Origin of the sequence: Streptomyces sp. NPDC102406 (genome assembly GCF_044765725.1) — a bacterium.
Taxonomy (GTDB): Bacteria; Actinomycetota; Actinomycetes; order Streptomycetales; family Streptomycetaceae; genus Streptomyces.
The window spans coordinates 635,866-693,536 of the sequence record NZ_JBIWKP010000004.1 but is presented as its reverse complement, the minus strand read 5'-3'; the positions used below and the strand labels follow the sequence as shown (position 1 = coordinate 693,536).

Annotated in this window: 33 protein-coding genes (2 of these 33 only partly in view); 17 read left to right on the top strand and 16 right to left on the bottom strand. The window is 69.5% G+C overall.

Going from position 1 to position 57,671, the window contains the following annotated elements:
- The 3 genes from ACIRF8_RS21190 to ACIRF8_RS21180 form a co-directional block, all read right to left on the bottom strand.
- Nucleotides 1-293 carry the start of a hypothetical protein gene (locus tag ACIRF8_RS21190; RefSeq protein ID WP_404216925.1) on the bottom strand. Its footprint begins 1,201 nt before the window's first position, so the window shows 293 of its 1,494 coding nt (coding positions 1-293); it begins with the start codon at nucleotides 291-293; its stop codon lies off the left edge, out of view.
- A 188-nt stretch (nucleotides 294-481) separates the two neighbouring features.
- Nucleotides 482-1,360, bottom strand: coding sequence for a nucleic acid/nucleotide deaminase domain-containing protein (locus ACIRF8_RS21185; RefSeq protein ID WP_404216924.1), 879 nt, complete (start codon nucleotides 1,358-1,360; stop codon nucleotides 482-484).
- Nucleotides 1,361-1,456: 96 nt separating this feature from the next.
- Nucleotides 1,457-3,442, bottom strand: a complete 1,986-nt coding sequence (locus ACIRF8_RS21180; protein WP_404216923.1) for an N-6 DNA methylase — start codon at nucleotides 3,440-3,442, stop codon at nucleotides 1,457-1,459.
- A gap of 139 nt (nucleotides 3,443-3,581) precedes the next feature.
- Here ACIRF8_RS21180 and ACIRF8_RS21175 point away from each other — a divergent pair, with 139 nt between their 5' ends.
- The 4 genes from ACIRF8_RS21175 (at nucleotide 3,582) to ACIRF8_RS21160 (ending at nucleotide 13,610) form a co-directional block, all read left to right on the top strand.
- Nucleotides 3,582-4,523, top strand: coding sequence for a serine/threonine-protein kinase (locus tag ACIRF8_RS21175; protein ID WP_404216922.1), 942 nt, complete (start codon nucleotides 3,582-3,584; stop codon nucleotides 4,521-4,523).
- 99 nt (nucleotides 4,524-4,622) lie between these two features.
- On the top strand, nucleotides 4,623-5,906 hold the full coding sequence (locus ACIRF8_RS21170; protein ID WP_404216921.1) for a protein kinase: 1,284 nt from the start codon (nucleotides 4,623-4,625) through the stop codon (nucleotides 5,904-5,906).
- Nucleotides 5,907-6,051: 145 nt separating this feature from the next.
- The gene (gene drmD / locus ACIRF8_RS21165; protein ID WP_404216920.1) at nucleotides 6,052-9,288 is read left to right on the top strand and encodes a DISARM system SNF2-like helicase DrmD; all 3,237 of its coding nucleotides are present in this window, start codon (nucleotides 6,052-6,054) and stop codon (nucleotides 9,286-9,288) included.
- Nucleotides 9,285-13,610 (top strand): Eco57I restriction-modification methylase domain-containing protein, encoded by a 4,326-nt coding sequence (locus ACIRF8_RS21160; RefSeq protein WP_404216919.1) that lies wholly within the window; start codon nucleotides 9,285-9,287, stop codon nucleotides 13,608-13,610. Before drmD ends, ACIRF8_RS21160 begins: the two co-directional genes overlap by 4 nt.
- Nucleotides 13,611-13,695: 85 nt before the next feature.
- Here the strand turns inward: ACIRF8_RS21160 and ACIRF8_RS21155 are convergent, their stop codons facing one another.
- Nucleotides 13,696-13,902 (bottom strand): DUF397 domain-containing protein, encoded by a 207-nt coding sequence (locus tag ACIRF8_RS21155; RefSeq protein ID WP_404216918.1) that lies wholly within the window; start codon nucleotides 13,900-13,902, stop codon nucleotides 13,696-13,698.
- Complete coding sequence (locus tag ACIRF8_RS21150) at nucleotides 13,899-14,774, bottom strand: helix-turn-helix domain-containing protein (protein ID WP_404216917.1); 876 nt, start codon at nucleotides 14,772-14,774, stop codon at nucleotides 13,899-13,901. Before ACIRF8_RS21150 ends, ACIRF8_RS21155 begins: the two co-directional genes overlap by 4 nt.
- Before the next feature lie 214 nt (nucleotides 14,775-14,988).
- On the opposite strand from ACIRF8_RS21150, the gene ACIRF8_RS21145 reads away from it, so the two are divergent.
- Nucleotides 14,989-15,453 (top strand): ATP-binding protein, encoded by a 465-nt coding sequence (locus tag ACIRF8_RS21145; protein WP_404216916.1) that lies wholly within the window; start codon nucleotides 14,989-14,991, stop codon nucleotides 15,451-15,453.
- A gap of 144 nt (nucleotides 15,454-15,597) precedes the next feature.
- Here the strand turns inward: ACIRF8_RS21145 and ACIRF8_RS21140 are convergent, their stop codons facing one another.
- The 3 genes from ACIRF8_RS21140 to ACIRF8_RS21130 all read right to left on the bottom strand — a co-directional run bounded on the left by ACIRF8_RS21140 (nucleotide 15,598) and on the right by ACIRF8_RS21130 (nucleotide 18,112).
- The gene (locus tag ACIRF8_RS21140; RefSeq protein ID WP_404216915.1) at nucleotides 15,598-15,834 is read right to left on the bottom strand and encodes a hypothetical protein; all 237 of its coding nucleotides are present in this window, start codon (nucleotides 15,832-15,834) and stop codon (nucleotides 15,598-15,600) included.
- Between the two features lie 55 nt (nucleotides 15,835-15,889).
- Nucleotides 15,890-16,945: an EcsC family protein gene (locus ACIRF8_RS21135; RefSeq protein WP_404216914.1), complete on the bottom strand. Its 1,056-nt coding sequence runs from the start codon at nucleotides 16,943-16,945 to the stop codon at nucleotides 15,890-15,892.
- A 501-nt stretch (nucleotides 16,946-17,446) separates the two neighbouring features.
- Entirely contained in the window at nucleotides 17,447-18,112 is a 666-nt protein-coding gene (locus tag ACIRF8_RS21130; protein ID WP_404216913.1) for a hypothetical protein, read from the bottom strand.
- A 101-nt stretch (nucleotides 18,113-18,213) separates the two neighbouring features.
- Between ACIRF8_RS21130 and ACIRF8_RS21125 the strand changes: the two genes are divergently transcribed.
- Nucleotides 18,214-18,633, top strand: a complete 420-nt coding sequence (locus ACIRF8_RS21125; protein ID WP_404216912.1) for a hypothetical protein — start codon at nucleotides 18,214-18,216, stop codon at nucleotides 18,631-18,633.
- On the opposite strand, the gene ACIRF8_RS21120 is transcribed toward ACIRF8_RS21125, so the two are convergent.
- The 3 genes from ACIRF8_RS21120 to ACIRF8_RS21110 all read right to left on the bottom strand — a co-directional run bounded on the left by ACIRF8_RS21120 (nucleotide 18,628) and on the right by ACIRF8_RS21110 (nucleotide 25,703).
- The gene (locus ACIRF8_RS21120) at nucleotides 18,628-21,930 is read right to left on the bottom strand and encodes a type ISP restriction/modification enzyme (RefSeq protein WP_404216911.1); all 3,303 of its coding nucleotides are present in this window, start codon (nucleotides 21,928-21,930) and stop codon (nucleotides 18,628-18,630) included. The two genes, ACIRF8_RS21125 and ACIRF8_RS21120, sit on opposite strands and share 6 nt — an antisense overlap.
- A 258-nt stretch (nucleotides 21,931-22,188) precedes the next feature.
- Complete coding sequence (locus ACIRF8_RS21115) at nucleotides 22,189-24,735, bottom strand: DUF262 domain-containing protein (RefSeq protein ID WP_404216910.1); 2,547 nt, start codon at nucleotides 24,733-24,735, stop codon at nucleotides 22,189-22,191.
- A 134-nt stretch (nucleotides 24,736-24,869) separates the two neighbouring features.
- Entirely contained in the window at nucleotides 24,870-25,703 is an 834-nt protein-coding gene (locus tag ACIRF8_RS21110) for a hypothetical protein (protein ID WP_404216909.1), read from the bottom strand.
- Between the two features lie 308 nt (nucleotides 25,704-26,011).
- On the opposite strand from ACIRF8_RS21110, the gene ACIRF8_RS21105 reads away from it, so the two are divergent.
- Nucleotides 26,012-31,960: an AAA domain-containing protein gene (locus tag ACIRF8_RS21105; RefSeq protein ID WP_404216908.1), complete on the top strand. Its 5,949-nt coding sequence runs from the start codon at nucleotides 26,012-26,014 to the stop codon at nucleotides 31,958-31,960.
- A 65-nt stretch (nucleotides 31,961-32,025) separates the two neighbouring features.
- Here the strand turns inward: ACIRF8_RS21105 and ACIRF8_RS21100 are convergent, their stop codons facing one another.
- Nucleotides 32,026-34,197: a UvrD-helicase domain-containing protein gene (locus ACIRF8_RS21100; protein WP_404216907.1), complete on the bottom strand. Its 2,172-nt coding sequence runs from the start codon at nucleotides 34,195-34,197 to the stop codon at nucleotides 32,026-32,028.
- 235 nt (nucleotides 34,198-34,432) lie between these two features.
- On the opposite strand from ACIRF8_RS21100, the gene drmA reads away from it, so the two are divergent.
- The 10 genes from drmA (at nucleotide 34,433) to ACIRF8_RS21050 (ending at nucleotide 50,289) form a co-directional block, all read left to right on the top strand.
- Nucleotides 34,433-38,221 (top strand): DISARM system helicase DrmA, encoded by a 3,789-nt coding sequence (gene drmA / locus ACIRF8_RS21095; protein ID WP_404216906.1) that lies wholly within the window; start codon nucleotides 34,433-34,435, stop codon nucleotides 38,219-38,221.
- Nucleotides 38,218-40,110, top strand: coding sequence for a DrmB family protein (gene drmB / locus ACIRF8_RS21090; RefSeq protein ID WP_404216905.1), 1,893 nt, complete (start codon nucleotides 38,218-38,220; stop codon nucleotides 40,108-40,110). The genes drmA and drmB overlap by 4 nt, the downstream gene beginning before the upstream one ends.
- Nucleotides 40,107-40,871 (top strand): DISARM system phospholipase D-like protein DrmC, encoded by a 765-nt coding sequence (gene drmC, locus ACIRF8_RS21085; RefSeq protein ID WP_404216904.1) that lies wholly within the window; start codon nucleotides 40,107-40,109, stop codon nucleotides 40,869-40,871. Before drmB ends, drmC begins: the two co-directional genes overlap by 4 nt.
- Before the next feature lie 279 nt (nucleotides 40,872-41,150).
- Complete coding sequence (locus ACIRF8_RS21080; RefSeq protein WP_404216903.1) at nucleotides 41,151-42,716, top strand: TIGR02677 family protein; 1,566 nt, start codon at nucleotides 41,151-41,153, stop codon at nucleotides 42,714-42,716.
- Nucleotides 42,713-43,918, top strand: a complete 1,206-nt coding sequence (locus ACIRF8_RS21075) for a TIGR02678 family protein (RefSeq protein ID WP_404216902.1) — start codon at nucleotides 42,713-42,715, stop codon at nucleotides 43,916-43,918. Before ACIRF8_RS21080 ends, ACIRF8_RS21075 begins: the two co-directional genes overlap by 4 nt.
- The gene (locus tag ACIRF8_RS21070; protein WP_404216901.1) at nucleotides 43,915-47,604 is read left to right on the top strand and encodes a TIGR02680 family protein; all 3,690 of its coding nucleotides are present in this window, start codon (nucleotides 43,915-43,917) and stop codon (nucleotides 47,602-47,604) included. The genes ACIRF8_RS21075 and ACIRF8_RS21070 overlap by 4 nt, the downstream gene beginning before the upstream one ends.
- Complete coding sequence (locus ACIRF8_RS21065; protein ID WP_404216900.1) at nucleotides 47,605-48,015, top strand: SbcC/MukB-like Walker B domain-containing protein; 411 nt, start codon at nucleotides 47,605-47,607, stop codon at nucleotides 48,013-48,015.
- Nucleotides 48,012-49,301, top strand: a complete 1,290-nt coding sequence (locus ACIRF8_RS21060) for a TIGR02679 family protein (protein WP_404216899.1) — start codon at nucleotides 48,012-48,014, stop codon at nucleotides 49,299-49,301. The genes ACIRF8_RS21065 and ACIRF8_RS21060 overlap by 4 nt, the downstream gene beginning before the upstream one ends.
- Nucleotides 49,302-49,692: 391 nt before the next feature.
- Entirely contained in the window at nucleotides 49,693-49,866 is a 174-nt protein-coding gene (locus ACIRF8_RS21055) for a restriction endonuclease fold toxin (protein WP_404216898.1), read from the top strand.
- Between the two features lie 27 nt (nucleotides 49,867-49,893).
- On the top strand, nucleotides 49,894-50,289 hold the full coding sequence (locus tag ACIRF8_RS21050; RefSeq protein ID WP_404216897.1) for an Imm7 family immunity protein: 396 nt from the start codon (nucleotides 49,894-49,896) through the stop codon (nucleotides 50,287-50,289).
- 360 nt (nucleotides 50,290-50,649) lie between these two features.
- Here the strand turns inward: ACIRF8_RS21050 and ACIRF8_RS21045 are convergent, their stop codons facing one another.
- The 4 genes from ACIRF8_RS21045 to eccD form a co-directional block, all read right to left on the bottom strand.
- Nucleotides 50,650-52,071 (bottom strand): DUF6177 family protein, encoded by a 1,422-nt coding sequence (locus ACIRF8_RS21045; RefSeq protein WP_404216896.1) that lies wholly within the window; start codon nucleotides 52,069-52,071, stop codon nucleotides 50,650-50,652.
- A complete protein-coding gene (eccCa, locus tag ACIRF8_RS21040; protein ID WP_404216895.1) occupies nucleotides 52,068-56,081 on the bottom strand; it encodes a type VII secretion protein EccCa in 4,014 nt (1,337 codons plus the stop codon). The genes ACIRF8_RS21045 and eccCa overlap by 4 nt, the downstream gene beginning before the upstream one ends.
- Complete coding sequence (locus ACIRF8_RS21035; RefSeq protein WP_404216894.1) at nucleotides 56,078-56,998, bottom strand: AAA family ATPase; 921 nt, start codon at nucleotides 56,996-56,998, stop codon at nucleotides 56,078-56,080. Before ACIRF8_RS21035 ends, eccCa begins: the two co-directional genes overlap by 4 nt.
- 397 nt (nucleotides 56,999-57,395) lie before the next feature.
- Nucleotides 57,396-57,671: the final stretch of a type VII secretion integral membrane protein EccD gene (gene eccD, locus ACIRF8_RS21030; protein ID WP_404216893.1), read on the bottom strand. It continues 1,089 nt past the right edge of the window; only the last 276 of its 1,365 coding nucleotides appear in the window; its start codon lies off the right edge, out of view — the gene reads right to left on this strand; it ends in the stop codon at nucleotides 57,396-57,398.

Sequence of the window (57,671 nt, the reverse complement as noted above, 5' to 3'; positions counted from 1 at the left end):
TCCAGGTTCATGACGGCCGCGGGGCACGCCCCCAGGTGCAGTGCGGCATCGCTGCGGCACTCCACGATCAGCCGAACCTGATCCAACTCCAGCATCCGCTGAACCAGTTCGGCCACCTCCTCCAAGGGGTCGGCGGCGTGCAGATCCGGCAGCACAAGCATCGTGCGGCGCGCGTCATGACTCAACGCCGCCACAAGCTCACCGGGCGTACGGGCTGCGACCGACAACTGTTGCGCCAGGATCAGGGACGCCGTCAGCGCTGTCTGGCCAGCCAGAGGTACGAAAGCGTGCACGCGGCGCTTCGTCGGCGTGCCTGGCCGCGTTCCATGTGCGATCAACCATGCCAGTAGTTGTGATTTGCCGGTGTGTGCACTTCCCGTAACCGTGCACAGGCGCGGGGCCTGCGGATCCGCCATCCACGACAGCAACGCAGCTCCCGCCGGCTCCCGTCCGGCGGGAGGCCGCTTCCACGCCGCATCGCTCATTCGCCACCCGCTTGTTCGGCCACGTACTTCATCAGGCTCATGAGCCCCTGTTCACGGCTTTGCGCGTCGGTGCCGTAGTCGAACCGGTGCGTGAACTCCGCTTCCGGGAAGAGGCGTTGCGTCCATACGGCGCAATAGTGACCGGGCATCTTGCAGGGCTGAAGGTCGCAGTACACGCGCAGCACCTGCGCCGGCTCCACCCCCTGCGCCGAAAGCTGCTGCCACACGACTTCCTCGGGATGAGGGCGCCCCACACCGGTGGCCTCCGACACGAGGTGCTTGTTGCCGTCGGTGTCCGCGTACTCGAACGTCGCCATGAAGCCGAAACTCGTAGTGTGGCCGATGTCCTCGACAACCCGCGGCCACCAGCTCTCGCGAAACTCGAACGCGACCGGGTCGATGCGACGAAGCTCGGCATCGAGCTCGCGGAACACGGCCGCCGCCGCGGGCATACTCGTCGACGCCGCAAGCTCCGCCCGGCGGCGGTCCAGCACCGCCAGGGAGCGTGAGAAGGACTCGACGCTGGAGCTGACGTACATGTCAGGCTCTTCGTCACCGAGGAACACGGCCTGCAAGGCGCCGTCGGGCCGTACACACACATGCGCCAGCCCGTCCGTCCCCAGGCGCAGCCAGTCGGCCGGGTCGCTGCCCAGCCCCGAGACGCCATGATGTCCTGCGTACATGCCAAGGGTGGGCCCGTCCGTCTCTGCCGCAACAGTGAAGTACGGGGCGACATGTAGGGGTACACCGGTGCCCGCCAGCGCGCGCAGGGCGTCCTCCGGCAGGCGACCGCTGTAGGCGCCGGGCACGCTGAAGCGACGCATCCCGTCCGGACCGAAGTGAGCGACGGACGGGTCCGGGACGGACTCAGACATCGGGGTACCTCTCGCGGGTGGGAAACGGTCGGCTTAGACCCTAGCCGGGCGCCGGGCGCCCCAGCGACCGCATGGCGGGTGCGGAAGTCGTGCCCCTCAGGTGACCAGCCCGCCCGCCGCCAGTCGATCGCTCACTCCGCTCACCAGGCCCTTGCCCTTGTCGGCGACCTGAGTCAGGAGCGTCTCCACGGCGCCGAGACGGCGGAAGGTCTCGACGTAGGTCATTTGCTTCTCGAGGGGAAGCTGAAGCACCTGAAGGCGCCGGATGTCGACCCGGGACGAGCTGGATGCGTGGGTGCCCGCCTGGCGTCCGTTCGCGGGCGCGCGCAGACAGCCGGCGAGGAAGTCGGCGTGGGACTTCTCGGGATCCACTCGGAGAGCGTAGAGCTGGGGTCCCAGGGCCATCGGTGGCCCTGTGTGGACCCAGGCCTTGAAGGCCCGCACTACACCCGCGACCACGACGTCCCCCTCCTCGACGACGGCCTGTGCCGCTTCGCGGGGGATCAGTCCGCTGGGGGCACCGTCCGCCAGCAGGTCGGGGATGGAGAGCAGGGGTACTGCGTCGGCGCCGGGCGCGGTTGCGGTGTCCGGCGGCTGCTGTCCGGCGCGCAATGTCAGGACACCCGCTTTGACGAGGTCACCGACCGTCGTCGTGGGGTGCGGTTCCTCGGCTTCGAAGGACAGCTTGGAGAGGTAGTGCAAGTGCCTTTCGAGATCTGCCAGAGAGGCCGACATCTCGGTGCCGACGGCGGCGAGTTCCGTGCCGGAGGGCTCCGCGCCAGGGGCAACGTAGCGCCCAGGCGTGACATCCACCTCGTCGTCCAGCAGGTCGATCAGTGGGACGCGTACGGCGCTCTCCGGCAGGTCGTCGTCCGGGCGGTCGAGGCATTCCAAGGTGGAGAGGACGAACGAGCTGAGAGCATCCCAATCGGGTCCTGGCTCGCGTGGGGCGGGCCGGGCGAACCGCGTGGCATCCACCAGCAGCGCGTCCTGGATCGGAGGAGCGGGGGCGGCGGAGGCCGGAGCCGCCCGCAGGACCCACAGCTGGAGGGACACGCTGTGTGGCTGCGCGCTGCCGGATGGGAGGGCCACCACCGCTCGCAGCACTCCGGTCCGCAGCAGAGAGCCGCGAATGCGCCGGCCGGCCTTGCGTGAGGCGACGGCGGGCGGGAGTACGACGACGGCCGTGCCACCCGGGTTGAGGTGGGACAGTACGTGCTGCACCCAGGCCAGCTCCGGCTCCGTCCTCGGCGGAAGTCCGTGTGTCCAGCGCTGGTCGGTGGCGAGTTCCTCGTAGCCCCAGTCGCGCTCGTTGAACGGCGGGTTGCACAGCGCGATGTCGGCACGTCGCCCGGCGAACGGGTTGTCGCGCAGCGCGTCGGCCGTGGCCGTCTCCGTACGGATGTCCCGCTGCTCGGTCACGAAGCCCAGGCGGGCAGCGGCGAGGGCGGCGAGTGCCGGGTCCCGTTCGCAGCCCAGCAGGGTCAGGTCCGCCCCCTCGTACTCCTCAGCCGCTGCCGCCTGGAGGTGTCCCGTGCCGCAAGCGGGGTCGAGGACCGTGAGGCTGCTGTCGTCCTCACCGAGCCGGAGGGTGAGGGCGATTCGGGCCATCAGCGAGGCCAGCGGGGGTGGTGTGGTGCTGAGCTGCCGCACATGGGTCTCGAGCCAGCGTTGCAGGAGGAACTCGAAGGTCGGGCGAGGGCCTTCGGCGCGCCCCAGTCGTGCCGCTTCGCGTGCCAGCCCGACTGCCTCGGGGGAGATGTCGAAAGCCGGTCTCTTGGCGCGGGGAGCGCGCATCAGGCGCGCCGCTTCGGCGACGGCCAGGCCGGACTCCTCCCGGCCGCCCAGTGCCTCGATGCGCGGCCAGAGCAGTTCGAGGCCGCAGACGTCCTTGAGTTTGCCGTTCGCCCGCAACCATCGCTCGACATCGGACAGGGAAAACTGCGGGCTGACGTCGGTGCCACCGATTCGGGTGGGGAACGAATCGTGGCGACGGCGCCAATTGCTCACCGCCGCGCGCCCCACGCCCGCGATCCTGGCGATCTCGGCGAGGCTGACGGGTACGGCTGTGGGTGTGCTCATCGAACGGCCTCCGAGGTGCTCGGCCGACCGAGTTCTAGGCGTCCCAGCGGCCTGCTGCCCAAGAGGCTACTACGCTCTTTGACTGAGTTCACAAGGCGAGCGTGCGTCAGCTGTGCGGAAAGTGTGAAGGGCAGGGGAAATGCAGAAGTTCGCGTCGGGCGTGGTGCTGCGCGATCGATACCAGCTTCGTTCGGTGCTCGGCCGAGGTGTGATGGGTCAGGTGTGGCAGGGATGTGACCTGGATCTGGACCGGCCCGTGGCCGTGAAGACGGTCGCCGCGGAGCTGCTGGCCGTCCCGCAGAGCCGCAAGGAGGCCCTGGCGCGTTTCCAGCGGGAGGCGCGGGCCGCGGCACGCCTCGACCACCCCAACATCACCACGGTCTTCGACGCGTCGATCACGGATGACACCTGCTGCCTGGTCATGGAACTGATCGAGGGTGCCACGCTGGAGCACCTCTTCGACCAGCAGGAGGACGAGCGGTTCGACGTGCCCACGGCGGCGGCCGTCGCCGCGCAGTTGTGTGCCGGGCTGTCGGCGGTCCACGCGGCGGGCCTCGTGCACCGCGATCTGAAGACGCAGAACGTCATGGTCCGGCGGGACGGCGTCGTCAAGATCCTCGACTTCGGACTGGTGAAGCTGCTGAGCGACACCGACCCGCGCCTCACGATGACGGGCGAGGGCATCGGCAACATCCTATGTGCGTCGCCCGAACTGCTCGCGGCCCGTGATCCGCTCGACGGACGCAGCGACCTCTACGCCGTGGGCTGCCTGCTGCACCACATGCTCACGGGCAGCGCTCCCTTCGCCACCGACCAGCCGGCGCTCCTGGCCTCGCACCACCTGGGCTCGGCCCCGCCCCTCGTCTCCGATACGGGCGTCCGCGTTCCCGGCGGCCTCCAGGACCTGATGACGGCCCTGCTCGCGAAGCGCCCGGAGGACCGGCCCGCCTCCGCCGCCGAGGTGTACGCGGCGCTCGCCCCCTACCTCCCGGCTCCGGCGCCCGAGACGGCCGTCCGCCGATCCCTGCCCGAGGACCCCCGCAGGCCCTTCGTCGTTCCGCAGGGGCCGAAACCCGTGTGAACAGTGAGAGGATGATCGCGTCGGCCGGAGGCGTTGTGCCACTCCCGGCCCGAGGGGCGGTGACGGGCGCTGCGGGCGCCGGAACTGGGGACGGGCGCGATGCGGCGAAGCCTTGGGCGGTACGAGTTAACGCGGGAGTTGGGCCGCGGCGGTATGGGGGTCGTCTGGGCGGCGTACGAGCGTGATCAAGGCAGGGAAGTGGCCGTCAAGCTCCTCCCGCCTCGCGGCCCCGGTGCCGAACGCGGCACGTTGGAGCGCCGGTTCCTGCGGGAGGCGCGTCTCACCAGCCGCCTGAAGCACCCCGGCATCCCCGCCGTCCACGATCACGGCAGCCATGAGGGCGACCTGTACCTCGTCATGGATCTCGTGCCGGGTCGCGCGCTGGACTCCGTCCTCGCGAGCGACGGCCCACTGTCCGTCGAGCATGCAGCGGACGTCGCGCGGCGCGTAGCCGATGTGCTGGCCTACGCCCATGGCGAGGGCGTCGTGCACCGTGACCTCAAACCGTCCAACTTGATGATCACCCCGGACGGTGAGGTGAAGGTTCTTGACTTTGGTGTCGCCGCCGCTCTCGAACCCCAGCCCGGCGAGACCCGCTTCACCGCCGCCAACGCGACCCCCGGAACCGTCGTCTACATGGCCCCCGAGCAGGCGGTCGGCAAGACGGTTCCCGCGAGCGACCTCTACTCACTCGGCTGCGTCCTGTACGAACTGCTCGCCGGAGAACCGCCGTTCACCGACGCGAGCCCCTTCATGCTGTACCACCGGCACGCGAGCGAGCCGGTACCCCCGCTCGCCGAGCGCCGCCCCGAAGTACCGGACGGCCTGCGCAAGCTCGTAGAGGCACTGCTGGAGAAGAGGCCGGAGGACCGGCCGGCATCCGCGGAGGAGGTGGCCGCCCTGCTCGCCGCCTGGTCCCCGGCGCGGACACAGGTGCAGTCACCGTCTGGCATGAGCGCCACTACGACTTTCGCGCACCCGCGCCTCGCCGAGATGGCCGCCCTGTGTCGGGCAGGACATCCGGCCCGAGCCCTGGAGGAGTACGAGGACTTCATGGCCACCCCGGGCCTCGGCCGCGCCGATCGCCTCGCCGCCCGGGTCGGCGCCGCCCTGTGCAGCGGCGCGCTCGGCCGCAGCCGCGAGGCGCTGGAGGAGCTGAGGTCGGTCCTGGCCGAACAGCGCAGCCTGCTCGGCCCGGATGACCCCGCGGTGCTGGACACGCGGTACGAGATCGCTGTCCTGTTGGTCCGCACAGGGCAACGGCACGCCGCTGCCGAACTGTTGCGGCGCCTGGCCGACGACGAGGAAGAGAACCAGCGGGCGGAGGGTTTCCGGCGCGGACGCAGTCGTTCCCTGCTGGAGCGGCTCAACCGTATGACCTGAACAACCGTCAAATACGTTCGTCAGTAGGCCTTGTGAGCTCTGTTCACAGTTCGAGCTGCGTGTTAATCTCCGTTGGCGTCGTACCGGTGGGGAGACAGGCGACTGTCTACGGGCGGCAGCGGAGTCACCGAGGGGAACAGCGCCCATGACGTCAGCAGTTCAGCGCCGGACCGAGCGGGCGGAGGCGGAACGCCTCCCCGAGGAGGGCAACCTCGTCGAGGTGCGCGGCCAGTCCTGGGTCGTCGCCCGCGTCGAGCCGTCCCCGGCCGCCGACGGCGACAACGCGCGCGGACGCGCCACTCTCATCCACCTCCAATCCGTCGCCGACGGCCGCTTCGGCGACACCCTCTCCGTCATCTGGGAGGTCGAGCCCGGCCGTCGCGTGCTGCCCGCCGGCTCGCTTCCCGACGCCACCTCAGGCCAGTACGACTCCCCGAATCGCCTCGCCGCCTTCCTCGACGCCGTCCGCTGGTCCGCCGTGGCATCGGCCGACGGCAAGACGCTTCAGGCGCCGTTCCGTTCGGGCGTCGCAGTCGAGCCGTACCAGCTGGAACCGGTCTCGCGCGCCGTCGGCGCCCCCCGCGTCAACCTCCTGCTCGCCGACGACGTGGGGCTCGGCAAGACCATCGAGGCCGGTCTCGTCGTCCAGGAACTGATGCTGCGCGGCCGCGCCCGGCGCACCATGGTCATCTGTCCGGCCGGCCTCACCCTCAAGTGGCGCGACGAGATGGCCGAGAAGTTCGGCCTGGAGTTCACCATCGTCGACTCCGAGCACTGCGCCCGCCTGCGCCGCACCCACGGCACGGCCGCCAACCCCTTCCGCGTACACCCGCTGACCATCGTCTCCCTGCCCTGGCTGCGCGGCCAGAAGGCCCAGCGTCTCCTCGACGAGGTCATCGGCTCCCCCGAGGAGAGCTCCGACGGCGAGCACAAGCGCTTCTTCGACCTGCTCGTCCTCGACGAAGCCCATCACGTCGCACCCGCCGCGCCCAAGCAGGTCTACGCGGTCGACTCTCAGCAGACCAAGCTGCTCCGGCGTCTTGTCCCGCACTTCGAGCACCGGCTCTTCCTCTCCGCCACCCCGCACAACGGCTATCCGGAGTCGTACACGGCCCTCCTCGAACTCATCGACGACCAGCGCTTCGCCCGCGGCGTCGACCCCGACAAGGAAGCGCTCGGCGACACCGTCGTACGGCGGCTGAAGTCCACCGTCACCAACGCCGACGGCACGCCCCGCTTCCGCACCCGCAAGACCCTCGAACTGCCCGTGGAATACACGCCGCAGGAGCGCGAGATCCACCGGCTGCTCGGCTCGTTCGCCGAACAGCGCCGTCAGAAGCTCACGCCGAAGGCCCGTGGCGGCCGTCGCGCCGCCGACCTGGTCACCCTGCTCCTGAAGAAACGACTCTTCTCCTCCCCGGCGGCCTTCCTCCACACCGTCCGGGTCTACCTCTCCCACTTGGAGGACACCGGACCGGCGCGCGGCGGACGCACGGCCGCCGCCGAGGTCCCCGAGTGGCTGGAGGAGTTCGCCGACCTGGTCGCCGACCTCGACGACACCGGCCTGGTCGACGCGGAGGACGACGCCCTCACCCGCTCCACCTCCCTGACCCCGGCCGAGGACGGCCAAGAACTCGACCTGCTCCAGGAGATGGAGCGCTGGGCCCTCACCCATGAGGCCGCCCCCGACTCCAAGGCCGAGGCCTTCATCCGCGCACTCAAGGCCGTATGCCGTCCCGACGGCAAGAAGTGGACGGACGAGCGGGTCGTCGTCTTCACCGAGTACCGCGACACCCAGGAATGGCTCCACGACCTCCTCCAGCAGGAGAAGCTGACCGATGGCGGCCGCGTCGAGCGCCTGCACGGCGGCCTGGCCGCCGAGGAGCGCGAGCGCATCCGTCTCGGCTTCCAGGCGGACCCCTCACTCCCCGAGGGCAAGGTCCGCATCCTGCTCGCCACCGACGCCGCCGGCGAGGGCATCGACCTCCAGAACCACTGCCACCGCCTGATCAACTACGACATACCCTTCAACCCCAACAAGCTCGAGCAGCGAATAGGCCGCATCGACCGCTGGGGCCAGAAGCAGGACCCGGAGATAACCCACTTCATCGGCTCCGGATGGCAGGAGGCGCAGGCGGGCTCCTACGAGGCCGACCTCGAGTTCCTCTCCCGCGTCGCCAAGAAGGTCGCGCGCATGGAGCACGACCTCGGCTCCGTCAACGCCGTCCTCGCCGATGCCGTGCAGCGCCGCATGACCGGTGACACGGCGCCCGTCGACATCGAGAACGCCAAGCCCAGACCGATCAAGGGCCGCCGCACCGGCGGCGAGGTCGCCCCCGAGCAGAACGTCACCGCGCAGACCAGAAGACTCGCCGATCAGTACGAGGACACGGTCGCCGCCCTCGGTCTGACGCCGGCGAACGTCAAGCGCGTCGTCGACACGGCCCTGGACCTCGACCACCAGCCCGCCCTTCTGCCCGCGCACGGTGACGGTTTCGAGCCGGGTGACCTGTTCGACGTACAGCCCCTCTCCGGTAGCTGGGAGCGAGCGACGCGCGGCCTCGCCCACAAGCTCCGCGAGGGCGAGCAGCGCCCGCTCACCTTCTCCCCGGCGGTCGCCGCCCACGGCCGTGACGACGTGGTCCTCGCCCATCTCAAGCACCCGCTCGTCGCACTCTCGACGCGCCTGCTCACCGCCGCCGTCTGGAACGCGGACTCGGTCGGCCTGCACCGCGTCACCGCCGTCGTCTCCGACGACCCGGCGCTCACCACCACTTTGGTCTCCGCCTACGCCCGCTACGTCCTCGTCGGCACCGACGGCACCCGCCTGCACGAGGAAGTCCTGTACGCGGGCGGCTGGTTCGGCGACACGGGTCGCTTCCGCCGCTGGGAGTCGGTCGGCGAACAGGGCAGGGTCCTGTCCCAGGCCCTCACCGACGGGACCGAAGCCGCCCCGCACCTGCGCGGAGAACTCACCGAGGCCTGGCCGCGCCTCCGCGACCCGCTCTACCGGTCCCTTGAGGCCCGCGCCGCAGAACTCGGCCGCCAGCTGGAGAGCCGCCTCGCCGACCGTCGGGCCGAGGAGGAGCGCCGCATCACCGCCACCCTCGACCGCTTCGAGGCCACCCTGCGGGCCAAGCTCAAGGAGGAGGGCGACGGCGAAGGCGAACAGCTCGCCCTCCTCTCCACCCACGAGCTGACCGGCCACGAACGCCGCCAGTTCGAGGACGACCGCCGCCGCTGGCAGGAACGCCTCGAAGGCCTCCCCGCCGAGCGCGAGCGTGAATTCGCCGCCATCGCCGCCCGCTACCGCGAACCCCGCTCGCACCTCTTCCCCGCCGCCGTCGTCTTCGTGATCCCCGCAAAGGAAGCCCGCCGATGAGCCCCCGCCGCCCCATGAGCCGTGGAGTAGCCGCCGCCAAGGCCCAGGCCGCCGACGGCCGCCGGCAGCACCAGGAGTGGCTGGACCTCACCGAGGTCTCCGGCCCCTTCCTGACCATGCCCGTCCTGCTGCGCGCCTGGCCCCAGCTCGACACCCTGGAGAAGGACGAGCGCGCCCGGCTGCGCGCCCGTCACGCCGACTGGCAGACCGACACCGTTGCCGGGCGCGACGAGTGGGTGGCGTACGTCCTGGGCCGCCTGCTGGGCTGGAACGACGCCCTGACGCTTCGAATAGGTGACTCCGAGCACCACGGCCTGGACCGCCTCACTCTGCGCGTCGCCGAGCACAACACAGAGGTCCGCCCCGACTTCGCGCTGGCCGATCCGGGCACCGACCTGGCCACCGAGCCCAGCGTCGAGGCTGCCACCAAGCGGGTGCGGCTGCTCGGCATGACGGTCCCGGCCGGCACCGTGCCCACAGCCCGCGCAGGTGGCGGGGGCGACTGGTCCGCGGCCCCCGCCGACCGTCTGGCCCGCCTCCTGCGCCACCACGGCGTACCGCTCGGCCTCGTCACCGACGGCCGCTGGTGGTGCCTGGTGTGGGCCCCGCTCGGCGGTGTCACGACGACGGCCGTCTTCGACTCCATCGGCTGGAACGAGGCCGCCGAACGCAATGTGGTCCGCGCGTTCGTCTCCCTGCTGCGCCGCCGTCGCTTCTTCGAGTACGACGAGGCCGAGACGCTGGTCGGCCTGCTCAAGGCGAGCCTCGCGGCGGGCGAGGACGTCACCGAGGCGCTGGGCGTCCAGGTCCGCCAGGCCGTCGAACTCCTCGTGGACGCCATCGGCCGGGCGGACGTACGGGCTATCGAGCACGGGGCGCCGGGCCTGCACGCGTCGGGCGTACCCGCGAGCGACGTCTACCGCGGCGCGGTGGCGGTCATGATGCGCATCGTCTTCCTCCTCTTCGCCGAGGAACGAGCCCTGCTTCCGGCGGACAACGAGGTCTACGCCCGCTCGTACTCGGCCCGCTTCCTGCGCGACGAACTGAAGGCGCGGGCGGACGAGGAAGGCGAGACGTCACTCGAACACACGACGTCGGCATGGCACCGCCTCATAGCCCTCTTCCACGCCGTGCACGGGGGAGTGGACCACCCGGGCTCGGACTTCCACCTCCCGGCGTACGACGGTTCGATCTTCGACCCGGACAAGTACCCGTGGCTGGAGCGCACGACTCCGCTCCTGCCGATCGACGACCGCACGGTCCTGCACATGCTCCAGGCGGTGCAGGAGGTCCGCGTCGGCAAGGGCAAGGACCGCGAGGTCCGCACGCTCAGCTTCCGCGCGCTGGACGTCGAGCAGATCGGCTACGTGTACGAGGGCCTGCTCTCCTTCGACGGACGCCGGGCGACTGAGCACATGGTGGGGCTGATCGGCCCCGAGGGCCTGGAACACGAGGTGCCGCTCCGGGAGCTGGAGTCGCTGGCGGCGAAGGCCGGCGGCTCGTTGAAGACGCTCGCGCAGTCCGTCCACGAGAAGTGGAAGGACCCGAAGCCCCCCGCGACGGTCGGCCAGTTGGAGAAGAGGCTGGCCGCGTCGGGCGCGGAGGGCACGGCCGAGGCCCGCCGCCGTCTGAACGCGGTGACCAAGGACCCGGCGCTGACAGAACGACTGCTGCCCTTCGTCGGCATTCTCCGTGACGACCTGCGAGGCCTGCCGACGGTCATCCCGAACGGCGCGCTGTACGTCACGGAGTCCTCGCTGAGGAAGAACACGGGCACGCACTACACGCCCCGCTTCCTGGCGGAGGAGGTCGTGCTGCACGCGCTGGAACCGCTGGTGTACGAGCCGGGGCCGCTTCAGACGGCGGACACGGGGGAGTGGCGGCTGAAGTCGGCGGACCAGATTCTCGACCTGAAGGTCGCGGACATCGCGATGGGCTCAGCGGCGTTCCTGGTGGCGGCCTGCCGTTACCTGGGTGATCGCCTGATAGAGGCGTGGGAGTCCGAGGGCCGCGCGGACGCGATGGCGTATCGGGCGGGCCGCGCCGTGGACGCGGTCACGGCCGCTGACGCGGAGCAGGACCCGGTGGTGGTCGAGGCCCGCCGCCAGATCATCGAACACTGCCTCTACGGCGTGGACATCAACCCGATGGCCGTGGAGATGGCCAAGCTGTCGCTGTGGCTGGTGTCCATGGACCCGGGCCGCCCGTTCACGTTCCTGGACGACCGGTTGGTGTGCGGCGACTCGCTGCTGGGTGTGCACAGCATGGAGCAGATCCAGGGCGTCCACATGAAGCCGACGCAGCAGGCCGACATCCTGGCTGAGCAGGCACGGCAGTTGGTGGACCAGTTGACGCAGGAGCGCCTGGCGATCACCGCGATCAAGGGCGTGGACTTGATGGCACTGAAGCGGAAGCGGGAGCGCCTGGACGAGGTCAACCGGCACTCGCGGCGACTGCGGCTGGTGGGCGACCTGATCGCGGGGGCGGCGATTGCTACTTGTGCTTCGGGGCGGGTGCCCTGGTACGAGGAGGAGGGCGGGGCGCGGGTTCGGGATCTGTTCCCTCGGGCTGCGTTGATCGTGCAGCAGATCATGGAGGACGGGGTCGAGGACGACTCCGAGGTGGTGCGGGAGGCTCGGGCTACGGCGGAGGAGTGGCTGGGGGCGGAGCTGCCGGAGGGGGCGTTGGAGCGGCGGCCGGTGCATTGGCCGTTGGTGTTTCCCGAGGTCTTTTCTTTGAGGGACGGGTTTGATGCGGTTGTGGGTAACCCCCCATTCTTGGGAGGGAAAAAACTTACGGGCCCACTGGGTGAGGCGTACCGAGAATATTTGGTCGAATATGTCGCCCACGGCAGGCGAGGCAGTGCTGACCTCATTGCCTACTTCGCACTGTGCGTTAATTCTCTACTTAATTCTGGTGGGCAGACGGGGCTAATCGCCACCAACACCCTGGCCCAGGGTGACACGCGCGAGGTCGGTCTTGACCAACTGGAGAGTCGTGGCGTGGTGATCCGTCGGGCTGTCAAGAGTGCACCCTGGCCTTCAAGATCTGCCCTACTCGAATACTGTGCAGTATGGACGAGCCGAATCATACCTGTCAGCCGGGCTACCACTGTACTGAACGGTGTTCCGGTGCCCGGCGGCATCTCAACGTCATTGAATCCGGCCAGTCGGGAGCGGAATTGGGCCGAGGCTCTGTTTAGAAGTCGAGGTGTGTGTTTCCAGGGATCTGTAGTACTTGGCCTGGGCTTCACCCTGCCTGAGCGCGAGGCTCGCGCGTGGCTTGAGGAAGATACGCGGTACCGGGATATTCTGCGCCCATTCCTCAATGGTCAGGATGTAAACACCCATGTAAAGCACGGAACTGAGCGGTGGATCATCAACTTCCATGACTGGCCTTTGAATCAGGCTCAAGTCTATGAGAAGGCGTATCGTCAAGTTCTGGCTGAAGTGAAGCCTGAGCGAGACCAGAGCAACCGCAAGGTGTATCGGGAGCGGTGGTGGCAGTTCGCTGAGAAGCAGTTGTCGATGGTGAACGCTATCGCGCCTTTGGATCGGTGCATCGTTATCGCATTGGTGAGTAAGGTTGTCATGCCGGCGATGGTATCCACAGGGCAAGTATTCTCTAACACCCTCGGCGTGTTCGCGTCGGATGACGCGGCACTGTTTGCGACGCTCAGTAGTTCTCTGCACTATTGGTGGACCGTTGACAGATGTTCAACAATCGGAGTAGGGGCCGGCCTTCGATACACGCCGACCGACGTTTTCGAAACCCTTGAGCGGCCGAATTTTACTACTCGGCTGCGCGAGATTGGTGAACGTCTTGACGCCTATCGAAACGAGCTCATGTGTGCGCGCGGAATGGGCCTTACTCGCGCCTACAACCTCTTCCATGATCCGCAATGCGACGACGAAGATGTCATCGAGCTGCGCCGTATCCACGAAGAGATCGACAAGGCAACTATCGAAGCATACGGCTGGCATGACCTTCTGGACGACGCCGGGCAGACGCCGCCCGCTGACCCGGTTCATGAGTCCTTTCCTCTCGATCACGGCTTCCATGAGACCGATCAAGGCACTCGCTACACCATTGGCCTCCTCGCCCGAACCGAAATCATTGACCGTCTCCGCCAGTTGAACCACCAGGCATACGCCGACGAAGTCCACCTCGGGCTCCACAAGGGCGTAACGGAGAAGAAGGCGAGGGAGGAGCACTCCGACCTGCCACCGCCGTCCACCGAGGCCGTTCGGAAACGCAAGGTGCAGCTCGCCGTGCGAGGTGGGTCGGATTTCGGTGAGGGCGCTGAGGGCGCCCTGTTCTGAGCCGTCGGCATAGCAACGGGCTCACTTACGTCACCTCAAGTGACGAGAGTGAGCCCGTTGTTCCCCTCTGGAGCCGTACTCGTCCCTACTCCACGGTGAGTGTCACGAACGCCGCCCACTCGCCCCGGCCGACCCGCAGCACCGGCCCGCCATCCATGACCTTCGAGTCCCGTACGTACACGGCGTCCAGGCCGGCGGCCACCTCCACGCAGTTGCCGCCTCCCGAGCCGCTGTAGCTGCTCTTGCACCAGTGCAGCTCGTCCACGTTCTCGGATACCTGCTCCATGCTCATGTTTCTCCCACCAACCGTTCGATGAGCCGCGCAGACTCGACGCCGTTCAGAGCCTGCGATCGCAGCTTGCCATACCGCAGCCCGAGAGCACTGGCCTCTGCGGGATCATGGATGACGCACCCGACTTCTTGAGACTCGATGTAGCCAAGCTGCCGGTGCTCCTGGGTCTGCAGCGCCACGAACGATCCGTTCAGACCGGAGTGGAACCCGCTTGCGGCAGGCATGATCTGGACCTCTACGTTCCGCAACGCTCCTACTTGCAGTAGGTGTTGCCATTGTCCACGCAAGACCTCGCTGCCTCCCACTGGATTTCGCAGCGCCTCCTCGCCGATGATGAACGACAGCTCCGCGAGCGGCACTCGCGTCAGTAGCTTCTGCCGACCCAGCCGTGCTTCCGTGTGCTGATCGATGATCTCCTCGCTCAGGGGCGGGCAGTGTCCGGAGAAAAGGACTCGCGAGTACGCCTCTGTCTGCAACAACCCAGGGATCAGCAGGGGCTCAAAGTCGAACCGGCTCACTGCCTCCGCCTCGATCAGCGCAAAGTTCCTGAAGAACCTCGGCAACTTCGCCCGATCCACCTCCCCCTGAAGCGCCTCCAGAACCCCGTCCGCCTCCAACGCCCGCTCCGCCGCCGCAGTGAACGCCGCCTTCGCCGGTCGGCGCCCCTGCTCGACCGACGCGACCTGCTCCAGCGAGTAGCCGATCGCCTCCCCGAGTTCCTGCTGGCTCAACCCGGCCCGCTTCCGCAGGTGCTGCAACAGCACCCCGTACGCCGCCCACGCGCCCGACAGATCAGACCGATCAGCCCTCGCGTCCTTCGCTTTCGTGCCCCGCCCTGTCCGCGTCTCCCGTACGTCCCGTACCGTCCCCACAGTCCCACGCCCTTCCCGTCCCGCTCCACGCCCCGCCACGGCCGCGCCTGCCACCGGTCCATGTCCAACGCGACTCGCGGGAACCGGGACACGCGCCGGACCCGTACAACGCCCGTACAACCGAGGCCACTGCGGTCCGCCCTCCCCGTACGACAGGTGCGGAGTACGGCTGCCATGCCTGGTCAGCGGGCCGACCACCCCGCACGCTGACACCGTGACCCACCAGCAACTCACCAGCGCGGGCAAGCCGCCTGTGACGCCCGTCCGCCAACTGACCGTGTATTTCAGCAACAGCAGACGCGGTGCTCGCCTCGCCCGCCAACTGGCCGTCCAGCAGTTCACCGAGTGGACGGGCCTGCCATACGACGCCGACCCTGCCCGCGCGGTCGCCCTCATCACCGCCGAGCTGGCGTCGAACGCCGTCCGCCACGGCAGCCTCCCCGGCAGGGACTTCCGCCTGACGCTGCGGCTCCTGCCCGCCGGCTTCCGCGTCGAGGTGACCGACACCCAACCCGAACGCCTCCCGCCGCCCGTGATCGCGGAGCCCATCGACGACGAGACGTCGGGCCGCGGACTGCTCCTCGTCGAGGCGTACGCCGACTGCTGGGGCTGCACGGCTCCCGACTCATGCACCAAGACCGTGTGGGCCGAGGTGTGCCTCAGGACGCCGGACGCATAGCCGGTTCCGTGACGAGTGCGCCGTCGAGTGCGTGTCCGTGATGCCTCCCAGGCCGGTCATGGAGGCATGACGTCGCGTCGCCCGGGCAGTGAACCCCGGTTGCCGGTGACTCGACGCTTCAGGACCGTGTTCACCACCCAAAGGTCAGGTGTCCTTCGTCTGTTCCCTCTTCTCAAGGGCTGCATCGGCTGCTTTGCCGCTGGCTACCGTAAGACGCCACATCAAGCCCGCGAAGGCTATGCCGAAGAGGATGAAGAGCACCACAGTGCCAAGACCTACCGACTGGACCACGGCCGAGCCGATCGCCACAACGATCGCCAGCAGCACCAGGCAGCTCATGCAGCCCTTGGCATAGGAAACGAACTCGGGCTCGTGGCGCATAGGACCCCCAAGGATTCGAAAGCGAACACCGGTCATGGATCGGACTTCGCCGAGCTCAGTCGTTCGGCTCGTCCTGGGGGTCGGAGGGGGCGGGCGACGGCAGGACGTCCTCCTCCCGGAGCAGTTCGATCACACGTATCGCGTCGTCGTCCTGAGGGAGGTCGGTGTCGTCGTAGATTTGAGCACCGGCCAGGTCGCCGCCTGACTTCTCGATCAGGAAGCGTTCACGATACGCGTCGCCCGCTGCGACGGCGACTCGATCGATGAGCAGGTAACTCAGTCCCGCCCCGACAGCCATGCCGGCGATGGGCACGAACTGCCCGAGCTTCTTCTTCGTCAGCTGCTGCGAGAACTTAGTCGCGAAAGCTTGTGCGATCTTGGTGAGGACCTTCTCGCTCAACTTGTCCCAAGGGGCGTTTCTCGCCAGCATCTGAGTGAGCTGGGACAGTTCTGCATACGCTGCCGTCTTCGCCGATGTGCCCGTGGACATCCCGAGAGCGATCACGGACATCGCGAAAAGCTCCTCCTCGGGATCGTTGGGGTCGTAGCCGTAGTAGAGAGCGGTGGCGGCGACCGTTCGAGAGGATAGGGCGAGCATCAGGGCAGTGTCAGCGGCCATCGCCCCGGCTACGGCTCCGATTCCGGGTGCGGCGCCCGCGCCTGCGCCGGCGACGGTTCCGGCGCTGGCGAGAGCCTCTCCGCCTGTCACAGCTGCAGCGGAACCGAGGCCGGTGGCCGCGGCCGAGAGCGCGTGCCCGTAGCGGACCAAGTTGTGTCTCGCGACCGCGTCGATGATCCGGAGGTCGAGCTTACGGATCTCGTCCAGTTCGGGGATCTCGTGTCCAGCACGTCGGTACTGCTCGACGACACGTTTCTGGCTCACTGTCCGGCTTGCGGTGCCACCCACAGCCTTACCCAGCCCCTTTGCGGCCCCGCTGTAGGCGGCAGCGACTTTGTCGGCGCCCGGGGCGTTCCTTGCCTTCTGCCCGAGTGAAGCGAGTCGATCCCGAGCTGACGGTGGAAGGAAGCTTCTCGGCTGTTTGGCGAGAGAATCCGCCTTCCGCTTCTGAAGTCTGTCCCACTCCTGTTGTTCGTAAGCAGAGAGAGTCATGTCCTCGCCTCGGTGTCGCAGTGTTCGTGAGTTGCGCCGCATAAGTCGGGATCAGGGGCCTGCGTCACGGGAAGGGAAGGTGTGACGCGTGACCAGCAGGGCTGTGCTGCCTCATACCGGGGCGTTGTTCGCAGATACGGCATCGGCGCTCGTGAACGCACCACGGAGTCGTGTCGCTTCAGTTCGGCACCCGATGCCGCCGTGCTGCAATGGCCGACGCGGCTCCGCGTGTGCATGCGCAGGGTGTGCGACGGCGCTCAGCCTGCTCATACGCAAACCTTCCCTTCCGCACACGTCCTCCCCCTCCCCGCGGGTCGGCTCCCCGGTGCTCGGCCCGTGCGTCGAGAAGCTACGCGTGATGCTTCTGTTGCGCTAGATGGTTGCCGCTTACAAAGCATTTTGCTGTGAACTTAGCGCACGAGTGAGATCGGTCGAAGAGGCCGAGGAATTGGAATACCGGACGTACGCGGCAGTAAAGGCGGAGGCATCGGGACCGGTGTGTCAGCCCAGCTGCTTGCCGTAGACGAACAACGCGGCCTCTACTTGGTCGGGTAGGACGCCTGCTTGTCGTGCCTGGTCGTGGACGATGGTCAGATACCGGGCGTAGTCCGGTGTGGTCCATCCGCTTCCGCGCCACTTCTCGTCGGGGTTGATGGCCCGTATCGTCTTGGCGACGATGCTGTCCAGGATCAACGGCCGCCACTGCCCGGTAGGTTGCACGTGACCGGCGAAGTACAGCAGCTTGGTGAAGAACGCGGGGCCCAGGAACTTGATCCGGTGGTCGTTGTTGAAGGCGTAGTACGCCTCGACTGCCCCTTTCTCCCGCAGCACGCCGAGCACGGTCTCCAGGCGGGCGTCGATGTCTTGGGGCGTGGACTCCTGGAAGATGCGAGCGCGTCGTGCGACCGACTGCGCCTTGGTGCCGGTGCCCCAGACGAGGGCGGCGGTCAGAAGGTGTCGGCGACCTTCGACGGTGTCTGAGCGACGAGCGACAGCGAACACCGTGTTGCGGTCGACCCTGGGACGGGCGGACACCATCGGACAGTTGTCGAGTTCCGGGGGCCACCAACCGGAGTCCGGCAGGAGAGGCGTCCAACGGGATCGGTCGAAAGGTATTGCCTGGCCGAGTACGTCCACGCGGTCGGGGACGGAAACTCCAGCGGGCATCGTCGTCACGTTGACTCCTCCGTGCTTTGAATGTCCCGTGTCGCCTCGTCAACCCCCGGTACAGGGCAGTGGGGCGCACGGGGCGGGCCATACTGGGGGCCATGCTCGTACCCATTGATCCGCTCTCGCCACTCCAGCAACGCCTGTTGCGGGAACTGGATCTCTGCGACCTTCCGGCCCTCGACACGGCGCCGGAGTCCTACACGGCCCGGGGCCTTGACACGGGCGAGGTCCGGGACGTCCTGCCCGGCCTGTTGTGGGCCGGGCTGGTCGAGAAGCGAAACGGTAGCGGGGGCACGCTCCGGCTCACCCCGCTCGGGGCTGCGGCTCTGCGCGCCGAGGAGTGCGACGAGTTGACCGCCCGCCTGAGCGCGGTGGTGTCCTTCGCCGACACCGTGTCACTGGGGGCGGCGCCCCGCGCCGCGGGGTATGCCCTGGCACGGCTGGCGGAGGGGACATGGTCCCTCGAAGAGGCGCAGTCCTACGTCCGCGACGGTGGGGCAGGCAGCGATCGGTCATGACTCGTCCGACTCGCCGAAGTCCAGGACGACACGGCGCCGGGCACGGGTCGCTCCGGGCCGCAGGGGGAGTACGCCCGCCGACGTGAGGTCGGCCACGGTAATGACCGGTGCGTTCACGATGCTCGTAGTGAGCGTCTGCTGCGCGGGTGAGAGATCGACCAGTCGGCGCAGGACGGACAACAGGTCAATCAGCTCCTCGGTCCACTCCCTCGGCCAGCTCGTGACGTGCATGTCGTCCAGAGGGCTGGTCTTTCTACTGGTAGGGGAGGCTTTTCGGTAGCCAAACCACTTCTTGACTATGCGCATGCCGCCAACCTCGTAGTGCCAGACCTCCGGCGGGACTCCCGTGAAAGTGCCTGGGCCTACATGGAGGGTGCCGGTTTCCCCGTTATAGGTGAGCGTGTCGGGTACGACGGTGCCGATCCCCGTCACGTACCGCACCTGGCGCGGGTCTCCCGAGGGGAACCCCACGCCGTCCTGAGCTGCTGCCGACACATCGGCTGACGTACCCGCCTCGCCGTAGGTCGCTACCCAAAGAAACTCGCGTCCTGTTCGGACCGCTTCGTTCCACAGAACCGGGTCACGGGTGAGGGGTAACCGGACGCCAGGGGTGAGCAGTTCGTCGGCGAAGTGCTCGGTGAAGGCGCTGTGCCCGGTCACGGCCACGGCGTAGGCGGCGAGGTCGTGCGCCGTCACTTCGTGGGTACCGAGGACGGAGGCCAGGTACCGGAGCAGGCCGGTAGGTACGTTGGCGCTGGCGTCCGGGTGGAGGAGGGGGTGCACTCTGCCGCCTCGGCCGTTGAAGTGGTGAGTGTCCGGTAATAGCGCGGTCGCCACCAGGGCGGGACCGCTGCTGATCTCATGGCTGCTCTGCTGGTTGAGGAAGATTTGCCCCGGCTGCAGGGACTCCCACAGGTCGGGCCGTGGGCGGTCGAGTACCCGGTTGTCAGCGACAATCCATTGACGGTCGAAGCTACGCAGTGAGATGCGCTTGAGGTGTGGACGGCCACGGGTCTCTTGGTGGATGGTCCTGTCGGGGTGAGGGTGCTCGGAGAGGTGCATCGGTCTTGAGGCAAGCTGGCGACCATGCGTCTCTTTGAACAGGAAGGCTTTCGTATCCGCGTCCTGCTCGCTGAGAAGCCGAGCCCACCGACGCTTGAGCACCTCGTCCGATGGAGAGCTCACCCATGATCTGTTCGTCGTGATGCCCAGGCTGGTCCATGGGAACAGGGTGTCGAGCGGCGGGTATTCCTCCCATGCCGACAAGGCGGCTGGTGTAAACGGTTGCACCTGCTGCGTGTGGGCGTCCCGCCAATCGCCGTCGTCCAGGTGTAAGTCCCGGAGCTGAGCGAACTTCTCCGCCCGCTTGCCGTGCAGTGCCCTGTAGTGGATTCGCGCCGGCCCGTCGGCTGCGTGGTCCGCCCGTCGTACGAAGACGCATATCGACAACGGCTGGGCGACGTGCGGAAACACGCGGGTGGACACGTCCGACCGCTGTCCCTCGGGCGACAGGTTGATGACCCATCCCTCATCGCACGTCCGGCGCAGATAGTCGCGCATGCCGCGCCCGGCGGGGCCGGTGGTGAACGCGGACGGGGTGATGAAGCAGACGACGCCGTGCCGGTCGTCCTCGTGGGCGTCGAAGACCTTCCATGTGGCCCAGCGCCAGAAGTAGATGTACAGGTTCTTGAGGGCGTGCTCATACCGGCCGTTCCCGGGAAGCCGGAAGTCGTCCAGGGGAGGGCGGCCCTGGCCCTTCACCCGTTTTTCGATCCAGCCGCCCCGGTTCTCGGCCTTGTCGTCGTACGGAGGGTTGGCGATGACGACGGTGACGGGGACGTTGGCCTTGACGTGGTTGGCCCGGGTCCGTGACACCGAGAGGGCCGCGTACGTGGAGGGGAGCTGTTCCTCTTTGACGTACGGGTCGTCGAGCGTGTCCGTGACGTGGAGGTTGAGGCCGCCCGGTGGGAGTTCGGCTCCGTGTTTCTTCAGCAGGTCGGCGGTGCGGAGCTCGGCGACGGCGAAGGGCCCCATCTGGAGTTCGAAGCCGTAAAGGCGCGTGGCGAGGCGGCCGATCGCGTCGGGCGCCATCGCTTCGCCGTGACGCTCGGCGGCCTGCCGCGCCACCCGGTCGATGATGGTGTGGAGATAGGTGCCGGTGCCCATGGCGGGGTCGACGATGTGCACGCTCTCGTCGCCGAAGCCGCGCGTCTTGCCCAGGCGGGTGCGCAGGACTTCCTCGGTTAGGCGGGTCATCTCCTCCACCACCTGGTGCGGGGTGTAGTACGAACCGCTGCGCTGGCGGAGTTTGTCGTCGTAGACGGACAGGAACGACTCGTATAGGTGGAGGTAGGCGTCGCGGTTGCCCTGCCGGATGGTCTCCCATTCGACCTGCGCAATGGTGCGGGGAAGGAGGTCGAGGGTCACCTCGAACCGTTCGTTGATGTTGTCCGTGAGGAGCTGAAGGGCCTTGCCCATCAAGGCGTGACCCGCGTTTAGGCGGCGGCCGATCTCGTGGAAGGTCGTGCCGGTGAGCGGGATGTTCTCCGTGTGGGCGAGGAGCAGCGCGAAGGTGATGGTCTGGGCGTACCCGTCGGCGAAGGTCGCGTCGTCCGCGGTGGGGAAGAGGTACCGGCGCCAGTCGCCGCGGAGGCCGGTGAAGGGGCGATCGGCGGCGGGGCCGTCCGCGTCGAGTACGGCCTCGGCCCGTAACTGCTCCCGCACGGCCTCACGCAGTAGGCGGCACAGGGGGGCGATGTGCTGTACGAGGACCGAAACCCGCCGGATCTTGGGTGGCTCCCAGCCGAGTACAGCTTGGGCAAGGGCGTCGAAGACGGCCAGATCCTCAGCTATGAGCTTTGCTCCGGCGCTCTTGAGCGGTCCGGAGAGCACGACCTCATCACCGAACTGCATGCCGTAACGGAAGAGGCGCCAGTGCGTGCCGTTGGTGTAGAGGAGGTTGGGAAGGTCGCGCAGACGCTCCCACTGCCGCTTGTCGTGACCGGTGAAGGATTCGGGGTCGATGTTCTTTCCGGGCCGCTTCACCTCGATGTAGCCGGTCACGTCCGGGCCGACGCGTACGGCGTAGTCGGGGCGTACGCCGAGGTGGGGGATGCGGGTCTCCGGAGACCAGCTGATCTCCTTGTGCCCGCGGTGCACGGCTACAGTCCGGAAGAGCTGCTCCAACGGAGTGCGGATGGCTGCCTCACGGTCACCGGGACCCGCCAGGTTCTGTTTGCATTCGGCACCGAAGACGGAAACGGCCTCTTGAAGCCACTGAAGACGCGCATCGGACATGAGCTCCCCCCAGCTCTCACCCCCAGGTCCCGAATATGCCAGAGGACCTCTCCTGGGCAGTATGGGGCAGGAAAGGTCACATTGGTATGAGCGTGTAGGCGTTGTATCGGTGCAAGGCGGTCGCATAGGGGTACGCGGCGTCGGGGCAGTGCGCCTGCTCCGTCGTCGGCATTCCAGGAGTCCGGCCTGGAAACGATCGGCTCATTCGGTCTCGTGCCTTCTGTCTTACCCGGAACAGGAGGCCTGCGCCTTGATGTCTCACTGCCTCCGAGCCAGATCCAGCGCAGCCGTATGCACGAACCAGTCCAGCACCCCGCAGATCTCGTCGGCGTGCTCCGCGAACACCCGGACCGGGAACGACGGGCGGAGTTCCAGCTTCGCCTCGGGCAGGTCGATGCCGTCGATCTTGTTGAGGCGGCGCAGCAGTTCGCGGCGCTGTTCCGTGTCGTCGAAGGGGGTGCGGGTTTTGAGGTACTCGAAGACGACCTCGACCGTTCCGCTCACGGGGTAGATGCCGAAGGGCCACAGCACATGGGGGCGTTCGCTCGTGCCGGCGTCCAGCTTCGGGAAGCAGCTCGTCTCCTCGTTCCGGCCGTAGGCGACATGGCCGCCCTGGCCGCGCCAGAAGTCGAGTGTTGCCGCCACTCCGGTGACGGCCTCTGGCGCGTGTTCCCGCAATTGCGTGCGGAAGCGCTCGGCCGCGTCCGCGTCCTCCTCGTCCGGCAGGGGATCGGGCGTGACCGGCTGAGCTACGTCCTTGCCCAGCAGGATGGCCAGTTCGGGAGCGGTCAGACGCTGCGAACGATCCGCCCGGCCCGCGGCGTCGAACGTCACGCCCTCGCCCAGCAGCAGTTCCTTCGGCGGCTGCCGGTTTACGCCGTCCGACCAGCGGAAGGAGGGGGAGACCTTGCCCTCCGAGGTCAGGACCCGGTAGGCGCCGATGACGGACGAGTTGGATCCCAGGTAGGTGCCGACGGGCACCGGGTGACTGCCGATCAGCTCGGCGACGTCGCCGTACGACGTCCAGGTGCCGCTGGGCATGGCCACCAGGGCCGCCCGCAGTTCGGCCCAGCCGGGCCACTCCTCGCCGGCCGGCTTCACGCCGCCGATCGGGCCGGGCCACAGCTCGACGGCGCGCTCCGTCAGCCGGTCTGCTCGGGCGAGGATCTCCGCCTTGCCCCAGCGTTCCGCCGAGGCGATCTCCAGGTTCATGCGCAGGGCGCTGGATTCAAGGATCTGCTGCTTGCGCTGGAAGGGGTGGTTGGAGAGCTTGGAGTTGTCGCCGGTCAGCGTCAGGTTGCCGAGAGTGTGTACCAGCGAGTCGTGCAGTTCCTGCGGTGTCTGGTTCGGTTCGGTCTCATCGGCGAGCAGTTCGAACCACTGCGGGGCCGGGCGCTGCGGGAGGACGTGCTCCACGCTGAGGGAGGCCTTCGCGAAGTCGACGGGCTCGGTGGAGCGGTAGCTCTCCTCCAGGCGGCGAAGGATGTAGCTGCGCTGCGGAGGGCGTCCGCTCCAGTAGAACGGCTTGCTGCGGACCGCCTCGCGCAGCTCCTCGTCGCTGGGCCACCGACGGCGTCGGCCGGACAGGAACCGCCGGACCGCCTCGGCCGCCGGTCGGTCGGTCTCCAGTTCCTTCGGGGCTTCCATGAAGATCCGGTTGAGGCCGGTGGTGGGTGTCTGGCAGATGAGACGTCGTACAAGGTACGACTCGACGTACAGCAGGGCCTGCGCCGCGTCCTCGGGCGTGGTGCGTCCGGCGTCCACGAGGTCGAGCAGGTGCAGCGCGAGCGGATAGTGAGTCTGACCGCCCCAGGTCGCCAGGCGCTCCAGTACCGCGCGCAGCGCGGGGGAGGAGGTGCGCTGCGGCTCGATGATGTGAAGGAACCGCCTGCCGCGCTCAGCCAGTTGTTCGATCTCGCGTTGCAACGCCTCTTCGTTGTTGGCCAGCGGCTGGAGCCGCTTCTGCTGTTCCCGGTAGATCTCGCTCTGCTTGGTCTTGCTGTGGCCGCGGACGATCAGGTCCAGCCAGACCAGCAGTTCGAGGTTCTTCGGGCCGAGGCTCTGCTGCATGGGAAGCCACAGTTCGTCATAGACGCGCTCGCCACGCTTGGGCAGCAGCATGAACACGTAGTTGCGCAGCAGGTCGCTCTGGCTCAGCCCGACGCCCGTATTGTTGATCGACTCGAAGATGCGGTAGACGTTGTCACCCGACTCGGCGGTGATCTCCACGATCGAGAGCAGGTCCTTCAGGACGGTCTCTACGGTGCTGATCCAGTTCGCCTCACCGGTCTCCTGGCCCTCGGCGAGCGCGCCGCGGAAGAAGCGGTAGGCCGCGCCGATGTTGTCGCTCCCGCCGGCCTCGGCACGGGACTGGACGCAGGAGATGAACGCCTCGCGGTCGGCCTGGGTGGGAAGCAGGCGGTAGTGGTCGAGGCCCTCCTGGAACTCGTTCACCAGCACCTGACGGTGCGCTCTGGCCACACCGCGCTCGTGCCCCGCGTCCTTGAGGTGGTCGCGCAGGGCGGTGAACGCGAGCATCAGCGTGGTCAGCCGCTGCTGTCCGTCCACGACGAGCCATCGCTGCACACCGCCGGCCTGGATCTGGCCGGGGGCCAGTACCACCGAGCCGAGGAAGTGCGGGGCGACGGTCTCCCCGGCGAGATGCTGGTCGACGAGCTCGCCGATGTCCTCCCAGAGCCGCTTCAACTGCTCCCTGCCCCAGCTGTACGTGCGTTGATACAGCGGTACCTGGAACTGCTTCTCCCCTTGGACGAGCTTCAGGAAGGTGATCTCCTGGGCGCGCATGCGCTTCCTTTCTCCCTGATGGTGCCAAGGTGTTGCCGGTCTGTCCGTCGGCGTGGTTCCGGGACAGTGCCCCTGCCGTGGCGAACGCGTATGCAAGAGAAGGTAGTTGGTCTTGGTGGTTCTTCGGTACCTTGTCAGGCCTGTGTGTGCGCCTGCCTGAAGCTCGATTGCGCAGCGATCCTGGGCATCGTCTCGTTGGGTGACCGGCGCAGGAGCTTGATAGTCCGGCCTTCCGCCCAGGCGTTCCACGCCTTGAGGTAGTAGAGCAGGTGCTCGCGTGAGTCGTCGCGGCGGCGGTGCGTCCGGCCCGCGGCCAGGCCGAGCATGGTGTTGCGCAGGGTGAGGCATGGGTCGCCCGGCTCCAAGCGCGCACCCGTGACCACCCCGTCCTCCCAGGAGGACTGGTCCAGGTCGGGGCATGCCTCGCTGGTCACGTACCAGCCGATGGTGGCCGCCGTGACGGTGATGCGGCACGCACGGTTGAGCGCGATGCCATGTTGCAGCGCGTCCCGGATGCCGGGGTGCTTGTCGAGCATGGCCAGGAGCTGGTCATTGCTCGTGACGGACGAACCACCGCTCCACGCCGAGTTCGGCGCGTTCAGGTACAGGTGGAGCCCGCGCAGGGCCGCGGCCAGGTGCGTCGCGTTCGCCTCGCCCGCGAGGGCGAGAGCGTCCCGCCCTGTACGCTTCCGGCCGGTGTCCATGACGGTGAAGGCGGTGCGCGGGACGTCGTGTGCGACGGTCAGGGGCACCGTGATTCCCGCCTTGACGATCGCGGCAAGCCGATGCTGACCGTCGATCAGTGCGCCGTCCTTGTCGAAGGCGATTCCCTGGTGCGTCAGCTGCCACTCACCGCGCTGGATCTGACCTGCCAGCTGTTGCACCGTGCTCTTGCTCAGGGGGCGGTTGTTGGTATTGCGCGTGAGCCACTCCGCCGCCAACTGGGGTGAAATGTCGAGGACTTCCATGTGCATGGCGCGTGTGCCTTTCCTGCGGATCGAAGCTCGGTCTGACGCACAACGAGAGTGCCTATAGCTGTGAACATAGTCAACTGGCATAGCGTTGCGCTACGCTGTTTGCCGTCGAGGGTGTGCGCGGGTCGACTCCGTGCCGCGTGGCATATGCGATGCTGCTGCTACTCTCGTCGCGCGTGTGCTCAGTTCACACGTCAAGCTGGTGTGCCAGGGGAGGCTGCCAGCGATCGTGCCCGGTGTGGTCGGGGCGGGGAATACACGGGGCGGCCACCATGTGGCCCTCAGCAGCGGTGGGGTGGCGTGTGAGTCAGCGTGAGAGCGATACGGGCAACGGTGTGCAGCTGGTCGGTTCCGTCCATCAGTACGACGACGGGCTGCATGTGCACGTCGACGATGTTGTGCCGTACGAGTTGGCCGATGCCGAGGACTCGTACGGGTACCGGCAGGGTGACGACCTCGTACGCTGCACTCTCCATCTGAGCAACGGCACCGGCCGCCCCATCGATCTGGAGGGCATAAGCCTCTTGGTCCGCGGCGGGCCGTACGGCAAGACGGCCCGCCAGGTGCAGGACTACAAGAGCGAAGTCCTCGACGACGAGTTGGAAGGCACCCTGGCCAAGGGGCGCAGGACCTCGGCCACCTGGGCCTACAGCATCCCGGCCGGCAGCGCCGCGGATCTGGACATCGAGGTGCGGTTCCGGGGCCGGCACGAGAGGGAGAGCGTCACTTTCACCACAGGTGAGGCCGCTGCGCCCGACACCACCGCCACGGATCCCCGCGCGGCCCTCGTACAAGCCCGGCAAGCCTCGTCCTCTCCGTCCGTGCCGCTCCCGGACCAAGCGGCGCTTTTCGGCGAGCATCAGGACTCCCTGTTCACGTCCACGGAGCCCGAGCCCGTGGCCACTCGACGAGGGGCGCTCGACGCCGTGCCGCCGCAGCCGACGGGCCCCGGACAGCCGACCGGCTCCGGACAGGAGGGCGGCTCCAAAAAGGCGGGCGCGCCCGCGCGAAAGCACCAACCGTCCGCCGACGAGACCGACGCCGCGCGCGTCCGCCAGATCTTCCGGTTCCTCGCCGAGGCAGAGGAGTCCAAGGCGCGGCCCGTCCGCACGCTCGACGGCGCGGCCGGCGCCGTATGGTTCGAGGAACTGCCTCACGACCCAGGCGTCCAGGTAATGCTGGACGCGGCGCCGGACACCACCGACGATCTGGCCTGGCTGACCGTCGCACGCCCCGAGCGCGAGGAGCCCCCGCACCCCGCGTCGCTGCTCGCCCCCTGGGTGGACGAGACCCGTATCCGGGACTTCACCCAGACCCACGCCCCGCACCTGCGCCGCCGCATCGAGCCCGACTACCCGGACTGGTCCGAGGGGATCCCGCTCGAGAAGACGTATCACGAGCTGGACGAGCACCCGAAGCGGGAGAAGATCGAGAAGCTGTATGCCGGGTGGCAGCAGGAGTGGCTGGCATGGGCGGGGCGACGGCGCGCGATCGACCCCCTGGTCAGGCTCTACGACCGCCTGCACAAGATGCACGAGGACGCCGCCAACCTGGGCGAGGCGTACGAACTCGTCCTCGGTCTGGGCCGGCTGACCTGGCAGACCACCAGCGGCCAGCGCGTCGAACGGCACCTGGTCACCCACCGGGCCACCCTCCAGCTCGACCCGTCCACGGGCACGCTCACCGCCGCACCCGACCCGACCGGAGTCGGGCTCGAACTCGAAGAAGGCATGCTGGAAGGGGCCCAGCACGTTCCCGGCCCGGTCCGCGAGCAGATCGTCGAGGTTCTGGAAGGTGCGTCGGACGTTACCGACCCCGCTCACCTGGAAGCCCTCCATACGGCCCTGCGCAGTTGGGTCAACGCGGCGCACAGCGCCGGTAGTTACTCACCGACGGTGGAGCGGGTCAAGCCGCGCACCCTCGACGTGCCCCAGGTGGGGCTCACGCCGGCACTCGTCCTGCGGGAGCGCAACCGCCGTTCCACGATGGACGCCCTCAAGGCCATCGCCCGGCAGATCGACGCCGGTACGCGCCCCACCGAGCTGCTCGCCTACGTCGCCGGCCGCGACGGGGCGCTGACGGCTGCCGACCGAGCGGCGGCCGAGGGCGACGGCTCGGAGACCGGCAGCGGCGAGATGTACTTCGCGCTACCCGCCAACGAGGAGCAGCGCACCATCGCCGAACGGCTGCGCGGCAACCGGCTCGTCGTGGTGCAGGGCCCGCCCGGCACGGGCAAGACGCACACCATCGCCAACCTGGTCACGGACCTCCTCGCACAGGGCAAGCGCGTTCTCATCACCAGCCACACCTCACGTGCCCTGCGCGTACTGCGGGACAAGCTGCCCGAATCCGTCCGTGACCTGTGCGTGAGCCGCACCGAGGACGGCGCCTCCGCCCAGCGCGAGCTGGAGGCGTCCGTGCAGCGCATCCTCGGCGAGTACGCCGGTTACGACCCCAAGGCCTCGGAACAGGACATCCGCAAGCTTCAGGCGCGGCTCGCCCAGGCCCGCTCTGCCCAGCAGGCCATGCTGCGGGATCTCGCCGTCCTGCGGGAGCAGGAAACCCGCCGCTTCGAGGCGGAGATCGGCGACTACAGCGGCAGCCTCCAGGAGATCGCCGAGCGTCTCACGTCCGAGGCGGTGACGTACGACTGGCTCGGCCCGGTCCCGCAGGAGCAGCCCGCGCTGAGCGCCGAAGACGCCCTGCGCCTCCTGCACACCACGCGTGCGTTCACCCCGCACCAGCGGGCTCTCGCGGCCGAGGTGCCCGGACCGTCCGAACTGCCTGACTCCAGGGACTTCGAAGACGCCGTCCTCGTCGTGCGCTCCGCCGAAGAAGCGCACGCGGCGGTGCGGCAGGACCCGCTGAGCGGCGAGTACGACACGGCGGTACGAGGCCTCGGGGAGGGCGAGCAGCAGCGGCTCTCGGCCGCTCTCGACGCCTTCGCCGCCGCCCGCGCCCGCGCCGCTTCACTCGCCGCGGCGACCGGGACTTGGGCGACGGAACTCCTGCGGGAGGTCACCGCGGGTCAGGACTGGCAGGCCCGCAGCCGGCAGGCGGCGGTCACCGACGCCCTCGCGGCCGCGGACGCCTCGCTCGCCACCCTGGGCACAGCGATGGTCAGCGGCCTGGAGCAGTACGACCCGGCCACCGCGCTCGGCCAGGCCACCGCACTGCACGACGGCCTCGTCCAAGGTCAGAAACTGCGTGGACCGCTCGGCATGCGTTCCAAACTGTCCAAGGCCGTCGGCGCCTTCGTCGACTCCGTCCGGGTGGACGGACGAACACCGGAGGACCCGGCCACCGCGGCCGTCGTACTCGCGCGTGTCCAGCTCGAACTGCGCCTGGCACAAATCGAGTCCGAGTGGGCGAGCGCTGCCACCGCCTGGCAGGGGCACGGCCCGCGACTCGCCCGCCTGCGGCAGGAGGCCGAGGTTCTCGACGCGCTGTTCGCCGTCACCGCGGCCCGCACCGACGTGCTCGCCGCGGCGGCCACCGCACCGCAACTCACCGTCGCCACCTGGCACGACCCGGCCGTCGAGAACGCCGTACGAGCCGTGCTGCGGGCGGCCACCACGCTGCGCGCCGCCGAGAAGTCCCGCAGAGCCATCACGGACACCGAGGAGCTGCTGCGCGCCTGGAGCGAGCGGCCCGGTGCCTCATCCGCCGTCACCCGTGCGCTCGACGCCGTACAGGCGCGGAACCCGGACGGCTACCGCGAGTTCAGCCACGAGATGACCGAAGTCCGCGAAGCCGCCCGGCTGCGCGCCGAACAGCACGCCGCGCTCATCCGCGTACAAGAGATCTTCCCCTCGCTCGCCGAGCGGATCACCCAGTCCCCGCAGGACGACACCTGGGACACCTGGTTGCCGCTCCTTGCGAAGGCTTGGGCCTGGTCCGCGTGGCGGGACCGCATGGAGCGGCTCACCGACCCGGACGCCGAGCGCACCCTGCGCGCACGCCTGACGGAGGCCGACGACGAGGCGCGCATCATGCTCGCGCGGCTCGCCGCCGCCCGGGCTTGGCACCGCTGCCTCGGACTGCTCACCGGCGACCAGTCCCGCGCGCTCAGCGCATACCAGCAGGCCGCACGCCGTATCAAGGGCAAGTACCAGCACCGCTACCGGCGTGACGCACAGGCCGCACTGCGCAAGGCGCAGTCGGCCGTACCGGCTTGGATCATGCCGCTCCACGCGGTGGCGGAGACCGTACCCATGGACCAGCCCGGCATGTTCGACGTCGTCATCGTCGACGAGGCCAGCCAGTCCGGTCTGGAGGCCATGCTGCTGAGCTGGCTGGCCGACCGCATGGTGGTCGTCGGTGACAGCAAGCAGGTCAGCCCGTCCAACGTGGGCCTCAAGCAGGACGAGTACTTCCACCTGCGGGACCGGCTGCTCACCGCCCTCGAACCGGACGTGCGCAGCCTCTTCGGCCCCGAGTCCAGCTTCTTCGACCTCACCGAGGCGCTCTCCGCCGGCCGCGGCACGCTCATGCTCAAGGAGCACTTCCGGTGCATGCCGGAGATCATCTCCTTCTCCAACGAGCTCTGCTACAACAACCGGCTGCAACCGCTGAGGCAGTACGGTGCCGACCGGCTGCCCCCGGTCCGCACCGTCCACGTCGAGGGCGGAGAGGCGCTCGGCACCAACACCCGGCTGGTCAACATCGCCGAGGCCGAGGCACTCGTCGACGCGGTCGTGCGCTGTTGCGCCGATCCCGCCTATGACGGGAAGACCATGAGCGTCATCAGCCTGCGTGCCGCCAAGGGCCACCTGGCGGAGCTGGAGAACCTGCTCGCCGAACGGCTCGACTACGAACAGCGCGAGGAGCGGCGCATCAGGGTCGGCGACGCGGAGGACTTCCAGGGCGACGAGCGGCACGTCATGTTCGTCTCCTGCGTCAACTCGGCCAGCACCGCCGCCGGGACCGTGCCAGGGGGCTTCACCGGCAAGACGTACGAGCAGCGCATCAACGTCGCTGCCTCGCGCGCGCAGGACCAGCTCTGGGTGTTCCACAGCGCGCGCACGGAACAGTTCCACGAGAACGACCTGCGGCGGCAGTGGCTCGATCACCTCACCCGGCCCTCTGAGGAGGACGCCGTCGCGGTCGAGGGTGAAGTCCTGCCGGACGTACGGCACGAGGCGTTCGACAGCCTCTTCCAGCAGAAGGTGTACCTGGAGCTGGCCGGGCGCGGCTACCGGGTGCGGCCGGGATACCGGGTCGGGCGGCACGCGATCGACCTGGTCGTCGAGGGCGGGACCCGGCGGCTCGCCGTCGCCTGCGACGGTGATTCCTTCGCCGAGGGCGAGGACGCGTCGACGGCCGCTGCCCGGCAGCGCGACCTGGAGCGGGTCGACTGGACCTTCGTCCGCATCCGCGGAAGCCGGTTCCACCTCGACCGGGAACAGGCACTCGCGCCGCTCTGGGCGGAGCTCGACCGGCTGGGCATCGAGCCGCTCCCCGAGGCGCCGAAGGTGCGGGAGGGGGCCGAGGCTCCGGTGGAGGAGACGTGGCCGGAGGCGGCACCGACCGGCATTCAGGACGACGGCCACTCCAGGATCCCGGCTCAGGAGCCAGGCACGAGCGCGCAGGCGGATGCCGACGACGCCTTCGGCCCGCCGGTCCGACCGGCACCGCCCATGCACGGTGCCGGGCCGCAGGGCATCGAGCACGGAGTCATGGCGACTCTCACGGAGGCGATGGCCTCCCCTTCCACTCCGGCAGGGGCGAAGGATCCGGTGTCCGTATCCATGCCGCACAAGATGCCGGAAACCGCCCGAGGCCCGCAGGGCCCGCTCCCCGTGCAGCAGATTCCCGCAGCCGCCTTCCAGCGGTTGGTCCATGAGATCCAGCAACTGCAGCTCGCGATCGACGCGCCGGACGACTCGCCCGACGGCGTCGACCCGGCCAACCTGGCCTTCCTCCGCAGGACGCAGGCCGACCGGCGGGACCGTCGTACGAAGCGCCTGGCCTTCCTGCGCACGTTCCTCGATTCCGCTCGTGTCGGCGGCGGAACCGACGGACCGGAGGTCGTCATTCCCGGCGCGCTGCTGGCCCTCGAGTTCGACGGACAGGCCGACAGCGACACTCTCTACACGGTCGCCGAACTGCCATCGGACGAGGCGGACATCATCTCGCCGTCGTCCCCACTGGGCCATGCGCTGATGTGGCAGCCACCAGGGCGTGAGATCTCCTACGACGCTTCTCAGGGCAAGACTCGCACGGTCGTTGTCCGGGAGATCCGGGTCTGAGCCCCCTACGGCAACGCCCCGTCGCCCGAAACGGAACACGGTTCGGGCGACGGGACCCGCGCGTCTCAGCCGACGACCGGGTCCAGCATGCGGCTGCGCTCACCGCTCCACGAGAGCGCCAGCGCGTCACGGGCCCGCGTGCAGGCCACGAACAGCAGGCAGTGCTCGGCCAGGAGGTCCGACTGGTGCTGTACGGGGTCCACCTCGGCCGGCGTCATGTGCGGGGCGAACGGGAGCACGGCCGCGGTGACGCCGACGACGGCCACGCAGCGGAACTCAAGGCCCTTCATCGCGTGCATGGTGGCCACCCGTACGCCCGACACCTCCGGGCCCGGGTCGTCCTTCACCGCGACCGCCGGAACGCGTTCCCGGCGCAGGCGTGTGATGACCGCGTCGACCATCGTGTTGAACCGGGCGCACACGGCCACCTCGGAGGGCTTGACGCCGTCCTTGTCGATCCAGGTCCGCACCTGCTGGACCAGGGCCCGCAGTTCGTCGTCCTGACTGGCGTACCCGTGTGCGGTCGGGACGCGGCCGTGCAGCTGGGAGCGGTAGCCCCGTAACGAGTCCCGGCCGCCGTCCTGCTCGTCGTCCTCGCCGAGCCGTCCCACGGTCTGGCCGTCGAGCAGGGACGCGGACCAGCGCAGGATCTCCTCCGTGCTGCGGTAGTTGAGACGCAGCCGGGACGTTCGCCCCCGGACGTTGATGCCGAGCGAGCTCAGCGAGACCCGGGAGTCGTAGATGCGCTGGTGGGGATCGCCGACGAGGAACATGTCGTCGGACCGGGACGCCACGCAGGCGCGCAGCACCCGCCACTGGGCCGGGTGGAGGTCCTGGGCCTCGTCCACCACGACATGGCGGTAGCGCGGCTCGCCCTCGGCCAGTATGCGCGCGGCCTGGTCGCACAGTTGCGTGTACGTCGCCGAGTCGCGCGAGGCGACGTCCGCCGTGAAGCGTTCCAACACGCGCCACAGCCGGGCCCGCTGCACCCGTCCCACCTGGGTGCCGCGCCCTCGTCGCACGCAGCGCAAGTACTCCTCCGGAGTGCGAAGCCCTTGGGCGAGAACGACATTGCGGAACTCCAGGGACAGGAACTGCTCGGTCCACGGCAGTTCCTCGCGTGCGACGGCCCGCGTCCAGGCGCTCTTCTCCGCAGAGGCCGACAGCGGCTTCGTCGCCCTGCCCCGTGCCTCCCGGACGACGCGGGAGGCCAGCGAGTCCACCGTCGTGACGTCGACCCGCTCAAGGAGGTGGGCGTCGGCGTCGCCGAGCAACAGCGCCAGGCTGTCCCGCAGGGTGGACGCCATGGCGTTCGTGAAGGTGGTCAGCAAAATGCGGTCCCCGTCCCGCCCGGTGCGCAGCAGATGGCGTACGCGGTGGAGGGCGACGACGGTCTTCCCGGTCCCCGGGCCGCCGGTGACCTGAGCGGGGCCATTGAAGCCGGGGTGGTAGGCGTACCGGCGCTGGGCGGGGTGGAGGAAGATGCGCCAGCGGGTGAAGTCCTCGGTGAGGATGCGCTCCAGCTCGCCCGGTCCCGTCACCTCGACGATGCGGTTGGGCGTGTTGAGGATCGCCTCGCTGAGGCTGATGGCGGGCCGCTCCTCCGCCGTACGCACCGTCTGGCCCCGCGAAGCGATCAGTTGCTCCCAGACGTCCTCGGCCGAGTTGCCGTCCGCGAGGAACCACAGCACTTCGTACTGGTCCTCGGGCATCATCGGCGGCGCCATGACCGTCAGATCGTCGGCCGTGACACAGACCCGGGCCAGACGCAGGACCTGGTCGTCGATGCCGAGGTCGCGCAGCACGGTGTCGGAGTGCTCCTCGAAGAGGCGGGCGGGGGTGCTGACCGCCTTCGTCTCGAAGTACGTCGCCATCTGCTCGAGTGCTTCGACATTCCGCACCTCGAGACCGCCGGTGGCGCCGTTGACCGAATAGGCGCGTTTGCACGCCCAGTTGATCGCCTCGTCGTGAGGGGCGACGCGGAGCAGGGTGAACAGCTCGCTGCCGTCGTCGGGGGAGAGCAGCACACCGCGGTAGAACTTCGTGACACGTATGGTGCGGATCCGTGGATCGCGTGCCCGCTCCAGCTTCTCCAGATGCATCCCCTTGCTGGCATGCAGTTGCGGGACGGTCATGCTCCGGAACATCTGGATCGTGTCGTTGACCTCCTTCTGCACGGGTCTCTGCAGCGAGATGAGGTCCGCGACGAAGTCGTCGGAGAGGGCGAGTCGGGGCATGGGGTCCTCGGATCACGTATGAACGGCGGTTGGGGCAAGCCTAGAGAGGCGGTGCGTCCAGAGCGACCGGCTCGGCGAACTTGTTGTGTGAACTCAGTCAACGATTTATTGTGCTGTCGTACGTTTGTTCCTCGATCGCCCGATCACCGTTCGTGCTTCACCGGATCTGTCCGAGAGGACCCACCGCATGCCGGCCCAGCCTGCCCCGGCCGATGTTCCGCATCCACTCGAAGAAGTGCCCCAGACGTTCCGTGCCGGGGACTCGTACACCGTGCGGGACGGGCTCGTCGCCTACATCCGCCGCGATCTGCTGGGCCCCTGGGACGGTGAGAGCGAGAACCTGCCGAGCGCTTCCTCCGGACCGCGCGACCGCTACCTGGTCGGCATGCTCGGTCCGCAGCCCCAGGCCGTCACCACGGACGGCCTCGCGCTCGCGGCGGCCCAGAGCGCGGACGGCGACTCGGGCGACGAGCGGGAGGGCGACGACGCCGCACCCCAGGACCGGCTCACCCCGCAGGCCGCAGGCCGCATCTGGGCGTCGTCCATGGGCCTGTCGTTCACGGTTCCCGCATCCGTCGGCACACTCAGCGCCCATGTCCGCTGGGGCCGCTACACGCAGTCCGAGAAGGCCACGGACCAGGCGACGACGCGTCGAGTCTGGTCCCGCGAGCCGGTCACGCGCCCGGTGGACATCGACGTGACCGGCGAGACCGAGAAGATCCTTCCGCTCGAAGGCGACACCGTCGTCCTCGACGTGCGCGTACGGCAGCATGCCGGGCCGACCGGCGCGGAGGATCTCAGGGTCGTCGAACTGGCTCTGGTGAACAGGCAGCAGGACAGCAGCGAGGCGCGCGACGCCCACTGGCTCTTCCAGACCGAGATCGACGTGACCGCTTTCCCGGACGATCAGGCCGCGGTGTTCCTGCCCGTCGACGATCCACTCGGGCCCGCAGCCCGCGGCACGGCACCGGAAGACGCCGAGGACCGGCGGCTACGCCTCCTCTACCGGGACAGCCTCAGCCACGCCAAGGGCCGCAACGTCGCCGTGCACGCCCACGTGCGCGTCGGAGAGCGCAACGCGCACCGGCTCACCACCAGTTGGCTCCCCGAGTACGACGTCCCGGCCACCACCGCCCCGTCCCTGGCGGAGCAGGAAATGCTCCGCGGGCTCGAACTCGGCATGGACGAACTCGCCGAGATGGCGGTTCCCGCCCACAGGAACGAACTCGCCACCGCGCTGGCCCCGCTGGCCGACGGCTACGGTGCCTGGCTCGAACAGCAGCGTCACAAAGCGCGCACGCTCCCGGACGACCTCCGTGAATCCGCGGAGACCGCCATCGAGCAGGCGCTGGAGATCTGCGACCGCATCACGTTCGGCATCGACCTGCTCGTGGCCGACGACACGGCCCTGGAGGCGTTCCGGTTCGCCAACCGTGCCATGGCGCTCCAGCGCCGCAACACCGCCATCGCCACCGCCCGGGCCGGCCGCGAGGACGACCGCGACTCCTACCAGGACGCGTACGACCAGGTCCACGCCAGGGGCAAGAAGGCGGCAAGCTGGCGGCCGTTCCAGCTCGCCTTCGTCCTGCTGAACCTCGACTCCCTCACCCGGCCCGGACACCCGCACCGCGGCACCGGCCGTGAAGCCCTCGTCGATCTGCTCTTCTTCCCGACCGGTGGCGGCAAGACCGAGGCATACCTCGGCCTCGCCGCCTACACCTTCGCGCTGCGACGGCTGCAGGGCACCATCGGTTCGGGCACGGAGGCGCGCAGCGGCGACGCGGGCGTCGGTGTCCTCATGCGCTACACCCTGCGGTTGCTGACCGCCCAGCAGTTCCAGCGGGCCGCCGCCCTGGTCAGCGCCTGCGAGGTACTGCGCCGTGAGGGATACGCGCGGGACGTCCGCTGGGGCGCCACGCCGTTCCGTATCGGTCTCTGGGTGGGAACCGCGGTCTCGCCGAACTGGTTCGATGAGGCCAAGGAACAGATCGCGGACGCCAAGGAAAGCGCGAGCGACAAGCACGCACGCGTCCTCCAGGTCCTCACCTGCCCCTGGTGCGGCAGCGGCCTTACGGCCCGCTCCCACATGGAGTACGACGAGGGACGGCGCCGCGTCGTGCTGTACTGCCCGCGAGGGGAGGGCGAGGACCGCTGCCCGTTCTCGCGCCGGGAGTCGCCCGGCGAGGGCATACCCGTCCTCACCGTCGACGAGGAGATCTACCGGCTGGCCCCGGCGTTGCTGATCGCCACCGTGGACAAGTTCGCCCAGCTCCCCTGGAACGGGTACGCCGGTCTGCTGTTCGGCCGGGTCACCGAGCTCTGTCCCAGGCACGGTTACCGGCACGAGGACCTCGACGCCAAGACGGGCTGCGGAAGCCGGCACAACGCCAAGGGCGACCTGCCCGGCGTCACCGCACAGCCGGTCACGCGGCTCCGTCCCCCGGACCTCATCATCCAGGACGAGCTCCACCTGATATCCGGCGCGCTCGGCACCGTCGTCGGCCTCTTCGAGTCGGCCGTCGACCAACTGTGCACCTGGAGCGTCACCGATGCCGAAGGACTCCGCCACGAGGTGGGACCGAAGATCGTCGCCTCCACCGCGACCACCAAGCGCGCCGCCGACCAGGTGCTCGGTGTCTTCGGCCGCAAGGTGGCCGTCTTCCCGCCGCAGGTGCTCGACGTCGGCGACACCTTCTTCTCCCGCCAGGTGGAGCTGAGCCGTGAAAACCCCGGCCGACGCTACCTGGGTGTGTGCGCCCACGGCACCCGACTGAAGGCGGCCGAGATCCGCGTCGCCGAGATCCTGCTCCTGGCAGGACAGCAGCTCTTCGACGACTACGGCAGACCGGCGGACCCTTATATGACGCTGGTCGGCTACTTCAACGCCACCCGCGAACTGGCGGGCATGCGTCGCTACATGGACGACGACATCACCACCCGCGTTCGCTCCAACGGCAGCCGCAGAGGCCAGGACACACTGTCGGACCGGATCGTGAGCCGCGCCGGCATGCTCAGCGTCCAGGAACTGACCTCGCGCATCTCCTCGGCCGACATCGGCGCCGCCCTCAAGCGCCTGGAGACCGAGTTCGACCCCGAGCGCGACACCTCCGAACGGCGCCGTGCCTTCCTGCGCGAGTACGCGGTCGCCGTGAAAGAGAAGCGTGTTCCCCGCGCCGCAATGACGCCGACCGCGAAACAAGCCGTCGATGTCGTCCTGGCCACTTCCATGCTGCAAGTCGGCGTCGACGTCTCCCGCTTCGGCCTCATGCTGGTGGTCGGACAGCCCAAGAACACCGCCGAGTACATCCAGGCGTCGTCCCGCGTCGGCCGTGACGCCGAGCGCCCCGGCCTCGTCGTCACCCTCTACAACTGGTCACGCCCGCGCGACCTCGCCCACTATGAGGACTTCGAGCACTACCACGCCACGTTCTACCGCCGGGTCGAAGCACTCTCCGTCACCCCGTTCACCCGTCGCGCCCTCGACCGCGGCGTGGCCGCCACCTATGTCGCCGCGCTGCGCCAAGCGACCCATGACACCTCCCGCAACCTGGACGCCTCCCAGGTCGACCTCGACGGACCAGTTGCCCGCGAGGTCGAGCGCCGGCTCCTGGAAAGAGCCGAACGGGTGGGCGGCGACCGGCCCCGCCAGTACCTGAGCGAACGCCTGGACAGACTCAAGGACGAATGGCGGCGCAAGCGGGACGACAGCACCGCGTCTCTCGGTTACCGCAAGGAAAAGAACAAGAAGACAGTCGTCAACGGGCTCCTGCACAGGGCGGACGGTTCCCAGTGGACGGAACTGACTGTCGGCATGTCGATGCGTGAGACGGAGAACGAGATCAACCTGTTGCTCCCCGGCGGCGGCGCTTTCCTGGAGGAGTCGTCAGGGGGCGGACCCGACTGGAACTTTGGCGCGACCGGCCGCGAAGCCGCTGCCGACCCCGAAGTGACGGCCATCGTCGACAGCGACGAATACGGAACCACCGACGCCGGCACGGCGAGGAACGGAAGGGGACAGCGATGAGCGTCAACGGCAATCGCAGGGTCGGCGCCGTCCGCCCCAGCCACCTCATGTTCACCGCCGGCATCGGCTCCCTGGTCGACCTGCCGAACTTCTCGGTCCTCATCAAGGGACTCGAATTCTGGAGCTACGGGGGCATCACCGGCTACGACATTGATGAACCCCGATTGCGCGCTGCCGTGAACAGGTCCCTCCAGCGCTACGGGCGCGGACAGATTGAGCAACTGCGCGCGGCCCCCTGGCTGGAGGGCGGGGACACCGACCCCAAGGGCTGGGCCGCACAGGGCGTCGGGATACCTGTCACACCCTTCCCCCAGTGGCTGCGCTGCACCGCCTGCAACGTTCTGGCAGCCGTGGATACGAATGAGTTCGCCTTCCTCAACTCCAACCCCCGCACCCCGCATGAGGCGAAGTTCGTCCACGACTGCAAGAAGGGCAAGCCGCTCGCCGTGGCGGCCCGCTTCACTCTCGTCTGTACCGTCGGCCACCTCGACGAATTCCCGTACACGCTATACGTCCACCACGGAAGGAGCTGCACCAAAGCGGAGCGCCCCAAACTGCGGATGAAGGACCACGGCGGCAACCAGGCCGCCAACGTGACCATCCAATGCGTCGCGTGCGGCGAGAAGCGCAACATCCGCGAGGCGATGGGCGAACGGGGCCGCTGTCACCTTCCGCGGTGCCGCGGTCGCCACCCGCACCTGGGCACCTACGCGACGGACGGCTGCGACCAGGCCCCGGTCCTCATGGTGGCGGGCGCGTCCAACCAGTGGTTCCCGCTCACGCTCAGCGCCCTGGCCCTACCCAAGGGACAAGGGGGCGACATCGAAAAACTCCTTGAGGACCATTGGCCTGATCTCCAAGTCATCGCGGAACGCGGCCAGTACGACTTCATGGCGAGCATCCCGAAGTTCGGCTTCCTCAAGGAGTTCGACGCCGACTCGGTCGTCGCCGCCATCGCAGCTCGCAAGGAAGGCTCGACCGCGCCGGCCCCTTCGGCCCCCGACGTCCAGGCCGACCTCTTCGGGCCCGAGTGGGACGCGCTCTCCGGCCCCGTCCCCACGCCCAGCGACGACTTCGCCCTGAGACAGGTGCCCGTACCACCCACCCTCGGGGAACTGTTCGCCGACATCCGCCAGGTCGAGCGGCTGCGCGAAGCGCGCGCTCTGATCGGGTTCACCCGGCTCGACGCCCCCGATCCCGAATCACCGGAGATCGCCACGCGGGTGGACCTGTCCCGCGGCGCGCAGACCTGGGTACCGGCCAGCGAGGTCCGCGGCGAGGGCATCTTCCTGAGGGTGCGGGACGACCTCATGGCCGACTGGGCTGCCCGAGTGGAGAAGTCACCACAGATGGAAGCGCACAGGGAAGCCTTCGCCCGGTTCCGCGTGAACCGGAGGTCGGACCGTAAGACCAGCGACTTCGACCCCTACTACGGCTGGCCCGGAGCACGGTACATCGCCCTGCACACACTCTCCCACCTGCTTATTCGCACGATCGCCCTGGAATGTGGCTACAACTCGGCCTCGCTCGCCGAGCGGATCTACGCGGGGGACGAGCAGGACCCGCGAACGGGCATCCTCATCTACACTGCCGTCCCGGACTCCGAAGGCACCCTCGGGGGTCTGGTGTCCCTGGCCGAGGAGCGCGATTTCGAACGCATCCTCCGCCGTTGTCTGGTGGACGCCGGGCACTGCTCGGCCGACCCGCTGTGCTCGGAGCGCCTGCCGCACGACCCGGCGGACTACCTCCACGGAGCCGCCTGCCATGTCTGCCTCTTCGTGTCGGAGACCACGTGCGAGCGTGGCAACCGGTTCCTGGACCGCCGCTTCCTCGTACCGCTCTCGGGAGACAAGGATCAGGTCCTGACACCGGTCGGTCTGCTGCCGTGAGCAGGCCAAGGTTCGAGGCCGCCGCCGAGGCCGCGGTCGCGGTCCTCGGCCTCTCGCGCAGCAAGGACCTCGCCGGCCTGCTGGCACAGCGGCGCCGCAGGGAGAGGGTTCTGGCCGAACTGGCGACACCCGCGGTCGGCGAGGCCGTCGTGGAACTGTACGACGCCCTGGGGGCGGAGGAGGTGTCCTTCTCCGAGGCTGCCGCCTACGTACGCGGCTACGTCGCCGCTATGTCGCGTGCCCGGGAAGAGGTGCAGGTCCGTACGGTGTGGAGCGGTCCCGCGACACCGGCCGTACCGGTCCGGGCCACCGCCCAGGTGCTCATCGACGTCATCGAAGAGGCACAGGACGAATTGCTGGCCATGACGTACGCGGCCCGCCCGTACCCGGCACTGACACGGGCTCTCACCGAGGCCGTCGGCCGAGGCGTGACGACGCACATGGTGGTGGAAACGCTGGCGGGGGCGGGCGGTCTCCTCTCAGGCCGGGAACCGGCCGACGCATTTGCCTCGGTCTCCGGCCTACGCCTCTGGCACTGGGTACGTGGCCCGTCCGTCCCCGCGTACTCACGTCAGCATGCCAAACTCGCGGTGGCGGACCGGCGCGTGCTGTTCCTGGGCAGCGCCAACCTGACCGAGTCGGCTGCGCGGCGAAATATCGAGGCGGGGGTGCTGGTTCGAGGCGGCGAAGCCCCGCGGCGCGCGGCGGAGCACATGGTCGAACTGCAACGCGCAGGGGTGCTCCGACCTATCAGAGCTTGAGCAACACCGGTACAAGCCGGCCCGACTGAGCTGTCCAGGAACGGGTGCCCCGCTCCGGACTCGAGCGGGGGCCGCCAACGTCCTCCAGCAGAATCTGGTACCTGCCACTGCGGGCCGCGCCCGGGCGCGCGGGTGTCCGGGTGCCGCGTCGACGAAATGATGGCGCTGGTCCGACCGGCGATCCCGGCGGAGGGCGAGATGACGAGTCGCTCGGTAGCGTCGCCCGCAGTACGTGAAAACGCCCCTGGCGGCGTCGTTGATCAGGAAGAATGAACCGCGATGACATTCTCGGACAGCGGCCGGGACGCGCCTGACCTTACGTCCCTCCAGCCCTTTACGCCCTTCACCCACCTGACCGTTCCGAACTCCGCTCTCTACCGGGACATCATGGCGGAATTCCTCGCCGCCAAGGAACGGTTCGCCGTGCATCTGCGGCCCGAGGACGTGTACGCGGCGCTTTCGCCGGAGCGGCGGCCCGGCGATGCCGAGGCTGTCGGCAAGGCGCTGGACGCGCTGGTCGGGTGGGGGAACCTGCGGGCCGACCCGGACACCGCACGGGTCACCGCGGTCGAGGACTTCTATCGCAAGCGCTTCATCTATCAGCTCACCAAGGCGGGGGAGGCCGCCGAGGAGGCGCTCGCCGTGTACGGGGACGCGCTCGGGCGGCGTGGTGCGCTGCAGGCCGTGGCGCTGCACGACATCGTCACGCAGCTGCGGGCGCTGCTGGTCCTCGCGGCCGAGGACGCTCCGGACCCGGCCAAGGTGCATCTCGCGCTCGACGCGCTGAGCAGTCGGTTCGCCGCACTCGCGGAGAACGCGCGCGCCTTCATGGGGTCGTTGCAGCGCACGATCGATCTGCACGAGATCGAGGTCGACGACTTCCTCGCCTACAAGGACCGCCTGATCCAGTATCTGGAGCGATTCATCCAGGACCTGATCACCTTGGGCGGACGCATCGCCCGGCTGATCACCGAACTCGATGAGTACGTCGAGCCGTTGTTGCGTATCGCCGCCGCACGCGAGGCCGCCGACGCCTCGCCCGGTGAGGTGGAGCATGCGGAGAAATCCGCCCTCGAGCGGTGGCGCGGGCGCTGGTCGGGGCTCGGAGCCTGGTTCCGTTCCGAGGAGGGGCGCGAGGCGCAGGCACGGCTGTTGCGCGGCCGGGCCCTCGGCGCCATTCCCCAGCTCCTTGCCGTGGTGCGCGTGTTGAACGACCGGCGCAGCGGGCGGTCAGATCGATCCGCCGACTTCCGGACGCTGGCCCGTTGGTTCGCCGAAGCGGACGGCGACGACGAGCGGCATCGCCTGTGGCGCGTCGCCTTCGGACTGTATCCGGCCCGGCACCTGACCATCGACGCCGATACGCTCGCCGCGCGCGACGCCACCACGGTGCCCCCCGCCACCCCCTGGGCGGCCGCCGCCCCCCTGCGGATCAGCCCGCAGTTGCGGCGCACCGGCAGTTACGAGCGGCGCGGCAAGCCCCGCCGCGTAGCGGACCGGTCGGCCGGGCGGCGCCGGCTCGCGGAGATCGCGGCGCGCCAGAGTGCTGAGATCTCGGCGGCCCGCGAGCGGATCGTCACCGACGGGGAGACACGCCTGTCGGAGCTCGGCGAACTCGACCCGGTGGCGTTCGGACTGTTCCTGCAACTGCTCGGTGACGCCCTCGCGACCTGGCGGCCCGGGACGACACAGACCGTCGCCACCAGCAACGACGGCTCGATGGAGATCAGACTCGCGCTGCTGCCCGGCGACACCCTCGCAGAGGTCCGTACCTCGCACGGCACCCTGCGAGGCCCCGACCACCGCGTGCAGATCGTCGACCTGACGGAGGTGCGCGGACGATGAGCACACCACTCGCCGAAATACTCGACGGGCAGCGCGATGCGGAACTGCGCCGTGGAGCCCGCGCCCTGCTCAAGCGGCCACTGCTCCTCGCCCACGGCGGGTACGCGGACGAGTTGCGGCTGGTGCGCCGCCACGCCACCGAACTGCGCGAGTGGTTCGAGCGGAACACGGGCTGGGGGCTCCAGGTCGACGCGGAGTCCGCCCGGCTGCGCAAGACGCCGGGACGACTGGACGACGCCAGTCACCCGGCCCGCGAGACCAACCGTGCACAGGCTCCCTTCACCCGCCGCCGCTACGTCCTGCTCTGCCTGGCTCTCGCCGCTCTCGAACGCGGCGAGAACCAGACCGCGCTCGGGCGGCTCGCCGACCACATCGTCCAGGAAGCCTCCGACCCCCGACTTGTGGCCGCCGGTATCGAGTTCACGCTGGAGCGCCGGGACGAGCGCCTCGACCTCGCCGCCGTCGTCCGCCTGTTGCTGGAGCTGGGGGTCCTGCGGCGGGTCGCCGGGGACGAGCAGGCGTACATCAGTGGAGCCGGTGACGCCCTGTACGACGTCGAGCGGCGCGTCCTTGCCGGGTTGCTCGCCACCCGCCGTGGACCCTCCACCCTGGCCGTCGCCTCCCTCGACGCACTGACCGCGGAGAGCGGACTCGACACCGACGAGCTGCGCTTCCGAGCCATCCGCCACCACTTGACCCGCCGCCTCCTGGACGACCCGGTGCTCTACTACGACGAGCTGAGCGACACCGAACTCGCCTACCTGACCAAGCAGCGGCCGTTCATCCTCGCGCGGATCAGCGAGCTGACCGGTCTGGTCGCCGAGGTGCGCGCAGAGGGCATCGCGATGGTGGATCCGTCCGACGACCTCACCGACGTACGGATGCCGGAGCAGGGCACCCACGGACATGTCACTCTGCTGCTCGCCGAGCACCTGGCGGGTGCGCGGCGTCCCGTGCTCGACGCGGATCTGCGAAGTCGTGTGCGGGCGTTGGCGGCCGAGCACGCCGGGTTCTGGTCGAAGTCCGCCAAGGCGCCCGGCGCCGAGGCCGAACTCGTCGAACAGGCGCTCGTCAAGCTGGCCGCGCTCGGCCTGGTCGACAGAACGCCCGAGGGAGCCGTCGCCCGCCCGGCTCTCGCCCGGTACGCCGTCGGTGCCACGGTCGTCACCGAAGCCGCTCCACGAAAGGTCCACCAGCAGTGACCGCGCCCTGCACGCTCCCCGCCCCCGCCCGCACCCGCTGGCAGCCCCTGCGCACCGGACTCGTCGACCTCTTCTACTACGACGACGAGGAGTTCTGGTTCCGCGACGGGCGGCTTCTGCTGCGCGGCAACAACGGCACAGGCAAGTCCAAAGTCCTCGCCCTGACCCTGCCGTTCCTGCTCGACGCCGACCTCGCCCCGCGCCGCGTCGAACCCGACGGCGACCCGAAGAAGCGCATGGAATGGAACCTGCTGCTCGGCGGCGAGCACCCGTACCCCGAGCGGCTCGGCTACACCTGGATCGAGTTCGGGCGGACCGACGAGGCCGGGCAAGTCCACTTCCGTACGCTGCTGTGCGGACTCAAGGCGGTGGCCGGCCGTGGCATCGCACGCCACTGGTTCGCCGTCACCGAACAGCGCATCGGCGAGGAGCTGTCCCTCCTCGACGCGACCGGCACCGCGCTCGCCCGTGACCGCCTCGCCGAGGCGATCGCCGGACACGGCATGGTCTACGACCATGCGGGCGCCTACCGCAGGGCCGTCGACGAGGCACTGTTCGGCCTCGGCGAGCAGCGGTACGGGGCACTGGTCGACCTCCTCGTGCAGCTGCGGCAGCCACAGCTGTCGAAGCGGCCCAACGAAGCGGCCCTGTCCAAGGCGCTCACCGAGGCACTGGCGCCGATGGACCAGGCCGTCGTCGCCGATGCTGCCGACGCGTTCCGTTCACTGGACGAGGAGAAGGACGAGCTGGCCGCCGCCGTCGAGGCACAGCGCGCGGCGGATGCCTTCCTGGAGCACTATCAGCGGTACGCGCGCGTGGCCTCGCGCCGCCGGGCCCGCCTGCCGCGCACCGAGCACGCCCGTTACGAGCACCTGCACCGCGAGCTCGCCCAGGCGCAGGAGGAGCGGGTCACGGCCGAGAAGGAGCGGGAGGCGGCCGAGGAGCGCGGCGCCGCACTGGAGGAGCAGACCGCACGGCTGCACGCGCAGGACGCGGCGCTGCGCGCGGGACCCGAGATGCGCAGCGCCCGGGAGCTGGAGCGCGCCGCCGAGGAAACGGTGCGCACGGACGAGGCGCTGCGACAGGCCGAGGCCGACCGCGAGCAGGCCGCGCGTACCCACACCCGGGCCCTAGAACGGCTTGCCGCCGACCAGAACAGGTTCGCGGCGGCGGGGGAGCGGGTGACCGGCACCCTCGCGCAGGCACGGTCGGCCGCGACCGCGGCGGCCCTCGACGGTGAACCGCGTATCGAGGGCGGTGCACTGCCCGAGCTGCGGCGTGCGGCGGAGGAGTCGGTGGACCGCCGTCGCCGTACCGTCGACCACGTCGGCCAACTGATGGTCGTCGCCGAGCGGGCCGCCGCCGAGCGGACCACCGCACAGAGTCGGCTCGACGAGGCCGCCACCGAACTCGGAGCGAGCGTCCAGCGGCAGCAGCGTGCCGAGCAGTCGGCGGCCGAGGACGGACACGCGCTGGTGGGCCGGGTGCGCGAACATCTCGACCGCTGCGTCGAGTTGCCCGTCCCGGACTCGGTCGGGCTGCTCGACGAGTTGCAGGAGTGGGTCGTTCATCTGGAGGGCCCGTTCCCTGCGCGGCGCGAGGCGGAAGCCGTTCATCGGTCGGTGAGCGGGCATTTCGCCGACCGCAGCGCCGAGTTGGGTCAACGGCAGGAGCTGACCGGCGAGCGGGTGCACGCGGTGCGTGCCGAGCTGGAACGGCTGGAGTCGGGCGGCCAGCGCGGGCCCGAGGCACCCGACACCCGCACACCGCGCGTACGGGACGACAGACCTGGCGCGCCGCTGTGGCGCCTGATCGACTTCCGCGAGCATGTCGGTGAGCCCGGGCGGGCTGGACTCGAAGCCGCACTGCAGGCCTCCGGACTGCTCGATGCCTGGGTCCTCCCCGACGGGACGGTCCTCGGCGCCGACGGTCACGACGTTCTGCTCGCCCCGTCCGCACCCGTGACCGGGGCCATACTGGCCCAGGCTTTGCGGCCTGCTGTCGACCACGGGGACCCTCGCGCCGTCGCGGTCGGCGAAACGGTGGTGGAACGGATCCTCGGCGCTGTCGGTCTCGGCGAGGGAACCGGCGCAGTCGGCACGTGGGTCTCCTACGACGGGCGTTTCCGGATCGGTGCACTCGTCGGAAGCTGGACGAAACCGGGCGCCGAGTACATCGGCGAAGGAGCCCGCGAAGAGGCGCGGCGCGCCCGCATCGACGTACTCCGCCAGGAACTCGACGCACTGGAAGCGGAGTGGACCGTCCTGCAGGACCAGCGGGCGGCGCTCACCGGGCGGCGGCGGGTGCTCGACGCCGAACTAGCCGCGCTCCCCGGCGACACCGCGCTGCGGCAGGCCCACGCCCGTGCCGCGGCCACCGTCGACGACACCCGGCGCGCCCGTGAGCGGCATGCCGAACGAGCCGATCGGCTTGCCGTCGCCGTGCGCGGTGCCGAGCAGGAGGCCGCCGCCCTGGCCGAGACCGCCGCAGATCTCGGGCTGCCCGACGAGCGGTCCGCGCTCGACGCGGTGAGCCGGGCCCTGACCGACTACACCGTCGCGCTCGCCGCCCTGTGGCCCGCCCTGCGAGAGAACTCCGCGTCCAAGGACGCCGTGGCGGCCGAGCACGCCGAGGCCGAGCGGGCCGGTGCCCGCACCGCCGAACTCGCGACGCGCACCGCGGAATCGGCCCGCGCGGCGGCCGCTGCCCAGGAGCACCACACCACCCTCCGCTCCACCGTCGGCGCCGCCGTCGCCGAATTGGAGCGACTTCTCACCGATACGGCCCGCGCCCTCGACGACACCGGTCGGGCTCTGCGCGCCGCACACGAGGCGCGCACCTCGGCGGACCGGCGCGCGTACCGTGCCACCGGCCGTATCGAGCAGTTGGAGCAGGACGTCACCCAGGCCACGGTCGCCCGCGCCGACGCCATCGTCACCCTTCAGCGGTTCGCCGCCACCGGGCTCCTCGCCATCGCGTTGCCCGGCCTCCCCCTCCCTGACCCGGCGGGCGAGCCCTGGGCCGCGACCCCCGCCGTGGCCCTCGCGCGGGCCATGGAGGCCGAGCTCAGCCGCACCGACGACTCCGACGCTGCCTGGGAGCGTGTCCAGGGCCTGCTCAACGCCGAGTACAAGAAGCTTCAGGACGCCCTTTCCCGGCATGGGCACACCGCCTCCGCCCGCATGGTCGAGGACGGCATGGTCGTCGACATCGTCTACCAGGGCCGCGAGCGCGCCGTGCCCGAGCTCGCGACCGCGCTCGCCGTCGAGGTCGCCGAATTGCAGCGGATCCTGTCCGCACACGAGCGGGAGATCCTGCAGACCCATCTGCTCATCGAGGTCGCGGGCACGCTCCAGGAACTGATCGGCGCCGCCGAACGGCAAGTGCAGGAAATGAACCGGGAGTTGCAGGAGCGGCCCACGTCCACCGGGATGCAGCTCCGCCTGGTGTGGCGGCCCTCGCGCAAGGCGCCGCCAGGCCTGGGCCAGGCGCGGGAGCGGCTGCGCCAGTCGGCCGACGCCTGGACGCCCGAAGAACGCACGGCGGTCGGGGAGTTCCTGCAGGAGCAGATCGCCCGGCACCAGTCGGGGGACGCGGCGGGCAGTTGGCTGGAACATCTGACCGCGGCGCTCGACTACCGCGACTGGCACGAGTTCGCCATCGAGCGCCGCCAGCACGGCCGCTAAGTGCCGGCCACCGGGCCCGCGTCCGGCGGCGAACGGGTCCTCGCCGTCAGCGTCCCCCTGTTCGCCGCCGCCTCCTCCCACTACGCGAGTGCTGCGAGCCCGCACGCGCCACGTCTGGTCACCCTCGACGAGGCGTTCGCCGGGGTCGACGACGACTCCCGCGCCAAGTGCCTCGGCCTGCTGCATGCCTTCGACCTGGACGTGGTGATGACCAGCGAACGCGAGTGGGCCTGCTACCCGCAGGTGCCCGGTGTCGCCATCGCCCAGCTGTCCCGCGTCGACGAGATCGCGGCCGTACTCGTCACCCGCTGGGAGTGGGACGGCACGGCGCTGGCCCGAGGCACCGACCCGCGGGCGGACGCGCCACCGACGGCCGTCGATGGGGGACTGGATGAGGGACTGTGGGCGTGACAGTGGACGTGGAGCGACTCCGACGCCTGCTCGGCACCGGTGAGCTGACCTGGTTCGTGGACCGGGCCCGACGGCGTATGGCCCGGGAGGAGCCGTTGACCGGGCCGGTCACTCTGGCCGCGCCGAATCCGGCCCAGCGCGCCGCGGTCGAGCGGCTGCTCGGCCGTTCGCCGGGGGCGGGGCGATCTCTGAGCGTGCGCTTCGAGACGGTGGACACCGTCCTGCGCCGCTCCGGCATTAGCCCCGACGGACTCGCTCCCGCGCTGATCGCGCTCGGCGGCCCCGTCGAGACGGTCCGCACAGCGCGCGAGCGCGAGGACCGGGCCTGGCGGACCGCGTACGCGCCGCTCGCCGAACTCGCCGCACGCACCGACGGCACGCTGGCCGAGTGGGCGGAGCGGCTGCCCCGCGAAGGGCTCGTACGCCGCCTGTCCCCGACGCCGACGGACGCAGCGGTCCTGGTCGGCAGGGCTGTACGGGCGCTGCACGAGCTGCCCGCCGAACCCCCCTGCTCGCTCAGCACCTTCGCTGCCCGTGTGCTCGGCGACGCCCACGCCCTCGACGACGGAAAGCCGCTGGCCACCGTCCTGCTTTCCGGAGTATGGGCGCTCACCGGGCACGACCGGGAAACCGGTGCGCAAGGGCGTCGGTCCGCATGGGCCGCGGCCGGGCTCCTCAAGGACGACGTCTCCTCGACCGTGCTCACGCTGGGCCTGCGCGGCACACCGGCCCTCGGCTGGCATGCGGACGCAGGCGAACCGGCCGTCCTGACCCTGCGGCAACTGAGCCGGCATCCACCGGCCCTCAAGCACGCAGAGCTGTGGATCTGTGAGAACCCTGCCGTCCTGTCGGGTGCCGCGGAGGCGTACGGACAAGACTGCCCGCCCCTGGTCTGCCTCCAGGGCCAGCCCTCGGCAGCCGCCCTCACCCTGCTCCGCCAAGCGCACTCGCAGGGGATCACCCTGCACTACCACGGCGACTTCGACTGGGGCGGCGTCAGGATCGCCGCCGGACTGCTGCGGCACGTGCCCTGGCAGCCATGGCGCTTCCGCACGGCCGACTACCGTGAGGCAACCCACCGCCCCGACCTTCCACCGCTCACGGGCCCGCCCGCAGCGGCGCCATGGGATGCGGAGCTGGAACCCTCGCTGCGGGAGCTGGGCGTCCGTGTGGAGGAAGAGACCGTCCTTGACGATCTGTTCAGAGACCTGGACGTGCAGCGGGCGACTCCTGCGGACACCGGAGATCCCCCGGACGGCCCTGTCATGGGTGCTCGTCGGAGGTGAGCTCAGTGGTGACGCCGAGGTGCTTCGCAACTACAACTACCCGAGGGGCAGGCTTCGGAGCCGTTGACCTTCAAGCGGCGGACAGTGGCCAAGCCACCGCGCCGTCCTCGAACTCGATGTGGTTGATGTAGGTGCGCTTCTTCGCACCGCCCGGGCTACCGGCGCCGCCGCCCGTGTCGGCCGGCATGTGGAACGCCCCTATGGCGCCAGGTCGAGGACCATGTTCTCGATCATCGACTCGAGTTTGGCGTTGATCAGCTCGGTCATATTGGCGTTCACCTCGTCGACGATCCGCTTGACGACCTGCCGCATAGGTTCCCAAACCGGACGCGGCAGCCGACAAGCTGCCAGAAATCGGGCGGAGAATCTCGGATGAAGTTCGAAAAGCCAGATGGGCAGTGCCTCTCGCAACCAGGCCAAGGCAACGTTTGAACGGGCGATAGAGTCCGATCGCACCCCGTACTTCCACTTCGAGGGCGAACCGACCCCGGAGGTTCTCAACAAGCTCAAGGACTACGGTCGGCGTTACGGCATCGAGCCCATCATCGACATCAGCCCCTTGTGACGGGCCGGAACGAATCGAAAGAGGATCATGTACGAGTTTCACGGCTGGTTCGGCATCGCGGAGTCACCGGAGGAGGCCGACGCCGGAACTCTGGACGAGGGCCTCGCCGCTTTGCGTACCAGGGTCGAGGCGATCGACTGGTCCACGGGAGAAGCAGCTCTGCGCGCCCACAGCGGGGAGTGGTTCGTGCGTGTGGACGGACTGGTCAACCGCAGGCGCGACGAGGCCGAGGAGCTCGACATTCTGGTTGCCTTCATCGCGGAGCGCTTTCCCGGTGCATGGGGACTTTTGTACGAGCGCTCGGACGACCTTCCGGCGCCGCCGGGGCCGGGCGCGTTCAGGGTGCGGGTGTTGGCTCGAGGCGAGGTGACGATGCGACTTGACCCGTTTCTGTCACCCACCCGGCCGCTTATCGAGGACTGACTGTGGCGGTGTGACGTGTTTCGGCACCGAGGGCCGGGGGCAGCCGCAGACTGCGTGCAGCAGACGCGGCGAGCCGCAGGACGTGCCGTGTGTCGTGTGGGCATCCGCGAAGGGCGCACTACGTTCGCCGGAGCCCACGCGGGAAGACGGCCGCACTTCTGGGGGTCAAGGGGTCGCAGGTTCAAATCCTGTCGTCCCGACAGTTCGAACGTATCGAACGTCGCAGGTGAAGGGCCGTTTTCGAACGGCCCTTTTTCTGTTGCTCCCCATGCTCCCAGCGGGGGCGACGCGAGGGGGAGCGGGCACCGTCGTCGGCCAGCGAGGCGATCTCCTCGACGGATTTCATACGGCCTCCTGTCCTCAGCCCGTGGCATCCGAGTGGGCTCTGAGGTGTGTGGTGAGGCGTTGGAGTGTGGTCCAGGCGGCCGGGTCGGCGCCGTCGCCGAGTGGGTAGTGCAGGGCCGGGGCGGCGGCCGGGCCGAGTTGTACCGGCTTCAGGGCGAGCGGGGGTCTGCGGGCCTGTGTGAGTCCGATCGCCCGCACGTCGTGGGCGCCGAGCGTGAAGGTGATCGGGATGGGTGGAGCGGTGAGGTGGGGGGCCAGGGTGAGGTCGTGGGGAGCCGTGGCGAGGGTGCTGAGCATGGTGGTCAGGCCGTGGGCGGCGACGAGCTCGGCGGCGAGTGCTTCGATCCTGTCCAGCGGGGCGGACTGTTCCGCTGTGTAGCCGATGGTGAGCGTGACGTCCTCGGCTACACCCGCCGTGGTGCGGGTGGTCCGATGGGTGGCGATGGCCGGGTGGTCGGGCGTGCCGACGGCGATGGTGTGGGTGGGGTCGGGGGCCCGGTCGCGGGCCAGGTCGGTCAGTTGGCGTGGTGACCAGGGAAGGTTGGCGGGTTCGGCGGTGCCCCAGCCTGAGGGGGGTTCGCCGGTGAGGTGACGCCAGGCTGTCTCCAGGGCGTTGCCGAGCAGGAGGTCGGTGGTCGCGGGCCGGACCGTGCGAAAGGTGATCGTGAGCTGGTGCTCGTCAGTGGTGGTCGCCCCGGCGGTGAAGGCGTCGGCGACCTGGCCGTTGCCGGTGGGGGTGAAGGTGCCGTGCTGCCAGATGAGTTCGGCGCCGGAGAGGCCGTCGTAGTAGCCGCCCTCGGGGCTTTGGACGACCCAGCGGTTGGGTGCGCCGTGCAGGGCTGCGCGGAGGGGGAGGGTGAGGCGTACGTGGGGTGGGGTGACGATCTGCAGGGCGCGGTCGGCGGCACTGACTGTGCGCAGGACGTCGGAGAGCCAGGTGGACAGGGAGAGAACGGGGCGGTCGGCGAGGACGATCGCGGTGGAGTCGGTGAGGACGTCGATGGCGGGTAGAGCACCGCGCGGTGCCGGTGTCGCGGTGACGTCCTCCTGATCCTGAGCGGGCTCGACGACCGCGGTGCTGGTGGTGTCGCGCGGCCAGGTGGTTCCGCCGAGCAGCAGGATGAGGCGGCCGCAGACCGAGGCGGCCAGGGGCTCGGCCTCCGGGACGGCCGTGGAGGCGCGGATCTCGGTCCACCAGTAGGGGAGCGGGGGCGGGGTGGGCTGCGGGCCGAGGAGGCGTTGGGCTTCGCCGGGGGTGTGGATGAGGACGGGGGCCTCGACCGAGACGAGAGGGCGGCCGGAGGCGGTGGTCAGTTGGATGACCGCGTCGTCGTGGGTGGTGGACAGGTGCAGTTCGGGGCCGCCGGCGTGGAGGGCTGCCACCAGCGCTGCGGTGTCGGGCATCTTCGGGGTGAGGGCGATGAAGTCCTGGGTCATGCCGGGGTCTCCGTGTACGCGCCGTCTTCGATCAGCACGGTCTGGATCAGTTGGGGGCGGTGGCCGCGGCGGGCCAGGGTGCCGCGGCCGGGCGGCTGCGCGGAGGCGTACAGGCCGGGCAGGAGTTGGCCCTCGCTGCGGTCGCCGGTCATCACCAGGGCGCTGGCGCCTGTTTCGCGCAGCGCGGTGAGGAACGGGTCGTACAGCGCCCGGGAGGCGCCGGCGACGCGGCGGGTGACGACGAAGTGCAGGCCGATGTCCTGGGCCGAGGAGATGTAGGGCAGGAACGGGGCCAGGGGCTGTTGGCCGGCGGTGGTGAGGATGTCGTAGTCGTCGACGAGGATGACGATCCGCGGGCCGGTGAAGGTGGGCTCGTCGCCGGTCGCGTCGGGGTCGGCGGTCTCGGGGAGACGCTTTTCCAGTTCGCCCGCGATGCCGGTGGCGAGGGCGGCGGCGAGTTTGGCGTTGTGGGCGTAGCCACCGCGGTACGGCTCGGGAATGTGGCCCCGCAGGCCGCGGCGCGGGTCGAAGATGCCGAAGACCAGCTCGTCCGCGCTGTGGCGCTCGACGAGGGAGCGGGAGATCAGCTTGAGGAGGTTGGTCTTGCCGCACTCGTGGTCGCCGAGGATCAGCAGGTGCTGGTCGGTGCCGAACAGGTCGAGGAGGGTGGGGGAGAGGGTGTCCTGGTCGACGCCGATCGGCACGGTGTGCGGCGCGGCGGCTGTGGACGGCAGACGCTGCGCGGGCAGCACCGTGGGCAGGACCCGTACGGGGGCGGCCGGTTCGCCGTGCCAGGTGACGCGGATGGTTCGGGCGGCCTCCTGCAGTGCCGGGCCGAGATCGTCTGCGGTGGCACGCGCGTCGATGCGCGGCAGCGCCGTGTGCGCGAAGAGTTTGTTCTGCGTGAGGACCCGGCCCGGGGTGTCGGCGGTGAGTGTTTCTGCGAGTTTGCGTTCGATGGAGGAGTCGCTGGGGTCGTTCAGGCGCAGTTCGATGCGGCTGCCGAACAACGACTGGGTGGCGATGCGGACGTCGTTCCAGCGCAGCATGCCGGCCACGATGTGGATGCCGTAGCCGCTGCCGCGCTTGAGGAGGTCGGCGACCGCTTCGTCGAGGTGGGCGAACTCGTCGCGCAGCCCGCCGTAACCGTCGATGAGCAGTACGACGTCGGTGGAGCCGAGTTCGGACAGACCACCCTGGGCGCGCAGGGCACGCAACTGGTCGATGGAGTCGATGTTGTGCTCGCGGAAGGCCGCCTCGCGGGCGTCGAGCATGGCGCGGACCTCGGCGACGGTACGGGCGGCGCGTTCGTGATCCGCGCGGCCCGCGATACCGCCGACGTGCGGCAGGTCGGCCAGCGCGCTCAGGCCGCCGCCGGCCAGATCCAGGCCGTAGAGGGCGACGTCGGTCGGGGTGTGGGTGAGAGCGAGGGACAGGGCCAGGGTGCGCAGCAGAGCGGTCTTGCCGGATTGCGGGCCGCCGATGACGGCGGTGTGTCCGCCGGCCGTGTTGAGATCGTGCACCCAGGGGCCCTGCCGCTGCCTGGCCGGATCGTCGAGGACACCGAGCGGCACCCGCAACGGGCCTTGCTGGAGGGTGAGGCGCAGGCCGTCGGCCGTCGCCTGCAGGGGCCCCGCCGCTGTGTCGAGCGAGACATCTTCCGGTAGCGGCGGTAGCCAGATGCGGCGGACCGGCTCGGCGGCATCGGTGAGTTGGGCGACCGCGGTGGACAAGACGGTCGGGCCCGTCTCGCGTTCCCGCATCGTCGGCGCGGCTCCGCGCGGTCCTTCGTCCGGTGTCTGGCGCGTGTTGTAGACCGGGTAGGGCCAGGCGAGCGGCGTGGCGTCGGTGGTGCTCTCGTGCCGGGCGGGGCCGCGGTAGGCGCCGGAGACGTAACCCGCCTTGAATCGGGTGTAGGTGGAGGTGTCGACCTTGAGGTAGCCGAAACCCGGCAGAGGCGGCAGGTGGAAGGCGTCCGTGGTCTCCAGAACCGTACGGGACTCATCGGCGGAGAAGGTGCGAAGGCCCAGGCGGTAGGAGAGGTAGGTGTCCAGGCCCTTGAGTTTGCCGCCCTCGATGCGCTGGCTGGACAGCAGCAGGTGGACGCCGATCGAGCGGCCGATCCGGCCGATGGACAGGAACAGGTCGATGAAGTCCGGTTTCGCGGTGAGGAGTTCGCCGAACTCGTCGATGACGACGAACAGGTGGGGAAGCGGTTCGAGGTCGGGGCGTTCGCCGGCGCGCAGGGCGCGGTAGTGGCCGATGTCGGCGATGTTGCCCGCGTCCTTGAGGACCTGTTGGCGGCGTTTGATCTCACCGGCCAGGGAGGTGTGGACGCGTTCGACGAGGCCGGCCTGGTTCTCCAGGTTGGTGATGACGCCGGCGACGTGCGGCAGGCCAGTGAAGGGGGCGAAGGTGGCGCCGCCCTTGTAGTCGACCAGGACCATCGCCAGGTCGTCGGGGGCGTGGGTGGTGACCAGGGCGAGGACGAGGGTGCGCAGCAGTTCGCTCTTGCCGGAGCCGGTGGCGCCGACGCACAACCCGTGCGGGCCCATGCCCAGTTCGGCGGACTCCTTGAGGTCGAGGAGGACCGGCTGGTGGTGGTCGTCGAGGCCGATCGGCACGCGCAGGAAGTCGCGCTCGCCGCGCGGCGCCCACTGGCGGGGCAGGTCGAGGGCGGCCATGTCGTCGATGCCCAGGAGCTGGGGGAAGTCGACCGGGCCGGAGACGGGGGCGCCCTCGGCGGCCGATTCGGCGGACAGGCGCAACGGGGCCACCGTCCGGGCGAAACCTTCGGCGGCGGCCCAGCTCGCCTCGTCGGCGAGTCCGTGGGTGCGCACGGTCTGCTGGAGGCGCAGGTCGTCCACGGTCACGTTGGCGCCGTCGACGGTGATGCGCAGTGAGACGTGGTCGGGTTCGTGCCGCTGCTCTTCCAGCAGGTGTACGACGGTGATGCCCATGGCGTCGAGCGGGACGGCGGTGTCCGGGCGGGGGAGGTCGGCGGCGTTCTCCCCGTAGGTGTCATGGATGACCAGGAGCCGGTCGGTCAGGGCGAGAGCTTTCTTGTCGGCCAGGCCGCGGCGCACCTCGGCGGCGTAAGAGGCACGACGCTTCAGGTCGCCGCCGATCACCTGGGCGAGTTGGATGAGGTCCGGCGCGATACGGCGGGCGGCACTGGGACTGTCAGCGCTGTTGGATGCCTGCCTGTCCAGGACGTGCGGGAGCCATTTGACCCACTCCCACTCCTCGATGTGCTCCCCGGGCACGGCGAGCGCGAGTGCCGCGTCGTCCGGGGCGTGGGTGGCCGCCGTCTGCATCAGCAGCGCGCGGGCGATACGCAGCACGCCGTCGCGGTCGCCGACGATGCTGACGTTGCCCGCCCGGTCCAGCGGCACCGTCAACGGATGGTCCGGGGTGATCGCGTAGCGGGCTTGGAGGGCGCGGGCCTCATTCAGCATGAACGGATCCGGTGGGGTCATGGCATTGCCGGCCGTGTTCTGGGCGATGGCCAGCTCCTGGACGGGGACGTCGCCGGTACCGATGCGCGCCTGCAGGAAGTCGGCGTCGGAGCGTCGCCGCTCCCACAGCCGGGCCGGGTTCCGCACCACGTCGTGCAGGGCCGTTGGGGCGGGGTGCAGGAAGCGGGCGGCCCGGCGGCGTTCGTCCTCCGCCTGGGCCAGTTCGGTGCGCAGTTCTTCGAGGTATTCCAGGTAGCGCTCGCGTTGGGTGCGGCGCTGGCGTTGTGCCTTGCCACGCTGGGACAGGAAGAGTGCGACGGCGCCGAGGAGCGCGATGACCAGGACGACGGCGCCGAGGCCGGCGAACTGGCTGGAGCGGATCACCGTCATCATCACGACCGATCCCATGACACCGGCCATGGGCAGCAAAGCGGTGGCCGCGCTGCCGGTCTTGCCCTCGGGCAGGTTCGGCGGCGGCTCGATGGTGCGGGCCTCGGCGGGTGGCAGCGGGCGGTGGGAGCGGGCCGGGCGGTGGATGAGGTGCTGGGTCATCGGACGCGTACCGCCCGCTGCATGGCCTCAGCGGCCAGTTCGGTCGCGGCCTGCCGGGCGGTCTGACCGAGCCGGTCGGTGCGGATCGGGCCGCCGCCCGACAGGTGCCGGTCATAGGGCAGATGAACCACGGTGACGCCTGTCTCGCGGAGGTGGGCCAGGGCTGTCTGCAGCGCCAGGCTCGGATCGTTGCTGTTGGTGGTGAGTGCCACGACGGTGGAGGCGAGCGCGGCGTGCGGCAGTTGGCCTAGCCAGTCAAGGACGGTGCGGGTGCCGTTGACACCCTCGGCGGTCTGCGGGGCGACGACTACCCGGGCGTGTGCGGTGTCCATCGCGGTGCGCGCCACCTCGCCCGGCAGCGACTCGCAGTCCACCACCGTCACCGCGAAATAGCGGCGCAGGGCGAGCGTGACCGTGCGGTAGGTGTGGATGTCCAGCGGTGCGCTGAGGCGGCCCTGGCTCGCGGGCAGCAGCCAGCCGCCGTCCGTGACCGGCACCAGGTAGCCGGTGACGTCGGTGAGTTGCATGGAGGGGGTGAGGATCTGGGCGAGGTCGGCGCAGGCCCAGCGCACCGACTCGGCGCCGAGCCGTACCGGCAGGGTGCCCAGCGCGGAGTCCGCGTCCAGGGCCAGGACCGGGTCGTGCCGGTAGTGGTTGAGGGTGCGGGCCAGCAATGCTGCCGTGGTGGTCTTGCCTACGCCGCCGCGGATCGAAGTCACCGCGATCACGCGGCCGGTGGTCACCGGCTGCTGCAACAGTCCGGCCAGCCGGGTCTCCTCGGCGACCTCACGCGCCGCGGACGAGGCCAGCTTGCGCAACGACCGGCCGGTGCGCCGGGCCACCGAATCGCCGTGCTGCCCCGTGCCGAGCGCGAGGGCGAGGCGCGGGTCGAGGGTGGGCACGGACTCGGGGGTCATGGCTGGCGACCGACCCTGGCGCAAGGGGCGGGCGGCGGGGGAGGGGCCGGGCGCGCGCGGTCCGGCGGGCGCCGGCGGCTGGGCAGATGCGGATGGGGTCGACGGCGGCGTCACCGCCTTTGACGGAGACGGCTGACCCGGTGTCAGCGGGGCACGCGGGTCCGGCATCGGCTGCGCCGTGTCCGGGGTGGCCGCAGGCTCGGAGGGTTGGTACGGCTGCCCGGGATGGGGGCGCTGCTCTTCCGGTCGGCGCACGGGCAGCGGCGAGCGGTCATTGGCGGGCCGGGACTGCTCAGCGGGCCGGGACTGCCCAGCGGGCCCGGACTGATCGGCGGACGCCTTGAGTTCCCGAAGTACGTCGTTCTGCCACCGGCCGGAAGAAGTCATCACCCACACCTCACGCGAAGGTACCGAGCAGGCGCCCGTACACCCCGAACACCCCAAGTACCAACGGGAACAGTGCGATCACACCGACCGACTCCAGCACGTCCCCCAGCTTGCGCAGCCGCACCCGCACATGCTCGGCCGGCCGCACCGCCAGCACGCCCAGCGGCACCAGGGCCAGGAGCACCAACAGGGCGAGCGGCCCCGCGGGGCCCTGCCGCTCCGACCACAGCCAGGCCAGTCGCACCACCACCACACCGGACGCCACCAGCAGCGCCACCACCTCCGC

Excerpts from the sequence above, each read along its gene's own strand:
- ACIRF8_RS21185 (WP_404216924.1), bottom strand. The coding sequence starts at position 1,360 with ATGTCTGAGTCCGTCCCGGACCCGTCCGTCGCTCACTTCGGTCCGGAC.
- ACIRF8_RS21180 (WP_404216923.1), bottom strand. The coding sequence starts at position 3,442 with ATGAGCACACCCACAGCCGTACCCGTCAGCCTCGCCGAGATCGCCAGG.
- ACIRF8_RS21175 (WP_404216922.1), top strand. The coding sequence starts at position 3,582 with ATGCAGAAGTTCGCGTCGGGCGTGGTGCTGCGCGATCGATACCAGCTT.
- ACIRF8_RS21170 (WP_404216921.1), top strand. The coding sequence starts at position 4,623 with ATGCGGCGAAGCCTTGGGCGGTACGAGTTAACGCGGGAGTTGGGCCGC.
- drmD (WP_404216920.1), top strand. The coding sequence starts at position 6,052 with ATGACGTCAGCAGTTCAGCGCCGGACCGAGCGGGCGGAGGCGGAACGC.
- ACIRF8_RS21160 (WP_404216919.1), top strand. The coding sequence starts at position 9,285 with ATGAGCCCCCGCCGCCCCATGAGCCGTGGAGTAGCCGCCGCCAAGGCC.
- ACIRF8_RS21155 (WP_404216918.1), bottom strand. The coding sequence starts at position 13,902 with ATGAGCATGGAGCAGGTATCCGAGAACGTGGACGAGCTGCACTGGTGC.
- ACIRF8_RS21140 (WP_404216915.1), bottom strand. The coding sequence starts at position 15,834 with ATGCGCCACGAGCCCGAGTTCGTTTCCTATGCCAAGGGCTGCATGAGC.
- ACIRF8_RS21135 (WP_404216914.1), bottom strand. The coding sequence starts at position 16,945 with ATGACTCTCTCTGCTTACGAACAACAGGAGTGGGACAGACTTCAGAAG.
- ACIRF8_RS21130 (WP_404216913.1), bottom strand. The coding sequence starts at position 18,112 with ATGCCCGCTGGAGTTTCCGTCCCCGACCGCGTGGACGTACTCGGCCAG.
- ACIRF8_RS21125 (WP_404216912.1), top strand. The coding sequence starts at position 18,214 with ATGCTCGTACCCATTGATCCGCTCTCGCCACTCCAGCAACGCCTGTTG.
- ACIRF8_RS21120 (WP_404216911.1), bottom strand. The coding sequence starts at position 21,930 with ATGTCCGATGCGCGTCTTCAGTGGCTTCAAGAGGCCGTTTCCGTCTTC.
- ACIRF8_RS21115 (WP_404216910.1), bottom strand. The coding sequence starts at position 24,735 with ATGCGCGCCCAGGAGATCACCTTCCTGAAGCTCGTCCAAGGGGAGAAG.
- ACIRF8_RS21110 (WP_404216909.1), bottom strand. The coding sequence starts at position 25,703 with ATGGAAGTCCTCGACATTTCACCCCAGTTGGCGGCGGAGTGGCTCACG.
- ACIRF8_RS21100 (WP_404216907.1), bottom strand. The coding sequence starts at position 34,197 with ATGCCCCGACTCGCCCTCTCCGACGACTTCGTCGCGGACCTCATCTCG.
- drmB (WP_404216905.1), top strand. The coding sequence starts at position 38,218 with ATGAGCGTCAACGGCAATCGCAGGGTCGGCGCCGTCCGCCCCAGCCAC.
- ACIRF8_RS21080 (WP_404216903.1), top strand. The coding sequence starts at position 41,151 with ATGACATTCTCGGACAGCGGCCGGGACGCGCCTGACCTTACGTCCCTC.
- ACIRF8_RS21075 (WP_404216902.1), top strand. The coding sequence starts at position 42,713 with ATGAGCACACCACTCGCCGAAATACTCGACGGGCAGCGCGATGCGGAA.
- ACIRF8_RS21055 (WP_404216898.1), top strand. The coding sequence starts at position 49,693 with ATGGGCAGTGCCTCTCGCAACCAGGCCAAGGCAACGTTTGAACGGGCG.
- ACIRF8_RS21050 (WP_404216897.1), top strand. The coding sequence starts at position 49,894 with ATGTACGAGTTTCACGGCTGGTTCGGCATCGCGGAGTCACCGGAGGAG.
- ACIRF8_RS21045 (WP_404216896.1), bottom strand. The coding sequence starts at position 52,071 with ATGACCCAGGACTTCATCGCCCTCACCCCGAAGATGCCCGACACCGCA.
- eccCa (WP_404216895.1), bottom strand. The coding sequence starts at position 56,081 with ATGACCCAGCACCTCATCCACCGCCCGGCCCGCTCCCACCGCCCGCTG.
- ACIRF8_RS21035 (WP_404216894.1), bottom strand. The coding sequence starts at position 56,998 with ATGACCCCCGAGTCCGTGCCCACCCTCGACCCGCGCCTCGCCCTCGCG.